Raw genomic sequence first — 57,671 nt, 5'->3', positions numbered from 1 at the left:
GAGGAGCACGTTGCCTTGTGGATCGAACAACAGCAGATCGACCGACTGCGGATTGATCAGGTAAAGCAGCCCGCCGATCACGACCGGCGCACAGGTGAGCGCACGCGATGAAAAGATAACCTCTCCCGCCAAGGCCTTCGCACGCGCCGCCAGCGCAACCCGCTGACTCACGGTCTCGCCCAGCGTCTGCAGTGTTTCCGCCAGGCTGCCGCCGGTCTTCAATTGCACCGCGAGGGTTACCGCAAACATCGCATATTCCGACACCTGCGTTCGCTGATAGATCTCCTCGACGGCTTCCTCGGGCGACCGCCCCATATTCAGTTCGCTGCAGACGATGGCAAACTGCCCGGATGTCGGTTGCGGCATCTCGCGGGCGATGGTGCGAAATGCTTCGTGGACGGGCAATCCGGACCGGACAGTGCTCGTCACCAGTTGGACCGCATCGGGAAGCTGCTGGAAGAGTTGATTTGCAAAGCGCCGTTGCTGCCATCCGAACAGGCCGCGCACGACCAGGATGGCGACGCCGACAGCCGCAATGGCTCCATAGGAGCCAGGGAACCTCAGGAATCCATTGACGTAGAGAATTCCCGCCGCTGCCATTCCCCCTGCAAGCAGCACATAGACCGGTCGTACGACGTACACCATATCAGGGCGATAATTGGCGAAGCGCTGGAGCGCACGCCAACGCGACGTCTTGGCCGCGCGACGGATGGACACCAAGGCTGCGGCTTCAGCCGTCGGCAGCGCAATCTCGAGCTGGCGGTCCATTCGTCTCTGTCGTGCGTCGAGCCAAAGGGTGTTTGCCCCGGCACACAGCAGTAGCACCAGAACGATGATCAAGGGCGTCGACATCAGATGTGCCTCATCGCTTCTGCCCAGGCCCGATCGAGCCCGTAATAGACGAGGCGGCTCTTGAACTTCGGAACCGCATTGGTGGAGCGGTAGGTGCCGGATATCCGCCCTTGGACGTCCTCGTCCTTGTACTCGAACAACGCGATGTCGTTGGTGGTGATCACCTCGCCCTCGAGGCCGATCACCTCGCTGATCTGCACGATGCGGCGCTGGCCATCCCGCATGCGCTCGACCTGCACAATCAGATCCAGGGCGGCGACGATCTGGGAACGGATTGCGCGCGATGGCAGATTGACCTGCCCCATCTGCACCATGTTCTCCACGCGGGTCAGAGCATCGCGGGTACTGTTGGCGTGCACGGTGGAGATCGATCCATCATGGCCGGTGTTCATCGCCTGCAGCATGTCGAACGCCTCGGCGCCGCGCACCTCACCGACGACGATGCGGTCCGGACGCATACGAAGTGCGTTCCACAGAAGGTCGCGCTGCGTTACCTGGCCGGTGCCCTCGAGGCTGGCCGGACGGGTCTCCAGGCTGATCACGTGCGGCTGCTGAAGCTGCAACTCCGCCGCGTCCTCAATCGTGACGATGCGCTCGCTATGGTCGATGAACTGACTCAAGGCGTTCAGCAGCGTCGTCTTGCCGGAACCGGTGCCTCCGGAGACCAGGACATTGAGCCGGCAACGGGAGGCGATCTCCAGCAGCTGTCCGAGCGCGGCGGTCATCGAGCCGTTTTCGATCATGCCGGCGATGTTGAGACGCCGGTTCGGAAATTTTCGAATCGAGATGCAGGGGCTGTGGATCGCCAGCGGCGGCAGGATGATGTTGACGCGGCTGCCGTCCGGCAGACGGCAGTCCACCATCGGGCTGGATTCATCCACCCGCCGGCCGACCTGCGAAGCGATCTTCTGTGCGACGGAGGCGATATGGTCATTGTCGCGAAACCGGACCGCAACCCGCTCAAGCTTGCCGGCCCGCTCGACATAGACGTTGCTCGGCCCGTTGATCATGATGTCGTTGATCGTCTCATCGAGCAGAAGCGGGCGCAGCGGCCCGTAGCCGGTCATGTCGTCCGCGATCTCCTCCGCCAGGAAGAGCTGCTCGCGGCCCGACAGCTCCAGCCGCTCCTGGTTGGCGATGCCGTGGATGATTTCCTCGATCTGCCGCCGCAGGACGTCGCGGGGAACGGTCGCGGCCACCGACGGCTCGATCTGCTCGATGACCCGTTCGCGCAGGGATGCCGACATCACCGGATGGTGGGTCGCAGGTTCTTCATGCTTCGGCGCCGATGCAAACAGGCTGGACGCCGGTGACGCCACGCTCGGCTCCGCCGGCGGCAAGGGCGGCGGCACCGGCCGCGCGCTTGGTGCCGCTGCCGGGACGTCCGGCACCGCTGCGGGCATCCGCACCGGCATTTCGTCTGCGCGCCTGCCGAACTTTTTCATAGCCCGAGCCACCTCTTCCACCCGGCCTTTTTCTTGGCACCGACGCCGGTGATTTCCCGTACGATCGGAGCGAGATGGCGCCGCAGCCCGGATACGTGCTTGAGAGCCGGAACGCCGAGGTTGACCGCCTGGGTCATTCCCTTGCCGAGATCCGGGATGATCATGTCCGGTTCGGCGCCCAGTGCCTTGACGATCGTCGCCCTCGGCAGACCGCCGGCGCGGTCGGCACGGTTGAGCAGGGTAAACACGCGATCCTTGCCCGCGATGTTGGTGACGGCGTTGCGCAGCGCGTGGGCATTGCGCAGGCCGGTTACTTCGGCCTCCAGCAGCACCAGCACATGACGGGACATCTGAATGACCGGATAGATCGATGCCGGGAACGGTACCGGCACATCGACAACGACGTAGTTGAACCGCTGACGGAGCAGGCCCAGCACGTGCCGCACGCCGGCTTCGGTGATGTCGAGCTTCGCATCGAGCTCCTCGTCGCCGGAAATCAGGCAAACCCGATCATTCACCTCGATCGCCGCCCGCTCGAGAAACAGCGTGTCGGCCCGCATCGGGTTTTCAAGGGCGATGCGGAGGCCGGGTCCAGGACGAACACCCAGCATCACCGCGGTCTCGCCGCCCTGCAGATGCAGGTCGAGCAGCGCCACCTTCGCCTTGGTGGTCTCGGCCAGTTGCAGCGCGAGGTTGATCGCGACGCTGGTCGCTCCGGCGCCGCCCTGCGCGCCACAGATCGACACCACGTGCCCGCCGCGGTCATTCTGGGCCGGCGCGGCGTCGCCGATCAGCTTGGGACGCAGCTGGTCGAGCACCATATCCCTGGTGATCGGCGTCGGCAGGTATTCAGTAAGGCCGATCTCCATCAGCTCGCGGTAGAAGACGATCTCCCTGTTGTCTCCAATCAGGGCCACCTTCACATCGGGCGGACAGACACTGGCGAGGCGTTCCAGTTCGGTGAAGGGATCATCGATCCCGCTGATGTCGGTCACCAGCGCGTACAGATCGGTGTCGGTCTCGAGCATGCGTGTCGCATGACGGATGGTGCCGCGCCGGATCACCAGATTGCTGCCGTCGAGACCCTTGCGAAGGGCCGCCGCGCTCAGCTCGTCGTTGACGAAGCAGACGATGCGGTTGCGCGCGACAAGAGACGTCGTCTCTTCGGGTTGTTCCACCACTGCCATGTTCGCACTCATCAACGTTTCTCCGGTGCCTTGCCGACGTCACTCGCTGCCGCTGTGGTCTGACGATCGAGCTCGGACGGCACCTCGCAGCCCGCGCGGGCGTCGTCGTCCAAATCCTGCTTCCTGACCGAATATTGCTTGACCTCGCTGCCGGTATAGATCGCGACCATCGTGCTCTGGCCGGCAACCGCACTCTGGCGCGCCAGCTCCGGCGATACATCGCAGCTGGACGTTACGCTTGTGTCGGCCTTGTCCCACTGCTCGGCCGCAGCGCGGATGACGAGCGACAACGTTCCGAGCTGCTTTGCGACGGCCACCTTCTTGACCTGATCCGGCTTGAGCTCCAGCGACACGGTCTGCGCCGTCTTGCCTGGGACGGCATTGGTGATCGGACGCCCGCCCTGCGCAATCTCCTGGTCGATCGCGATCACGCGCACATTGGACAGAACGGTTTCGCTGACGGCACGCTTCACCGGAGCGGCCTTCTCAAACACCTGGGTCAGCACCACGTCGACATTGTCGCCCGGCCTGATCAGACCGGACACACCGGTCTCCTCGTCGACCTTGATGCTGATGGCGCGGCTGTCCGGCGCCAGGACGCTGGCAAGGAAGCCGCGATCCTTCGGACGCAGGATGTCGTCCAGTGTAATGGCGCTGCCGGCGTCGACGAACTTGCGAACCAGCGAACCAGGCAGCCCGGCCTTGGAGTCAGGCGTTTCGAGGATCGCCCCCGCGGGGACACGGTTCGGTGCCGTCTGGCGCACTGCGAAATCTTCGTCCCGCGCCAGTGTTCCCTTCGAAAGCGGGCGCGTCGCGACAAAGTAGCCGACCGTCGCGGCCGCAGGCACAGGTGCAGGCTTCTCTTCGACCGCCTGCGCAACGACCGGGTCTGCGGGTCGGTTCATGCTGTAGGCGATCATTCCAAGCGCCGTAGCCGCAAGCAGCAGCACCATGATGATCGAGACACGGAGAGCGGACGACATGTCAAATTCCTTTGCTCAAAATGGCCCAGATACCGCCGCATGCGATGGCGACCCCGTAGGGCAGCGGTGCATGTCGCAAATGACGCCAGCGCTCGACCGCGTAGACCCGGCGCATCAGCGATGATCCGGCGGGCGCCAGCTTCGGTTGTGGCAGACGGCGCATCATCAGATGCACCGCGGCCAGAACGCCGCCGGCCAGTGCAGTTGCCGTCAACAGTTCAATCACGCCGGTCAGCGGCAGACCGATCGCCAGGGCAACCAGCAACTTGACGTCGCCACCGCCGATCGCTCCGCGCAGATAGATCACGAAGAGCACCAGGAACAGGATTGCGGCAACGATCAGCGACTGGCCGATCTGCATCGGACTGGCCAATTGGCCGACGATCCCAAGGAACGCCAGCGCCAGACAAATTTCGTTTCGGATCAACCGTGTCGCGATATCGATCGTTGCGACATACAACAACAATGCGATTTCCAGACACGAGGTCGTGGACGCAATCCAATTCATGAAATAATCGCCTTAGAAAAATGGCGGGGGGCACAAAATAATGCCCCCCTCCGGGGCGCCGTCCCTCTGGACTTAAGCGCTAACCGCGTTGGCAACCGCGGTGCCGATCGAAGTGAGCGAGGTGGTCAGAACACTACCGATGCCGCTCGCAGTACCCGTACCGAACGCCGCGGAAACGGCGGCGACGATACAGGCGGCGACGATCACGTACTCGAACGACACAACGCCGTCCTTGTCCGTGCGCAGACGCTTCAATCCTTCTGTGATCTTGATGTATGACTGCAACATAGGAGAAAGCCTCCTTAAGGCTCGCGCACATCGCAATCCGGTTGACCGCTGTTGACAGCAAGAATCTGCCAACAGCATTCAACATCCGGAGTTAAGCGGAGACTGCGGTGGCGACCTTGCTCGCGATCGTGGTGATGGAGGCGTTCAGAACCGAGCCGATGCCGCTGGCGGTACCCGTACCGAAGGCAGCAGAGACGGCGGCCACGATGCAAGCGGCGACGATCACGTACTCGAACGACACAACGCCGTCCGCATCCGCACGCAGGCGCTTGAAGGCTTCGGTGGTCTGGATGTAGAGTTTCAACATAGGAAAATATCCCTTTTACGATGAAATTTACGCAATACGTTGGCGGGGGGCAAAATCCAGTGCCAACTAGGATTTTCTTATAATGCGTCGCGAGAAAGCTGTCGATTGGTAATCGTTTATTAACCCTACTGGCGTAACGGCGCGCACCTTCTCCTCGGCAAGTTGCTCCGACGACGACGCACGAAACCCCTTAAAATATAGGACTTTCGTTATTTCACAGCATTTCAACTTCGCTGCTCCGTGCGAATACGGTGACGGCGTCGGACGTGACGCTATCGCCACAACGACCTCAGAGGTGACGGTGTCACAATCCGGTTCCATTCCCCCCGATAGCCGTTTGCAGGATTGCTCGTTTTAGTAGCAGGTCCCGGAATCCCCTCCGAGCCGGCCGCAACTCTCCCCGTTGGATTGCCGCCACTGCGTGACCGCCAGCGGCGGCTTGCTCGCGTCCGCCGGCGCCGCCGATAGCCTGCTGCGCTCCTCTTCGAGGAGCTGCGAATGAAGCTTCTGGATCTGGACGTTGCGCTCGAGCAGGGACATCGTTCTTGCTTGGACCTGCTCCGCCAATACCTTGCGCACGGCGTTCTCCCGGTCGAGCAGCTCGGGAAACGGCAGCAGCGGCCGGACGAGGTCGGTCGCCTTGATCACGCAGGACGCGCGCGCCACGGCTTGCGCGATCTGATCCGGAAACGCGCTCCGGCATTCCGCGAGCGCTCCGCTCAGGTTGACCGTTGCCGCCGTCGGTACCGGTGTCGCCTCCGGTATCGTTGTCGCCGCTGGTGCCGGCTCTGTGGGCGCTGTTGGCGTCTCCGTTGTTGGCTCCGCTACCGGTCCCGCCTCCTTTTCGATGGCCTGGCGAGCGGCCCCGCAGCAGTTCAGCAGGATGCAGAGCGCGACAACGACCAGGCATCGCGCGCGCTTCGGCCAAGCCCGTCCATCCCGATGCACGATCGGGTCTCCGGTTGGCGCAACAGATGTGCCGCCATGCGTCGCGTTCTGCCAGCGAGAACGAAATGTCTGTGCAATCAGGGACGCAGAAGCGCGCTCTCCACCGTGGCAAACAATTCGTATTGGCAAAAATGACGTCTTCAAAAATGGCTCGGTGCGAAATCGCACCGACCCCAGCTGATTGATTTTAGATACAATTTAGCTGTTTGCGCAATAGCGACCTGGCGCACCGGCGGCCCGCACGATAGCGCCGCTGCGCTGCACTATCGGCGCAGCATCGGCGGCGAGCGCGCCGGATCTCATCTCGTCGGATGATCGGCCTTGTTTGACAGACGAATCTTTCGCCTGCGCTCGTCGTCTGGCCAGCCGTTACGACGTCGTCGGATCGGCGCGTGCGCCCGATGAGAACCGTGTCGGCGTTTGGCGAAAATTTCCGCTTCTTCCCGGCCAAGCCCTTGCTCTAGGATTAGCCATTTCAGCTAGGGTGCTCACCCACGATGCGCCCGTGGAATTTTAGAACCACAGCATACAGTGACTGATCCGGGCGTCATGGGGATTTGAGATGGCCGATCGCATTGCACTTTTCATTGATGGTGCGAACCTGCACACCACCGTCAAGAACCTCGGCTTCGAAATCGATTTCCGGCGACTGCTCTCGGAGTTCGGCAAGCATGGACAGATCGTGCGCGCCTACTTCTACACGGTCGTGAGAGACGACGACGAGTTCAGCAGCCTTCGGCCGCTGGTGGATTGGCTCGATTACAACGGTTATGCGGTCAGGAGAAAGTTAGCCAAAACCCACGATGACGGCGAAGGGCGGCGGCGAATGAAGCGCAGCATCGGCATCGAGCTCGCGGTCGACGCATTGGAAATCGCGCACCGCATCGACCACGCGTACCTGTTCTCTGGCGACGGTGATTTGCGCGCCGTTGTCGAAGCCGTCAGGCGGGCTGGTGTCCGTGTGACAGTCGTTTCCAGCATCCGAACCAAGCCTCCCATGATCGCCGACGAGCTTCGCAGGCAAGCTGACGTCTTCCTCGAACTCGAAAGCCTCAGGGCAGCGATCGAACGTCCAGCACACCCGATCGCGCCCGAGTGAAATCGCGGGCGCCCCTTCCGACGAGGAAGCAAAAGGGCGGCTCTGCTTGTCCGTAAATCACCGAGTTGCGCGAGTCGGGCGCTGACATCACTATCCCCCAAACAACGAAACAGAGGGTAACACCCATGTGGAGGTCGGTCGGCTGCCTGTTGTTGTTCTTGGCGGCGACGAGCGCTGCGATCGCCGAACCTTCCCGGTTCACCTGCGACACGCCGCGGGGCAAACGGGTCGAGCTCGGCCCGTCAGGCAAAGGCGGTGACGCCCAGTGGATCGATGACGATCTCGATACGATCCGGCCCGCCGTCGTGATCGATGGCGACACCTTCACGGTCACCTGGGGGACATCTGTCGCGGCAGAAGGCAAGGGAGGAGCCAAGCTCACAACCTACGTCTTTGCGGCCGCCCGCCGTTCCGCCGCGTCGATCTTTGCGACCCGCGTGGACGACACCACGGCCGAGATCTTCCGGTTCTATTTTGGCGACAAATCGCTCTACAAGTTAACGAGCCGGCTGGGGGGCCCCGCCGCGGACACCAAGGCCGCACCCTTCGTTGCGACCTACCTGGCAACCTGTCGTCAGCAGTAGCCGGCTGCCGCCAACCTTAAGACAGGCTTAACTGATCTTTCATGTTCCGGTCCCCGGTGTTGCGGCTCGGCACCAGCTCGCATGACCACAAAATGTCAGGCAAATCGTTGAATTTTAATAAAAATGCTTGGATTTGCGCGCACCGGGACTCGATGGTTCGGCCCCCACTTAGGACGCCTGTGTGGCTGAAATGTCATAGGTCGCGGAACTGTCCTTTGTTACCCTTCGGAGGATTCTACGTAATATTTTTGTGAGTTGGGGGCGGAGATTATGAAGTCGGCATACACGGTCATTGCGTGCCTATGCCTGGCGGCAACGCCAGCATGTGCCGAGGTTTTTTCTATTAATGATGCTCTACGCCAGGCCATGCAGACCAACCCGGGTATCGGCGAGGCTTCGGCGAACCGGCGGGCGACGGAAAGCGAGCTACGGCAAACCCAAAGCACACTGCTGCCGCAGGTGCGCATTGACGCCAGCTATGGCCCGGAAAAATTCGATCAATCGCCGGGCTTCATTACCCCGAACATTCAGTCGGCGCCGACCGTTGGTTCAGGACCATGGCGCAATGGCAGCCAGGAATCGGTCGTCGTACGCCAGCTGCTGTGGGACGGTTTTTCGTCGATCTATGACGTCTGGCGCCAGACCGCGCGCGTCAATGCAGCTGCCTCCCGCGTCAAGGAGAGAACCGAGCTCTTGGCCCTCGACGCCGCCGAAGGCTACATCGACGTCGTGCGCTACATGCGGCTGGTCAGTCTTGCCCAGCAAAACGTCGCCAATCACGAGAAGATCTTTTCAAACGTGAACTCCCGCTTCTCGGGCGGCCGGGCCGGCGAAGGCGATCTGGAGCAAGCCCGCGAGCGCGTCGAGGCCGCCCGCGCGGCACTCGCCGAATTCCAGCGCAGCCTGGATGACGCCAGGGCGAAGTACCGCAAGACGGTTGGCCTTGAGCCGATCAATGTTCGCTTCCCTGCTCCTCTCGCGGGATTGCCGCACAGCCGCGACGAAGCGCTGGCGACCACCCTCCGGTTCAATTCGACGATCGCGGCGGCACAGTCCGACGCCGACGCCGCCAAGCATGCGTTCAAGGCCACGGACGGCACATTCGGCCCGAAATTCTATCTCGAGGGACGGGCAACCCATTACGACAACTCCTACCCTTACGTGGCGACCCCAGGAACTCCCTCCATTACGCATGAGGACTACAGCGGCAAGGTTGTGATGTCGTGGGACATCTTCCGCGGCGGCCAGGATGCCTGGAACAGGTCGGAGAAGGCCGAGCGCTTTACCGAAGCCACCATGCGCCACGCGCGCTTGCAGCGCGACGCGTATGAGTCGATCGACAAGGCGTGGAATGCCCGTACGATTACGGTCACACGCATCGCCGCTTTGACGCGTCAGCTGGAAGCGGACCGCAAGACCATCGTGGCGTTCCAGAAGGAATACGAACTCGGCCAGCGTTCGCTGATCGATCTCTTGAACGCGCAGAACCAGTTCTTCAACGCGTCGGTCTCGCTCACCTCAGCCCGCGGCGTCGTGGTTTTCGCCGACTATCAGCTGCTGGCCGCGATGGGCACCTTGATCGAGTACCTGAAGGCTCCGCCCCCGGTCGATGCTGCGCCGACGGACATGCTTTCGATTGGCCTGCCCCGCTACTCGTTCCCGACGCTTCGCGTGAACCTCCCGCAAACCGGGTCCGAGCCGCTGCGCGTCGCCGTTCCGGCGCCTGTCGCCCGTCCTGCCAAGACCTATGCGGCAGCCCAGCCGAAGGATGTTGGCTTTGCGGACCGCTTCACCGGCGCGACGACGACCGCAGCGGTGCCCGGTTCAGCGGAATGGATGCAGCAGCAAAAGACCGCTGCGGACGGCCCGAACGTCATTTACGCGGATCCGTCGGTCACGGCGAACGCGAGCTCCTATGCGTCGACCAAGCCCCACTGGCTGCTGTCGGCCTTCCCGAGCTCCTCTCGATAGCGACCGCCAACAAGCTCAGGACAGGACTGCCGGAAGGGCCCCAAGTCGGGGCCCTTTCGATTCCTTATTAATCGTTAAGATAAGTTTCGCTGAATTTGTTCGCTATTTGTTGTAGTCTGCCCGAAATCTAATGCGATTGCTGCATTTCCATTTTGCTTGTCGAGGTTTCAGTTGTTGTTTCGAACCCCCAGCGCGGCGGCCGACGCCGTCCGCCCCTCGCCGGATGACTCAACCTCAAAGCCTGTCGCGATAAATGGGCCACGCGCGCTGGGCGACGATCCCCTCACCGCATCGTTGACTTATCTTGCCGCCCATCACGGCCGCGCGGTCAGCCGCGAAGCTCTCCTCGGCGGACTTCCGATCACGGACGGACGCTTGTCCGTCTCGCTCTACGACCGCGCGGCAAGGCGCGCCGGTCTGGAGACCGAGGCCGTCAAGCGCGACATTTCAGACATTCCCGCGCTGGTCCTGCCGGCCGTCCTCGTCATGAAGAACGGCTCCGCGCTGATCCTTCTGGGTGTGGACCCGGCGAACAAGTCGATCAAGGTCGTTGATCCGGCGACGCCGAACAGCCCGCGCGTCGCCGACATCGCCTCGCTCGCCACGGACTATACCGGCTATGCGTTCCTGGTGAGAAGCGCGCCGCAGGCCGATGCGCGCGCCGTCGCCGCAGGCGACATCCCCAAGAGCCACTGGTTCTGGTCGGTGGTGAAGACGCATTGGCGCAGCTACGGGCACATCGCGGTCGCGGCCTTTCTGACCAACATCCTCGCGCTGGCGACGCCGCTGTTCACGATGAGCGTCTATGACCGCGTCATCCCCAACGGGGCGATCCCCTCCCTGATCGCGCTCTCGATCGGCATGGGGCTCGGCATCGTCTTCGATTTCATCTTCCGCATGGTCCGCAGCCGCATGATCGACGTGACCGGCAAGACCATCGACGTCGTGCTGGCGGCGAACATCTTCGAGCACGTGATGTCGGTGAAGATGGCGCAGCGGCCGACTTCGGTTGGCATCCTGGCCAATCAGCTCCGGGACTTCGACTCGGTGCGCGAGTTCTTCACCTCCGGAAGCGTGGTTTCGGCCACCGATCTGCTGTTCGCCATTCTCTTCGTTGGGGTGTTGTTCCTGATCGCCGGGCCGCTGGCCTGGATCCCGCTGATCATGCTGCCGCTGGTCATGCTGATCGGCTTCCTGCTGCAACGCCCGCTCGATCGCGCCATCAAGCGCCTGCAGGCCGAATCCGCCGCCCGGCACGGCGTGCTGGTCGAGTCCCTGTCCGGCCTCGAAACCGTCCGTGCGACCGGCGCCGAGGCCCGCATGCAGACCTTGTGGGAACGATCGGTTGCCGCGACCGCCCGATCCGGCGAGGACGTTCATTTCTGGTCGTCGATGTCGCTGACGAGCGCGAGCACGGCCCAGCAGATCACAAGCCTGCTCCTCGTCATCGTCGGCATTTTCCTGATCCTCGACGGCAAGCTGAGCGTCGGTGCGCTGGTCGCCGCAAACATGCTCGCCGGGCGCGTTCTGGCGCCAATCGCCGGGATCGCCTCGGTGATTACCAAGGGAACGCAGACGATCACGGCCCTCAAGGCGATTGACCGCATCATGTCGATCGAGCGGGAACGGTCGCCGACCCGGTCCTATGTCACAAGACGAATCGAAGACGGCAAGGTCGCCTTCGAGAACGTGACGTTCGCCTACCCCAACGCGCCGGGTAACGCGCTCGAAAAGGTCAGCTTCAAGATCGAGGGCGGAGAGAAGGTCGGCATCATCGGCAGGGTGGGATCCGGCAAGACCACGGTCGGCAGGTTGCTGCTCGGATTTTACGAACCGAAGGAAGGCCGCATCCTGGTCGATGGCGTCGACTCGCGCCAATACGATCCCTCGGATCTGCGCGCCGGCATCGGCTTTGCGATGCAGGATACCGACCTGTTCTTCGGCAAGCTGCGCGACAACATCGCCCTTGGCAAACCGGAAGCGACCGACGAGGAAGTCCTGCTTGCCGCGCGGCTCTCCGGCGTCGAAAGCTTCATTGCCGGCCACCCGATGGGCTATGACATGCCCATCTCGGAAGGCGGCCGCAGCCTGTCGGGCGGCCAGAAGCAGGCCATCGGGCTCGCGCGCGTTTTGATCCGCAAGCCTCGCGTGCTCTTTCTCGACGAGCCGACGGCGCACTTCGATATTCGCAGCGAACAGGAATTCCTTGAGCGGCTCAAGGGCCTCAATGATGATCGCATGACCATCATCATTTCGACCCATCGCCTGTCATTGCTGAACATGGTCGATCGCTTGCTGCTGTTCGACAATGGCCGCCTGGTTGCCGACGGCCCGCGCGACAAGGTGCTCGCCCTGCTCCAGGGCCGGCCGGCGTCCGCGGCCCCGTCGCCGGAGAATACGATCCAGCCGAAATCCGCATAACGAGCAAATAAATTATGGCGTCTTCCGATTTCACATTTGCAAATGATATCCGGTCCGCGGCGCTGCTGCGCACGCCGCGCACCTCCCGCATGCTGCTGTGGACCTCTTGCGCGCTGCTTGCGACGTTCCTGATCTGGGCTCATTTTGCCGTGCTCGACGAGGTCAAGCGCGGCAGCGGCCGCGTCGTGCCGTCGCGGCAGATGCAGGTGGTTCAATCGCTCGAAGGCGGAATCGTCGGCGACATCCTGATCCGGGAAGGCGACATCGTTCAGCAGGGCCAGTCCCTGATGCGCATCGATGATACGAAATTCGCTTCCGAGTTCGGCGAAATCCGCGAGCGCCGCGCGGCGATGGCGGCGCGGGTGGCCCGCCTCGACGCCGAGGCCCGCGGCCGAGCCGAGATCACCTTCCCGGACGATCTCGACAAGATGGTTCCCGCCGCCGTCGCGACCGAGACCAGCGTGTTCAAGATGCGGGGTCAGAAGGTCGCACAGGACATCGACGTCCTCAACCAGCAGGTCACTCGCCTCTCCGGCTCCCTCAAGCTCCTGGAACGCGAGCAGACCCTGACGCGCAGGCTGTATGAGCAGAAGGTCGTGCCCGAGATCGAGATGCTGCGACTTGATCGGCAGGCAACCGAGATGAAGGGACAGCTGGCCGAAGCGCAATCGAAGATCGCGAACATCACCGCCTCGTTCCGCTCGCAGGCCGACGAGGACCTCGCCAAATCGCGTGCCGACCTCGCCGTGCTCGACGAGAATATCAAGTCCGCCCAGGACCGGGTGCGCCGCACTGATCTGAAGGCGCCGGTGCACGGTATCGTCAACAAACTGAACATCAGTACCATCGGTGCCGTCGTACAGCCGGGCGCCAACCTGATGGACATCGTGCCGCTGGACGACACGCTGCTGGTGGAAGGCCGGATTCGTCCCCAGGACATCGCGTTTATCCGTCCCGACCAGGACGCGGTGGTGAAGATCAGCGCCTATGATTCCTCGGTCTATGGATCGCTGAAGGGCAAGGTCGAACGCATCAGCGCCGACACCATTGTCGACGACAAGGCGGAAAAGACCGAACGCCAGGAGACCTTCTACCGGGTCATGGTGCGCACCGATAAGAACCATCTCGGCAGCGAACAGCATCCGCTGCCGATCATTCCGGGCATGGTGACCACGGTCGAGGTCCTGACCGGCGAGAAATCCGTGCTGGACTATATCGTGAAGCCCGCTCGCCTGCTGCGTGACGAGGCCCTGCGCGAACGCTGACCGGGACCACGGATTCCGTGGTTAACCGATCGTGACCTCGGTTCGTTCAATTTCGAACGAACCGGCAAACCCCGGATTGACCGCCTTTTCGTCATTCGAGGTGACGACCCCCTCCACTTAACTCCGCTTAAGCGGCCAAGGCGCCAGTTTGCGTCCCGATAACAGCGGGGACGCAGATCGACGCACAGACGTTGACGGTCCCCGACATTGGGGACGTCATATGAAGTCGCTGAAGTTTGCTTCGCCGGCGGTCATGGCCGCGGCTGCACTGACAATCGGTCTTTGCGTCACGCCTGCCGCGTTTGCCGCGGACGAGCTCTCTCTCGGAAAACCCGGCGCCGAGCTCGCGTCCGCTGCGGACGCCGCGTCGAACCGGCCGCCTGCCACCTTCTTCACCATCGCCGACGTCCTGGCCAAGCTCGACCGGCAGCGCGGACGTGGTCCGAACGCCATTCGCACCGCCTCGCTCACGCCGCCAAATACCGCGACCGACGCGGTGCCCGCGGCAAAGCCGCTTCCGCCTGTCGGCGCCGAGCCGTTTGGCCTGTTCACCTTCCGCGCACCGGAAAACGGCCTGTGGCGCAAATGGCGCGGCCTCGAATCCGATCTCGCAAGGGAGCAGAGCGTGCTCGAGCAATGCCGGGAGAGCGCCGCCGGCTGCCCATCGCAAGCCGCGCAATTCCTTCGCCTGATCGGCGCGGTCAAGTCCAAATCCGGACGCGACCGGCTGGATGAGGCCAACCGCGCCGTCAACCAGGCGATCCGCTATGTCAGCGACTTCGCCCAGCACGGCGAGCCCGACCGCTGGACCGCCCCGCTCGCCACCTTTGCGACCGGCAAGGGCGACTGCGAGGACTATGCGATCGCAAAATACATCGCGCTCAGCGAAGCCGGCTTCCCGCGCGAGGATCTGCGCCTCGTGCTGGGCCGCGATCGCGCCATCCGCCAGGATCATGCCGTGCTGGCGGCGCGGCTGGATGGCCATTGGCTGATCCTGGACAGCCGCCGCTCCGAACTGATCGACGACGGCGAGCTCGGCAACTTCACGCCGATGTTCGCGATCAACGACCGCGGCGTGCAGCTGTTTGCGGCACCTTACGCCAAGCGGCTCCCGCTCGGCGATGAACTCGACGCGGCGCCGGCGGCCGCCAATGCGGCGGAGACCGAATGGACCGGCGTGGAAGCGCTGGACGCGGCAAGCCCGCTCTTGGGCTTCCTGCCCGTGCTGATGTGATTGCGCGCGAGAAAGGCGACAATTCAATCAACAAAAAATCCGCGGAGAGGTCTCCGCGGATTTTCGATTTTGCTGCAAGCCTGGCCTAGAAAATATGAACGTTCGTAGCCGCCGGCAAGCCGGTGCTCACATGTGCGAGGTCCACCTTGTCGGAGCCTGTGCCATTTGCCGAGTACCAGAGCTCCTGAGTGGTATTGTTGAAGAAGAACTTGTTCGTGCTTGCACTTTCGTTCCAGGCGCTGGCGTTGTTCTCGGTCTGGCCGGTGACTGCCGATGACGTGAACTGACCAGCGGTAAGGGCGTTTGAAGCGCCCGTCGGCAGGCTCAGACCAGCCACGTCGAGAAGGAGCGTATCACCGCTGTTGAAATCACTGACGATTTCGTGGGCGCTGAGATTGAGAACAAACTTGTCGTCCCCACCATTGCCAGTGAGCGTCTCGTTGGTTGGTCCGGCGACAATGACATCATTGCCGGCCGTGCCCATCAGGGTCGTGGTGCCATTGATGTTGATATTGATGGTGCTCGACGCCGTGTCGCCGTCACCGTCAATCGTCGACACGTTGAAGCTCAGATCCTCGGAGACGTTCGTGGTCGACGAAACTCCGACGCCAACCAGGTCGACCTTGCCGCTGCCTGTCACGTCCGTGAACTGGACAGTGTAGAGCTGCAGGCCGGCCGGCGCTGTGGGCGTCGACCATTCGGTGGCGACCGTGGTGTGGGTGGAAGGATCGAAATCACCGGATACCGATGTGATGGAGGCGGCGTGCACTCCGTCCCAATAGGAGACGACGTAGTGGATTTTGTCGCCGCCGGCGTAGTGCGAGAACGTGTAGTTCGCGACCGATTCGTTTGCCGGCGGATGGAACGCGGCGTTGCCGACCGGGCTGGCGATTGCGCCGCTCGTGAAATCGAACAGCAGCTTTTCATTGGGGTCGAAGTTATTGTTGTCGACGCCCCAGCCGCTGGTTGATCCGTTCACACCGCCTTGGCCGCCGCCGGAGGTCGTGCCCGAAACAACCGCCAGCTGATCGGTGTTCGAGGAAAGAACCTGCTCTTCCGATGGTCCCGAGCCGAAGGAGGATGAACTGCCGACATTCTGGATCGTTGTCTCCGTGAACGGCTGAAGCAATGTGAATAGATAGTGACCGGTTGTGTCATCCAGATTCAGCGTGAAGATATTATTCGCTGCCGACGGAGCCGCACCGATATAGGCCGTCAAATTCTGTCCAAGTGCGTCGATGGAATAGTGCACGGCCTGGCCATTGAACGTCAGGCCGGCCGGCGCCGTGTTTCCAGTCAAGGTGAAGTCATATGCGCCAAAACCATCGGCGCCAGAAAACACGGGTAGGTTACCGACCACGGACATTCCCGCGTAATCGGCAATGATTCCATGCTCGATCGTGCCGAAACTCGGGCCGTCGTCGAGGAAGCTGATATGCGTGCTGATGTCGGCGGTGGCCGTCACATGATCGCCATCGGCGTCCGTCAACGTGACCGTCGCGCCGATCTTGCCGGCCGTCATCGTCAGCAGATCGTTCGAACTGGCGGTGCTGTTGTGGTGGAGCGAGAGATAGTCCGCCACATAGAGCTGGCCGGTGATCGGATCGATGGCGATCGCGAACGCCGTTTGGCCCGTCAGGCTGGGGTTGGCGACATCGTTGCCCACCGTACCGATGATCCGGCCGCTGGCATCCAGCGACAGCGCGATCCCTGTGCCATCCGTCAATGTCAGACCTGACGCAGCGCTGAGGACGCTCAACGCGTAGGTCGTAGACCCCGCGCCGTCAGAGCCGAAGCTGCCGCCGGCCACCGTCAGGATGCTGCTCGCGCCCGTCGAGGCAAAGCTGAGCGCACCGTTGTCAAGCGACGCTGCCGACACATCGGTGTCGACGCCCTTGTTCGCAACCGTGCTGAACAGCGCGGCGACAGTGCTGGCGGCACCGTTGAACGTGATCGCAGTGGAGCCGAGCACGTCGCTCGCGCCGGCGATGGTCTGCACGCCGGGCGTCTCGTCCACGCCGATCGTAGCTGCGCTCACAGTCGCCGTCGGCGCCGTCGGGCCGCTGTCCTGGATCGTGAACACGCCGGTGCCGAGGTCGAGCGGCGTCGACACGCTGTCGCCGTCGGCATCGACGATGGTCTGCACCACCTGCAGCAGGTTGGCGCTCGAGAGCGTCAGCGTCGCGGCATCGTCCGCATTGTTCGGATCGGAGTGCCAGACGTTGTTGACCTGGGTGAAGGTCACGATCCCGGTTGCGGGATCAATGGTGATCGTAAAATAGGTCGTCGCGCCAACCGAACCGGTGATGGTGTTGCCGGACTGGTTCAGCAGAATCTGCGTACCCTGTCCGATACCATCGCCGTCGCCGGCAGTCTTGTCGGTCGCATCGAGCGCATAGAGGCCGGAGGCCACGTTCGAGCCCGTCAGCTTCAGCGTGTAGGTCGTCGAACCCGCACCGTCGCTGCCGTAGCTGCCGCCGGTGAAGTTGTCGGAGAAGTTCGCCGTCACGGAAACAAGCCCGTTCGGCGCCGTGCCGCCGGCGGTGTCGGTGCCAACAGGGCGCGTCTCGTCCAGCACGAGGGTGTCGGTCGGACCGGTCACCGTGCCGGCGGTCGGACCGCTGTCCTGGATCGTGAACACGCCGGTGCCGAGGTTCAGCGGCGTCGTCACGCTGTCGCCGTCCGCATCGGTGATGGTCTGCACCACCTGCAACAGATTGGCAGCCGACAGGGTCAGCGTCGCCGCATCGTCCGGGTTGGTCGGATCGGAGTGCCAGATATTGTTAAGCTGGGTGAAGGTCACGATGCCGGTCGAAGGATCGATCGTGATCGTGAAGTAGTTGGTGCCGCCGACCGAGCCGGTGATGGTGTTGCCGACCTGGTTCAGCAGGATCTGCGCACCCTGCCCGATGCCATCGCCGTCGCCGGCGGTCTTGTCGGTCGGATCGAGCGCATAGAGGCCGGAGGCCACGTTCGCACCGGTGAGCTTCAGCGTGTACGTCGTGCTGCCAGCACCGTCGCTGCCGTAGCTGCCGCCGGTGAAGTTGTTGGAGAAGTCCGCCGTCACGGTGTCGAGCCCGGTCGGGGCTGTGCCGCCGGCGGTGTCGCTGCCAACCGGACGGGTCTCGTCCAGCACGAGGGTGTCGGTCGGACCGGTCACCGTGCCAGCGGTCGGGCCGCTGTCCTGGATCGTGAACACGCCGGTGCCGATGTTGAGCGGCGTCGTCACGCTATCACCATCGGCGTCCGTGATGGTCTGCACCACCTGCAGCAACTCAGGGCGCGTCAGCGTCAGCGTCGCCGCATCGTCCGGGTTGGTCGGATCGGAATGCCAGATGTTGTTGACCTGGGTAAAGGTCACGATCCCGGTCGTCTCGTTGATCGTGATCGTGAAGTAGGTCGTGCCGTTCGCCGAACCGGTGATCGTGTCACCGACCTGGTTGAGCACGATCTGCGCACCCTGCCCGATACCATCGCCGTCGCCGGCGGTCTTGTCGGTTGGATCGAGCGCATAGAGGCCGGAGGCCACGTTCGAGCCCGTCAGCTTCAGCGTGTAGGTCGTCGACCCAGCACCATCGCTGCCGTAGCTGCCGGCGGTGAAGTTGTTGGAGAAGTCCGCCGTCACGGTGTCGAGCCCGGTCGGCGCCGTGCCGCCGGCGGTGTCGCTGCCAACAGGACGGGTCTCGTCCAGCACCAAGGTGTCGGTCGGACCGGTCACCGTGCCTGCCGTCGGGCCGCTGTCCTGGATCGTGAACACACCGGTGCCCACGTTGATCGGCGTCGCAACGCTGTCGCCATCCGCATCGGTGATGGTCTGCACCACCTGCAGCAGATTGGCGGCCGAAAGCGTCAGCGTCGCGGCATCGTCCGGGTTGGTCGGATCGGAGTGCCAGATGTTATTGACCTGGGTGAACGTCACGATCCCGGTCGTCTCATTGATCGTGATCGTGAAGTAGGTCGTGCCGTTCGCCGAGCCGGTGATCGTGTCGCCGACCTGGTTGAGCACGATCTGCGTACCTTGGCCGATGCCATCGCCGTCACCGGCGGTCTTGTCGGTCGGATCGAGCGCGTACAGACCGGAGGCGACGTTGGCACCGGTCAGCTTCAGCGTGTAGGTCGTCGACCCAGCACCATCGCTGCCGTAGTTGCCGGCGGTGAAGTTGTTGGAGAAGTCCGCCGTCACGGTGTCGAGTCCGGTCGGCGCCGAGCCGCCGGCGGTGTCGCTGCCAACAGGACGCGTCTCGTCCAGCACGAGGGTGTCGGTCGGACCGGTCACCGTGCCCGCGGTCGGGCCGCTGTCCTGGATCGCGAACACGCCGGTGCCGACATCGATCGGCGTCGTCACGCTGTCGCCGTCCGCATCGGTGATGGTCTGCACCACCTGCAGCAGGTTCGCGGCCGACAGCGTCAGCGTCGCAGAATCGTCCGGGTTGGTCGGATCGGAGTGCCAGATGTTGTTGACCTGGGTGAACGTCACGATCCCGGTCGTCTCGTTGATCGTGATCGTGAAGTAGGTCGTGCCGTTCGCCGAGCCGGTGATGGTGTCACCGACCTGGTTGAGCACGATCTGCGTACCTTGGCCGATGCCATCGCCGTCGCCGGCGGTCTTGTCGGTCGGATCGAGCGCGTAGAGGCCGGAGGCCACGTTCAAGCCCGTCAGCTTCAGCGTGTAGGTCGTCGAGCCAGCACCATCGGAACCATAGTTGCCGCCGGTGAAGTTGTTGGAGAAGTCCGCCGTCACGGTGTCGAGTCCGGTCGGCGCCGAGCCGCCGGCGGTGTCGCTGCCAACAGGACGCGTCTCGTCCAGCACCAATGTGTCGGTCGGACCGGTCACCGTGCCCGCGGTCGGGCCGCTATCCTGGATCGTGAAAACGCCGGTGCCGACGTCCAGCGGCGTCGTCACGCTGTCGCCGTCCGCGTCGGTGATGGTCTGCACCACCTGCAACAGATTGGCAGCCGACAGCGTCAGCGTCGCAGAATCGTCCGGATTGGTCGGATCGGAATGCCAGATGTTGTTGAGCTGGGTGAAGGTGACGATCCCCGTCGAGGGATCGATCGTGATCGTGAAGTAATTGGTGCCGCCAACCGAGCCGGTGATGGTGTTGCCGACCTGATTCAGCATAATCTGCGCGCCCTGCCCGATGCCATCGCCATCGCCGGTGGTCGTGTCGGTCGCATCGAGCGCAAACAGGCCGGACGCCACGTTGGCGCCGGTGAGCTTCAGCGTGTAGGTCGTGTTGCCCGCGCCGTCGCTGCCGTAGCTGCCGGCCGAGAAGTTGTTCGAGAAGTCTGCCGTCACAGAATCAAGGCCGGTCGGCGCCGTGCCGCCCGCGGTGTCGGTGCCAACAGGACGCGTCTCGTCCAGAACCAACGTATCCGCCGCCGCGATCACCGTGCCCGCGGTCGGACCGCTATCCTGGATCGTGAACACACCGGTGCCGAGGTTCAGCGACGTCGTCACGCTGTCGCCGTCGGCGTCCGTGATGGTCTGCACGAGCTGCAGCAGTTCGGGGCGCGTCAGCGTCAGCGTCGCGGCGTCGTCCGGGTTGGTCGGATCCGAGTGCCAGATGTTGTTGAGCTGGGTGAAGGTCACGATGCCGGTCGAGGGATCGATCGTGATCGTGAAGTAATCGGTGCCGCCGGCCGAGCCGGTGATGGTGTTGCCGACCTGGTTCAGCAGGATCTGCGCACCCTGCCCAATGCCATCGCCATCGCCGGTGGTCGTGTCGGTCGCATCAAGGGCGTACAGGCCGGACGCCACGTTGGCGCCGGTGAGCTTCAGCGTGTACGCCGAATTGCCCGGGCCATCGCTGCCATAGCTGCCGCCGGCGAAGCCGTTCGAAAAATCCGCCGTCACGCTGTCGAGGCCGGTCGGCGCCGTGCCGCCCGCGGTGTCGCTGCCGACAGGACGCGTCTCGTCGAGCACAAGCGTGTCCGTCGCGCCGGACAGCGCGCTCGCCGTCGGGCCGCTGTCCTGGATGGTGAACACACCGGTGCCGAGGTCGAGCTGCGTCGACACGTGGTCGCCGTCCGCATCGGTGATGGTCTGCACCACCTGCAGCAGGTTGGCCGCAGAGAGCGTCAGCGTCGCTGCATCGTCCGGGTTGGTCGGATCGGAATGCCAGATGTTATTGAGCTGGGTGAACGTGACGATACCGGTCGTCTCGTCGATCGTGATCGTGAAGTAGTTGGTGCCGCCAGCCGATCCGGTGATGGTGTCACCGACCTGGTTGAGCACGATCTGCGTACCCTGCCCGATGCCATCGCCGTCGCCGGCGGTCTTGTCGGTCGGATCGAGAGCGTACAGACCGGAGGCGACGTTCGCACCGGTGAGCTTCAGCGTGTAGGCCGTGTTGCCCGCGCCGTCGCTGCCATAATTGCCGCCGGTGAAGTTGTTGGAGAAGTCCGCCGTGACAGTGTCGAGGCCGGTCGGCGCGGTGCCGCCCGCGGTGTCGCTGCCGACAGGCCGCGTCTCGTCCAGCACAAGGGTGTCGGTCGGGCCGACTACCGTGCCCGCCGTCGGGCCGCTGTCCTGGATCGTGAACACACCGGCGCCGAGATCAAGCGGCGTCGACACGCTATCGCCGTCCGCGTCGGTGATGGTCTGCACCACCTGCAACAGGTTGGCGCTCGAGAGCGTCAGCGTCGCGGCATCGTCCGGATTGGTTGGGTCGGAGTGCCAGATGTTGTTGACCTGGGTAAAGGTCACGATCCCGGTCGTCTCATTGATCGTGATCGTGAAGTAGGTCGTGCCGTTCGCCGAGCCGGTGATGGTGTCACCGACCTGGTTGAGCACGATCTGCGTACCCTGCCCGATACCATCGCCGTCACCGGCGGTCTTGTCGGTCGGATCGAGCGCATAGAGGCCGGAGGCGACGTTGGCGCCGGTGAGCTTCAGCGTGTAGGCCGTGTTGCCCGGGCCGTCGCTACCGTAGCTGCCGGCCGAGAAGTTGTTCGAGAAGTCCGCCGTGACGGTGTCGAGGCCGGTCGGCGTGGTGCCGCCCGCAGTGTCAGTGCCGACAGGACGGGTCTCGTCCAGCACCAACGTATCCGCCGCCGCGATCACCGTGCCGGCGCTCGGGCCGCTGTCCTGGATCGTGAATACGCCGGTACCGACATCGAGCGGCGTCGTCACGCTGTCGCCGTCCGCATCGACGATGGTCTGCACCACCTGCAGCAGATTGGCGCCAGACAGCGTCAGCGTCGCCGCATCGTCCGGATTGGTTGGGTCGGAGTGCCAGATATTGTTGAGCTGGGTGAATGTCACGATGCCGGTCGAGGGATCGATCGTGATCGTGAAGTAATTGGTGCCGCCAGCCGAGCCGGTGATCGTGTTGCCGACCTGGTTCAGCAGAATCTGCGCGCCCTGCCCGATGCCGTCGCCGTCGGCGGTGGTCGTATCGGTCGCATCAAGCGCGTAGAGACCGGACGCCACATTCGCGCCGGCGAGGTTCAGCGTGTAGGTCGTGTGGCCCGGGCCGTCGCTGCCATAGCTGCCGGGCGTGAAGTTGTTGGAGAAGTCTGCCGTCACGGAATCAAGGCCGGTCGGCGCTGTGCCGCCCGCGGTGTCCGCACCAACCGGACGGGTCTCGTCCAGCACTAGCGTGTCAGTTGCACCGGTCACCGTGCCGGCGGTCGGGCCGCTGTCCTGGATCGTGAACACACGGGTGCCGACATCGAGCGGCGTCGACACGCTGTCGCCGTCCGCGTCGGTGATGGTCTGCACCACCTGCAGCAGGCTCGGGCTCGACAGCGTCAGCGTTGCCGGATCGTCCGGATTCTTCGGGTCAGAATGCCAGATGTTGTTCGACTGCGTGAACGTGACGATACCGGTCGACGGATCAATCGTGATGGTGAAATACGTCGTCCCGCCGGCCGAGCCGGTGATCGTGTTGCCGGACTGGTTGAGGACGATCTGCGCGCCCTGTCCGATGCCGTCGCCGTCAGCAGTGGTCGTGTCGGTCGGATCCAGCGCGTAGAGACCCGAGGCCACATTCGAGCCGGTGAGCTTCAGCGTGTAGGCGGTATGGCCGGGTCCGTCGCTGCCGTAGCTGCCGGACGTGAAGTCGTGGGAGAAGTCCGCCGTCACGCTGGCAAGCCCGCTCGGCGCAAAGCCGCCCGGCGTGTCGCTGCCGACCGGGCGCGACTCGTCCAGCACCAGCGTTTCCGCCGGCCCTTCCTTCTGGATCACCGTGCCGGCCGTCGGACCGCTGTCCTGAATTGTGAACACGCCGCCACCGAGGTTGATCGGCGTTGTCACGCTGTCGCCGTCCACGTCAGTGATGGTCTGCACCACCTGCAGCAGGCTGGCGCTGGAGAGGGTCAACGTCGCCGCGTCATCCGGGTTGGTCGGATCGGCATGCCAGATGTTGTTGACCTGGGTGAAGGTCACGATCCCGGTCGTCTCGTTGATCGTGATCGTGAAGTAGATCGTGCCGTTCGCCGAGCCGGTGATGGTGTCACCGGACTGGTTCAGCACGATCTGCGCACCTTGCCCGAAATGGGCCGGGTTGGTGTCGGTCGGATCAAGCGCATAGAGGCCCGACGCCACGTTCGTGCCGGTGAGATGCAGTGTGTAGGCAGTGCTGCCGGCACCGTCGGCGCCGTAGCTGCCGCCGGTGAAATTGTTGGAGAAGTCCGCCGTCACGCTGGCGAGGCCGGTCGGCGTCGTGCCGCCCGCGGTGTCGCTGCCGACAGGGCGCGTCTCATCCAGCACCAGCGTGTCGGTCGCGCCGGTCACCGTGCCCGCCACCGGACCATCGTCAAGGATCGTCAGATGCGAGCCGACATCGACGCTCGCACTGGCCGACTGATTGTTGTTGTCAGTCACGGTGGCGGTCAGCGTGATCAGACCCGACGCCAGCGTGATCCCTTCATTGAAGTTGCCCGGTGTTGCCTCATGAACCGCGCGCAGATCGGTCAGCGTCACATGACCCGTACCGTCAACCGAGACCGTGAGGACCAGATCGCCACTGATCGCCGTGCGCCCTTCCACGACGCCGGCCGCGTTGACCGTCAGCAGAACGTGCTGACCGGTCGCCGAATCGATCAGACCGGAATCTTCGTTGGGTGTCGTGACCGACAGCGCATAGGTCAGCGACTGCTGGCCGCCCGGTACCGTGACGTTGAACGACACCTGCACAGACGCGACCGTTGCCCCTGCGGGTCCGAGCCCCGAACCGGCGACACCATGGTTGGTGGCCGCGGTCAGGAAGCTCTCGTCGACAATCAGCGCCGACAGGGGATTGCCGGAAATGATCGGAGGCGGAGCAACGCCCAGCACGAAGCCGGTCGGCGGCGGCGGGGTCACGAGGTTCGGCAACTCTTCCTGCGGCGCCAACACGTTGGTCGGCACAGGAGCTAGCGGATCAATCGCGAACGGACTGAAATTCGCGCCGCTCGCCTGCGCGTTGCCGTTCGAGTTGCCGCCATTGTCGGCCGCCGGCAACACCGAGGCGTCCGTGCTAATCGGAAAAAGAGTCGCGAATTCCTGGACCGAGACCTCGCGCCCCGGCGCCATCTCGATCGTAACATTCTTCTGCCCATCCGCACGGGAGTCGAAGAACGGCTCAACCGTGACCGTCGACTGGTTGTCGAACAGGATGATCAGCTTTTCGCCGACGTGAACCAGCGTGATCTTTTCATTGGCGATCGACGAAAAGTCGACCTTCACCTTCTGGTCGTATCCAAGATTGACGACCACCGCCTGATCGGTCAGCGGCTTGGTCAGCTTGTAAATTCGTACGGGAGCCGAATTGGTGGAATTGCCGGTGCCGGTTGCCTGAGCGACCTGAAACGAACCCTGCATTATCAACTCCGCAAAATGCGATTAGAGGAAAAATTGTAGAAAAATTTAGTTTTAGGCTATTGTTAACCCTCCCCGCGGTCAAGAAATGTATTTGGTTAATCAATGCTTTCCGTGGAAGTGTGGTAAAGATCGGACAGGTCGAAGCTGAAAGAACAACGGCTTAGCCGGATTAACTTGGCCGAAAGCAGTATTTCCCCGGCCCCGTTCGTCCTTCCCGGCGATTTGGAGCAGCAGTCGATGCGGGTGATTCTTCAGGCGTGTGCCGCTGTCTTGATTTGGGGCTGTTTCGGCGCGGCGGCCGCGCAAGCCCCTGCACAACCCGTCCCGCAGGAGACCACGGTGGAGCGCCAGGTTCGCGCCCTGGCCAACCGGGACACCCAGATTGGCCTCTACCTCAACGTGTTACCTGATTGCACGTCGGGGCCGCTGCCGACCATCCGCCTGGTCACTGCGCCGGCTGCCGGAAAGGTGGTAGTGAAGTCGGCGAAGGCGAAGGCCACCAATTACAAGGCCTGCCTGGCGCTTGAGGTGCCGGCCTATGTCGCCTTCTACAAGGCGCCGCCGGAATTTCTCGGCGACGACGCCCTGACCATCGAGGTCAAGTACCAGGGCGGCCGAACCGAAATTCAGAAGATCACCGTCAAGGTCAGCGGCCCGGGAGGCCAGCAAAAGATCTGACCGGGCGGCTCGAAAGCGGATGTCCCTGAATGCTCGCGCAGACCGGCCGCCTTAGAGCGGCTCGCCGTCGGCAGAGTCCTGCTCCTGCACCTCGCTCGGTGCGGAGGCCGGCTGGCCGAGCGAAGCCCTATCCTCGTGGCAATCGCTGATTCGGCGGGCGACCACCCGGTCGGTCCGCGGCGCCTGACCAACATTGGTCTTGTTGACCTCGGTATAGGCCTCGTCGCTGAGAACCGTGATGACGGTGCTGACCGGCCCGAGATAGTCGCAGCGGTTGGAGAAAACGTACTTGTTGTTGATCTTCTCCGGCCGCGAAGAGTGGCAATTTCCAACGGACGGAGATGCGAAGGTCGCCTTCATCGCCTGGGTCGGATCGACACAGCGCGTCATTTCGCGCTCGAGCAGCGTTTGCCGGACGTTCGAGGACGTGGCGATTTCCAGCGTCCGCACGAAGCGCCACATTCCTTTTCGGAAGGTCGGCCCGCTGAATCCCTCCTCCGCCACGGCGCTCGAGGCGGCGAGCACGGACACGGAAAGCGCGGTCACGACGCCAAGCGCGGATGCGAAGATCTTCGACGGGGCGAAGCCCTCACGCGATGTCATTTATTGAATCCCTAACCGGCCGATTGACGCGGATCGCGTGACTTCGCTTGAAGCACGTCCAACCTCACATCATTCAGGAGCATTTCGTGTTAAGACCCCGTAAATGCTCGGCCTTTGCTCGAAGCTCTCACCAGCTCTTGCGCCAAACACGGTGAATGCCCGGTTGCTTCAGGCGGGGCAGCTTCGGCGACAAAGGAAGCGCAGCGTCTACGCCGTTGGGGACGAATGGACGCCTCGTCCGCCGCCACCCGCCGTCTGATTGCCAGCTAGTGCTGCAAAGCCGCCGCAGCGGACTTGTCAGTCTTGGCCTCTGACTTGGCCTCTGACTTGGCCTCAATCTTGGCCGCGCTACCGTCGTCGCAGTCGCCAATCCTTGTCGCGACGACCGTGTCGGTCCGGGGATGCTCTCCGGTGCTGATCTCGTTCAGCTCGGTATAGGCCTCGTCGCTGCGCACGGTGATGACGGTGCTGACCGCCCCCATGTAATCGCAGCGGCGTCCGAACGTGTATTGATTACCAACCTTCTCCGGCTTGTCCGAGACGCAGCTTCCGATCGATCCCGAGGCAAAGGTCGCCTTCATGGCGTGGGTCGGGTCGACGCAGCGCGTCGTCTCCGCGTTGACCACCCGATACTTGAAGTTCTTGTTGGCGGTCCTGACCACATCGAGCGTTCGCACGAAGCGCCACAGACCTTTGCGGAAGCTCGGGCCAGAAAAGGCTTGATCGCCCTGAGCCGGCGCTGCCGCCGCTGCCCGACCGTTCGCCGGTTGAGCTTGAGTCTCCGCATGAGCTGCCAGCGCAGGCAATGAGACAATCATCAGGGTCAGTAGCGAACGTACAATGCCACCACGGAAGTCCATTCCTACCCCCGATGTCCGTCCGAATGCGTTCGTGATGCGATCCGGTCAGCTCATTGAAGCAATCTCCGGAACACGACTCAATACATCACACCACTTGCAGGGCGAATTGTGGCCAGTAAAGATGCATTAACGCTACCGGGCAGCTTGCAGCCGAATTCAGACTTACTGCAGCAAAGTTGCAACACCTGACACGCCATTCGCATTGGCGCCGGCCGATCTCCCCGCACCGCACTGGGCAGAGGTTTGACCTCCGAAGTTTTTTTTGCTCATTTAGCGCGAGATATTTTCCTCAATTACTTAGCCTATCGCTGGACGAGGGGGCACAGATGCGTATTCGGTTTGGCTACACGGTCGCAGGCATTTTGGCTTTGGGCACAACGCTGTTCGGCAACTCCGGGCCGGCGGCGGCAGCGGACCTTGGCCTGGTCACAAAAGCACCGGTCGGCACCTGCACCGAGATCGTCTTCACCTGCGAGAACGGCCATCAATATCCGCTGTGCCCGCGCGCTGTGTCGGTCGAGGGCGAAGTGGTCACGGCCTCCCTGCTCACCGGCCGTGGCGGCATCCATGTGCGGCACGTTCCGATGGGCGTCGGCTATCGCTATGCGGGCCGCGGCGTCTGGCTGGACGGCTTCCGGGAAAACGCGCTGCTCAACTTCGGCAAGCGTCACCAGGTGGCCTGCACCATCGCGCATTCATGAGTGCGTGCTCTGCGTCGCTCCAATGGGCGTGACGCAGAGCACCTCAAGCAGCCGAACTCTCCTCACCCCTTGGTGCGGAGCACGGCGCGCGACGAGCGGGAGAACATATAAGCCTTCGGATTGACGTAGACCGGGCAGCGGTCCTGCCACTGATACAGCTGCCAATTCCATTTCCAGCAGCCCGATACGATCTGGGGCTCTTGCACGTAGTCCAGCCGGTACGGCGGATCGCCAAACGGATAGTAGTCGCCGCATCGCGCCGCCGTCGACGACAGAACGACGATTGATGCGGCCGCGGCAATGATCACAGAAAATGACTTGTTCATAACGCCCCTCGATCGAATGACGTGACCGCGCGAGAGTGCCAAATCCGCCGGTCGTTATCAAGGTGCCGGCCGCCTGCCCCGAGACGCCAACCGTCCGTTTACACGGCGCGATTCTGCGTCGGCGCGCGGCCGCCGCCATCGGCGACCAGTACCGCGCCGGTCACGAAGGACGCCTCGTCGGAGGCCAGGAACAGGCAGCACGCAGCGATCTCGGCGGGCTCGGCCATCCGTCCCAGGGCAATGCGTCGTTCGACGCCGCGAATCTCGGCATCGACAGTGGTGTCGTTCTGGTCCGCAAGCAGCTGCATTTCATGGGCGCTCATCGGCGTGCGCACCCAGCCTGGCGCCACCGCATTGGCGCGGATGCCGTCGGTGCCGTGCGCATAGGCCAGCGAACGCGTATAGGCGACGACGGCCGCCTTGCTGGCAGCGTAGCTTGCGCTATCCGGGCTGGCATTGAACGCGGCAACCGAGGCGACGTTCACGATCGCGCCGCCGCGCTGCCGGAGCAGCGGCAGCGATGCCCGACAGACGCGCATCGTCCCCGTGAGGTTGACGTCGAGCGTTTTGGCCCAGACCTCGTCGGAGACGCTGGCGGGCTGATCCGGCACGATCAGGCCTGCGGCGTTGACCACGATGTCGAGCCACGCCCCGCAGGCGGCGACGGCGTTGGCAATGTCGTCCGGACGCGTGACGTCGCCATGGACCGCCTGCCCTCCGCACTCCGCCGCGGCGGTCTGGAGCTCTGCTTCACCGAGCCCGAACAGCACGACGCGCGCGCCGCTCAACGCCAGCAGCGCCGCCGTCGCCCGGCCGATTCCCGTGGCGGCGCCGGTCACCAGCGCGGTCTTTCCGTCGAGCCGCGGCATCAGAGCATGATCCGGAAAGGTGGAAACCGGTTTTCCGAAAAGATCATGCTCATCTAGACTCCCCATTGCCGTTCGACGGCAAATCCGGTCTCCGGCAGCGTCGAGCCGCCGTCGACGACGATGGTCTGCCCGGTGACGTATTTGGCCTCGGCGGAGGCGAGATAGAGCATCGCGCAGGCGATGTCGTCGGCGCCGCCCATGTGCCCCATCGGAATAAAGCGCGCGAGCTTCGCCTTGTTCTCCGGCGCGCTCATGGTGCCGCGACCCGGCTTCTCGATGAAGCCGGCCTCGACGCCGTTGACCGTGATGCCGTCGCGCGCGAGCTCGAAGGCGGCACCGCGGATAAACGCGTTCACGCCGGCTTTCGCCGCCGAGTAATGCGCGCCGCCGCCCATCGCGACGCGCGCGGAAACCGAGGATGTCACGAGGATGCGCCCGAACCTGACGGCGCGCATGTGCGGAATGGAGGCCTGCGCGAGCCAGATGCTGGCGTTGAGGTTCAGCGCCAGCGTATCCTCAAGCTTCGCTTCATCAAGCTCCTCAAGCGATGACCACGGACAGCCGCCGGCATTGTGTACGACGATATCGAGCCGGCCATATTGAGCAGCGACGCGGTCGACCATCACGCGCAAGCTACTGCGGTCCAGCCGGTCGAACGGGACGCAATGCGCCGCCCGTCCATCGGCCACAAGTTCGCGCGCCAACGTCTCGGCCACATCAAGCGTCCGGTTGGCGATCACCACGGTCGCGCCGGCCTCTGCGAGCCGTCTCACGATGGCCGCGCCGATCCCCCTGCCGCCGCCGGTGACGATGGCGATCCGGCCGTCAAGATTGAACGGTAGCGCCTGCATCAGATCGCTCCTGCGCCGCGCAGCAAGTCGATGAACCGCGCCAACACCGCCGTGTGTGTGTCGACGTCGCGCGCGGACGTCGCCGGACACATCAGCAGCATGGTGTGGAACGGGGTCACCAGAATGCCCTCGTTGATGTAGAACGCATGCAGCAGGGTCTCGAGATCGGGTTGCCGGCCGGCAATGACGTCGGCGCCGCTGCGTGGCGGCTGCGGCATGAACATGATCTCGGCGCGCGCGCCGATCTGCGTGACGTGCCAGGGCAGACCGGCCGCTGTGATCAGCCGGCGCGCTTCCTGCGCAAGCCAGGTCGCGGTTCCGATCATCCGCTCGTAATTCGCAGAGGTCAGCACCTTCTCCAGCACCGCGCGCATGGTCGCGACCGTCAGCGCGTTGCCGGCAAGCGTGCCTCCGAATCCAAGATGCGCCGACTGCCGCTCCCGCGGATTGACGTGGGGGACGATCTTCCAGAGTCGCTCCGCGATCTCGTGGCTGAGACCAAACACGCCGGCGGGGATGCCACCCGCGATCGCCTTGCCAGCGACGAAAATGTCGGGATCGAGCCCATGGCTCTCCGTATAGCCGCCCGGCCCGCAGGACAGCGTGTGGGTCTCGTCGATGATGAGGACGGTGCCGGCGCGGCGGGTCAGGTCACGCAACGCCCGGTGAAAACCAGGATCGACCGGGATCATGCCGAAATTCGTCATCAGCGGCTCGGTCAGTACGCAGGCGACGTCGCCATGCGCCAGCGCCGCCTCCAGTCCCGCGACATCGTTGAATTCAACGACCCGGCTCACCGCATCATGATCGATGCCGTTGGGATGAATCATGTTGCGCAGGCCGACCCGGCCGTCGCGGATCTCGACATGCGCCTCCTCGACGCCGCCATGATAGCAGCCGGAGAACACCAGCACCTTGCGCCGGCCGGTGATCATGCGCGAGATTCGGATCGCCGCGCGGTTGGCATCGGTCGCTGACGTCGTCAGCGTCCAGTATTTCGGACCGAAGCGGCGGGACAGTTCGGCGCCGACCCAGATGCTGTCTTCCGTCGGCAGCATCATGGTCGCGCCACGCTTGAGCTGAGCGAGCGCAGCCTCGGTCACCGCCTCGGGCGCGTGGCCGCACATGCCGCCGGTGTCGCCAAGGCAGAAATCGATGTAGTCGCGGCCGTCGATGTCCCTGATATGCGCGCCCTGCGCCTCCTCGGCATAGACGGGGAAGCCGCCGGCCCAGCGCCGCATCCAGTGCGACGGGCCGCCGTAAAGGTAGTGCTGCCGTCCCTCCTGCCAGGCCGCGGCCGATCGCGGGTGCAGCGCGCGAAAACGCTCCTGCTCGGCATCGAGCAGTCGGTTCAGAACGCCCGTGCGTTCGGCGGTTGCAGCTGTCATAGCGCGATCCAGGCGGTCTTGAGGTCGGTATAGGCATCGAGGGCGTGCAGCGACTTGTCGCGTCCGAAGCCGGATTGCTTGAAGCCGCCGAGCGGCACCGTGATGTCGGCGCCGCCATAGGCGTTGACGTGCACGACGCCGGCCTTGATGGCGCGCACCATGCGATGCGCCGTCGACAGACTTGCCGTCCACACCGCCGATGCAAGTCCATAGGAGGTCGCATTGGCGAGCGCTGTGGCATCTTCCTCGCCCTCGAACCGCGTCACTGCCAGCACCGGGCCGAACACCTCCTCGCGCCAGACCTGCATCGACGGCGTCACCTCGGTGAGGATCGTAGGCGCCATGAAGTTGCCGCCGCTCTCGACGCGGATCTGTGCGCCGCCAACCAGCCGCGTCGCGCCCTGCACTTCCGCGCGGGCAACGGCATCCAGGTTCTTGCGCAACTGCGGTTTGCTCGCGATAGCGCCGATATCCGAGGTCAATTCGAGGGGATCGCCGACGCGGAGTTTGGCGGCGGCGTCGAGCAGCTCGGCCATGAAGCGATCGTAGATCGAGGACTGCACCAGCAGCCGCGATCCGGCCACGCAGACCTGGCCGGAGTTTCGGAAAATCCCGCTCGCCGAGACCTTGGCCGCATGCTTGATGTCGGGCGCATCGGCGAACACGATGTTGGGCGACTTGCCGCCAAGCTCGAGATGGACGCGCTTCAGGTTCGATCGCGCCGAGCATTCCAGGAGACGCCGGCCCACCGCACCCGAGCCGGTGAAGGCGAGCACTTCGACATCCATGTGCAGCGCAAGCGCCTCGCCGGCGGATGCGCCGCGGCCGGTGACGACGTTGAGCACACCATCGGGTAACCCCGCCTCGGTCGCGAGCTCGGCAAGCCGCAGCAGCGTCAGCGACGCGAGCTCCGGCGGCTTGACCACGACCGAATTTCCGGCGGCAAGCGCCGGGCCGATCTTCCACGCTCCGATCATCAGCGGGAAATTCCACGGCACGATCACGCCGACGACACCAAGCGGCTCGCGATGCACGAGCCCGAGCACATCGCCTGAGGTCGGCGCGATCTCGCCATAGACCTTGTCGATCGCCTCGGCGTAGTAACGGATGGTGCCGGCGGCCGAGAGCGGTTCGGCCTTGTAGGCCATGCTGATCTCGGTGCCGTTGTCGCGCACGCCGAGTACCGCAATCTCGAGCGCGTGCTGCTCGATGAGGTCGGCGAACCGCAGCAACACCTTCTTGCGCTGCGCCGGCGCCGCGCGCGACCAGCTGCCCTGCTCGAAGGCCCGCCGCGCGTGTCTGACCGCGGCGTCGACATCGGCCGCGTCGCCGTCAGCTATGCTGGTCAACACCTGGCCGTCGATCGGCGACACGACATCAAGCCGTGCCTCGCCGATCGCCGGCGCCGGCCGGCCGCCGATGAAGAGCTGCTGGGCCGGAATGACGGCCGCGCGTAGTCGATCGATCTGGGCTTGTTGCATGCGAGACAATTATGACGATGACAAAAGCGGCTTCCGAGCAAGACCGCTGCATGGCGCAATCCTCGCCAAATCAAGGCTTTGGCAGCAATCAACCGATAGGTGGATGTCACGGCAAGGCCGGTCCCCATAGCGTGATTGCACGATGGCCGAGCGCTCCGCCTGCGTTATGCAAACCGGTTGTCACCATCCCTTACGCCTGCCGGCGAGCCGAAGGTCATGCCTGAGATGACGCAGCCCCGCATTCTCCTGATCGGAACGGGAGACACCAAGGCCGACGAACTGCTGTTCATGAGCGAGTGCATCGCGCGCGCCGGTGGCCGAACCATCATGATGGACATCAGCGTGCTCGGCGATCCACCGTACCAGGTGGCACATGACAAGCACGCGGTGGCGGCCGCCGCACAGACCACGATCGAGGCTGTCGCATCGAGCGGCGACGAGAATTCCGCGATGTCGCTGATGGCGGTCGGCGCCGCCAATCTGGCGCGCGCGCTCGCTGAGCGCGATGCCATCGACGGCGTGATCGCGATCGGCGGCACGATGGGCACCGACCTTGCGCTCGACGTCGCGCAGGCGCTGCCGCTCGGCCTGCCGAAGCTGATCGTCTCGACCGTCGCCTTCTCGCATCTGATCCCGCCCGAGCGCGTCGCCGCCGATCTGATGATGATCCTGTGGGCCGGCGGCCTCTATGGCCTCAACGGCACCTGCACCGCCGTGCTGTCGCAAGCCTGCGGCGCGATCGTCGGCGCCGCCAGAAGCGCAATCAGGCCGCGCAAGGATCGGCCGGTCGTTGCGATCACCTCGCTCGGCAAGAGCTGCCTGCGCTACATGGTCGAGCTCAAGCCGCAGCTTGAGCGGCGCGGCTACGAGGTGGTCGTCTTCCACACCACCGGCATGGGCGGCCGCGCGATGGAATCGATCGCCGCCCAAGGTGGCTTTGCCGCGGTGCTGGACCTCAGCCTGCAGGAGGTCGCCAACCAGCTCACCGGCTCGGTGGTCAATTCCGGCGCTGACAGGCTGGAGAATGCGGGCAGAGCCGGGATTCCACAGATCGTCGCACCCGGGGCGATCGACATGGTCGACTTCCCGGCATGGCTTGGGGTTCCGAACGAGCTGTCGGATCGTCCATTCCACGCGCACAACCGGCTGCTTGCGTCGGCAACGTCGGGATCCACTGATCGCCAACGGATCGCCCGCGCGATTGCCGGGAAACTGTCCCAGGCCAACGCTCCCGTTGCCTTCGTGCTGCCCGCCGGCGGCATCCAGCAATGGGATCGCGAAGGCGAAGCCTTGCACGATCCCGACGCCCTCGCCGCCTTCGTCGACGCCATGCGGTCGGCGATCGAGGCGCCCGTCGAGCTGCACGAGATCAAGAATCACATCAACAGCGCCGCATTCAACGAAACGGTGCTCGGCATCTTCGACCGATGGGTCGCTGCCGGCATTGTCCCTCGCGGCCGCACCACGGCTGCCGCATGAGGAGGCCGCTTGCCCAGGCGCTGGTGCTCGACTTCGGCGGGGTGATCTCGAAGACATTGTTCGAGACCCATGACCTGACCGAGCGTACGCTCGGGCTCGCCCCGTGCACACTGAAATGGCTCGGACCGTTCGCGCCCGACAGCGATCCGCTCTGGACTTCCATGCAGCGTGGCGAAATTTCTGAGCGCGACTACTGGCTGACCCGCAGCCGAGAGGTCGGGCGCCTTGTCGGCGAGGACTGGCGCGACATGGAGACCTTCGTGAAACGTGCGCGCGGCGCCGATCCCGACACCGTGATCCGCCCCGAGGCAGAGCGCGCGATCACCCTCGCCGCCAATGCCGGGTTCCGGCTCGCCATTCTCTCGAACGAGCTCGACCTGTTCTACGGTGCCGATTTCCGCAGCCGTCTTTCTATCCTCAAGCGCTTCGACACCATCGTCGATGCCACGCATACCGGGATCCTGAAACCCGACCCTCGCGCCTACCAAAGCGTGCTGGACGAACTGGCGCTGGAGGCAGACAATTGCGTCTTCGTCGACGACCAGCGCCGCAACATCGCAGGCGCCGCCGCATGCAACATGCGCACGGTGCTATTCGATGTGCGCAATCCTGCCGCGTCCTACAGCGAGGCGCTGCGGCATTTCGGGCTGCAATTCGACTAAAGCGCTTTCGAGCGAAGTGGGTACCGGTTCGCGTGAAGAAAGCGCATCAAGACTAGAATCTGGAGCCCCGTCCCGATTCCATCGGAACGGAAAAGGCTCCAGCCGGACAGGGAACGATCATGCGCGACAGAAACTTCCTGGTTGAGAACAACGCCAAGCCGATCTGGCACCCGATGGCCCATCCCGCCGAGATGCGGGCGCAGCCGCCGCGGATCGTGATGAAGGGTGAAGGCGTTGAAGTCACCGATATCGACGGCAAGACCGTGATCGATGCGGTCGGCGGATTGTGGAATGTCAATCTCGGCTACAGCTGCGATCCGATCAAGCAGGCGATCGCGGACCAGCTCAGCGCGCTGCCGTATTATTCGGGCTTCCGCGGCACCTCGAGTGGGCCCTCGATCGAGCTCGCCTACGAGCTCACCGAATGGTTCAGGCCGGAAGGCATGGTGCGCGCTTTCTTCACCTCGGGCGGCTCGGACTCGGTCGAGACCGCGCTGCGGCTCGCGCGGCAATACTGGAAGATCAAGGGCCAGGCTGACCGCACCAAGTTCCTGGCGCTGAAGAAGGGCTACCACGGCACCCATTTCGGCGGCGCTTCCGTCAACGGCAACGCTAATTTCCGCCGCAACTATGAGCCGATGCTGCCCGGCGTGTTCCATATCCCCGCGCCATCGACCTATCGCAATCCCTTCAACGAGACCGATCCCGCAAAGCTCGCGCAGCTGTGCGCGGCGGCGATGGAGGAGGAGATCGCGTTCCAGGGCGCCGACACCATCGCCGCCTTCATCATGGAGCCGGTGTTAGGGGCCGGCGGCGTGATCGTGCCGCCGGACAGCTTCATGAAGCTCGTGCGCGAGATCTGCGAGCGTCACGGCATCCTGATGATTGCGGATGAGGTCGTCACCGGTTTCGGACGCACCGGCGCGTGGTCGGGTTCGCGGCTCTGGGGCGTGAAGCCCGACATGATGACGATGGCCAAGGCGATCACGTCGGGCTATTTCCCGCTCGGCGCGACGCTGATCGGCGAGCGGATCGCGGAGGCCTTCGAGGCCGATACGACCACGTTCGGCTCGATCGGCCACGGCTACACCTATTCCGGCCATCCGGTCGGCTGCGCCGCGGGCCTTGCGGCGCTCGCCGAGACCCGCCGCCTCAAGCTTGACGAGAATGCCGCCGCGCGCGGCGAGGAGCTTGCGCGCGCGCTCGCCGCGCTCAAGGCGAGGCATGCGCTGGTCGGCGACGTCAGGGGCAAGGGTTTGATGGCCGCGCTCGAACTGGTCGCCGATCGCGACAGCAAGAAGCCTGCCGACAAGAAGACGATGGCGAAGGTTGCCGACGCCGCCTACGAGGCCGGCGTGATGCTCCGCGTCTCCGGCAACAACCTGATCCTGTCGCCGCCCCTGATCCTGACGTCGGCCGACGTGAGGCGGATCGCCGAAGGAATCGACGCAGGGCTCTCAGCGGCTACCTGACACCGCACTCACACAGGCCATGGCGCGCTCGAACAGCGCGCCGTCCGCCTTGTCGCGGTCGAGGCACTCGGCCAGCGATATGGCCGACATCCGTTGGTCGGTGCAGAAGATGCGCATGAAGTCGGCCGCCAGCGCGACCTTGCGCGGCGCCGGTTGCCTCTCCCAGTCGCTGGTGCTCAGATAGAGCAAGGACGCATCGTCGGCGATGCTCTCGGCCGCCGCGCCACGCGCGGCTGGGCCGGTTGCCAACAGCGCCAGCAGCGCGCCGGCAGCCACTCCGATGCGATGCGCGCGGCCGCTCATTTGGTGTCCCTGGCATTCACCATCGGCGGCACGTCGAGCGCGGGATTGCGATCGAAGAAGTTGAACGGACGCAGCCGGAAGCCATGCCACAGGCCCGGCATGACCGGCCAATCCTCGGCGCGCGGCACGTGGCGGAAGCCGACCGTGTACCACAGCACGAGGTCGCGGTCCTCGATCGGCCGCTTCGCCGCCGTCCATTTCGGCAGGCCGTCGACCTCAGGGTTTCCGTTCGGATACATGCCCGCGGCATAGCGCTCGTCCCTGGCGTAGGCCGAGGTCCACAGCGTATAGGCGCTGAAACCGGCACGCAGCTGGATCGGATCGTCCTTGGCGAGCAGCGAGACGTCGGAGTGGCCGGGCATCAACTGATAGCTCGTGCGATAGCCGCGGCTGTTGGTCTTGCCCGTGCTCTCGATCCTGAACTGCGCCGCGTTCAGCGGCATCGTGATCGGCCCTTCGGTCGCAACCGGCCTGGTGTCGACCTGCCAGAGGCTCTTGCGCTGACCCTGCTCCAGCCGGCGGACATTGAAGCGATCCTCGACCAGCCGGTTCGCGGTGCCGTCGACGTCCATGTCGATCCGGAACGTCATGTAGTGATCGTGATTGACCGCGAGCAGCCGTTCGTCGACCAGCGTCCCAAAGGCGGTATCCTGCGCCGCCGTCGGGTCGCTCAGTGTCTTGCTCGCGACGCCCTTGGTGGCATCGATGCCGTAGGCGCCGAGCCGCACATCGATATTGCCGGCACGGTCGAACACGTAGTCCACCAGATAGTCGTAATTGCCGACCACCGGCGCCATCCGCACCACCAGCTCGTTGTTCGGCCGCACCTCGGCGGTGTTGTTGATCAGCTCGCTGTGGCGCCAGATCGGATCGCCGGTCGGGCGCTCGAAGATACAGACCGCGCCCTTGGACACGACCGGCGCACCCTTGGTATCCGAGATCGTCAGGTCGAGATAATGCGCGCCTTCGGGACAATCCACGCCGCGCTGCAATTCGCTGGAGAGCACGCCAAAGCCGTACTCGCCGATATCCATATAGGCGCGGAACGACCAGGTCGGCGCCGGATCCATATAGGGCACGAACATCTCGCTCGCCGAGATCTGATAGGCGATGTCGCGGAGCGTGCCGTGGTCATCGTAGCGGATCAGCGACAGCACGGCGCCGACGCGCGGCTCGAGACGGACATGGAACGACCAGTTGTCCCAGCGGACCTGACCGCCCTCCACCTTCACATTGCTGCCCTCGGGCGCGGTGATCTCGATCGGCTTCGGTGCCTTGCGATATGTTCCGGAGTCGGCATAGGCGTGCGAGGGCGTCTGCGGCGGTGGCGGCACCACGCCGAGATCGGTCACCGACAGCACCGTTTTGCTCTTGAGATCAACCTGGGCGAACAGGTTCTCGATCGGCTTGCCCCAGAGATTGTTGGCGGCGCCCGTGGTGTCAACACAGGGAACGTTGAGCAGGCGGCGGCCTTTCAGGGTCGGGTCGCTCACCGGACCGACCGTCAGCGGCAGACACATGACGTTGCGGAAATCGGTGATGCCGCGCTTGGCCATCGCGGCGATCCAGCGCTGGTCCTGCTTCGGCAGGTCGCCAGCGGAGATCAGCTCGTCGATGGTCAGCGCAGCCTCATGATCCCTGACTTCCTGCCAGCCGAGCAGGCTCCGCGCGGCGAGATCGATATGCGCCTCGTAGAGATGCCCGCCGCTCAGCAACGTGGCGCTGGCCCGGCGCGTGAAGGGCTGTCCGGGCTTCCACGCCCGCACCTCGTCCTTGGGGTCCTCCTCGACCGACATCGAGACGACCCGCGCCGAATCGTCGAGCTTGCCGGCGCCGCGAAGGGTATCGGAGACCGAGCGGATTTCGTCGGTGGTGAGCCCGTCCATCGGGTGCGTTGCGGTCACCTGCGGCCACATCCGGCGCTCGGCCTGCGCCGGCAGCGGCGCCGCCAATGTTGCGACCATCAGACCGGCCACTGCCCATACGCCATGCCGGGATATCAGAGCCATTCCGCCCTCCACTCAAAGCCAGAACTGTCAGAATACAAGCAACGGTGGCGACGTGAAGGCCCGCTTCATCCGGTAACCTGTTCCGACGCAGCCGGCAGGATCGCGGCCGCGGCCGGGCGCGGCGCGGCGCGGTGGACATCGAGCAGCCGCACGCCGATGCGATCGCGCAAGGCCGGCCAGATGCCGCGCGGCGCCACGATCATCACCACGACGGCGATGATGCCGAGCCCGACCAGATACCAGCCGCCGGACAGCCCGAGCGGTCCGGTCATCAGCTCGCGCAGGCCGAAGAAGATGATGACGCCGAGGATCGGGCCTTCCAGGGTTCCGATACCGCCGATGATCACGATGAACATCATGTAGACGGACCAGTTGACGTCGAAGGCCGCCAGCGGCGCGATGAACAGATTGCCCATGAAGCTGAGCGCGCCGGCGAGCCCGCATCCCGCCGCCGAGAGCACGAAGGCGACGAAACGATTGTGCCGGACGTCGACGCCGACGCTCATCGCGGCCAGATCATTGTCGCGCACGCTCATCAGCCCGAGCCCGAAGCTCGAGGTCATCATCCTGTACAGCGCCGCAATGGTCACGAGCGTCAGGCCGCCGGCGAGCCAGAACATCGTCGGCTCGAACCAGTCGAAATCGATCAGCTTGCTGGTCGCGAGCGGCACGCCCGACGTGCCGCCGACGGCCTGCGACTTCATCGTGAACGCACCGATGATCTCGGCGAACACCCACATCGCGATCGAGAAATAGGCGTCGCGCAAACGAAACAGCGGAAAGGCGATGATCGCCGCAACCGCGCCCGCCACCAGCGGCGCGACCGGCAGCACCCAGATCGGCGTGACCTCGAGCCAGCCGGAGGTCAGGAACAGCGCATAGGCGCCGAACGCGATGAAGACCTGGTGGCCGAGCGACACCAGCCCGGCATAGCCCGCCAGCAGGTTCCACATCTGCGCCATCGTCAGCAAGAGCAGGCACTCGGTCGCGAGCCGCAGAAAACCCTCGTTCAGCACGAAGGGGGCGCCGGCGATCACCGCGACGAGCACGATGGCAGAGGCCGCAAGAATGGTCCGTGTCGGCATCGGCATCACACCCTGCTCGACACGAGACCCGACGGCCGGATCAGCAGCATGATGAAGAACAGGAGGTGCGCATAGAGCAGCCCAGCATTCGGATCGATCTTCAGCCCGATCAATTGCGCCATGCCGAGCGCGATGCCGCCGAGCAGCGCGCCCCAGAACGAGCCGAGCCCGCCGAGCACAACGACCTCGAACGCGATCAGCAGCCGCTCGGCGCCCGAGAACGGCGTGAAGCTCGAGCGCACCGCGAGCAGCACGCCGCCGATCGCGCCGAGCGCGAGCGACAGGCCCATGACGTAGTTATAAACCCGGTCCGGCTTGACCCCGGACAGCCGGACGATATCGCGGCGGTCGGCGGTGGCGCGCACGATCCGGCCGAACTCGGTATGGCGCAGCACGAGTTGCAGCGCCATGAACAGCAATGCGGCGAGCACCAGCGTCAGCAGCGGCATGATGCCGATGTTCAGCCCGGCGATTTCGAGGCTGGCGCGCGACAGCTCGCCGACCTGGAGGCTGCGCACGTCGGCGCCGAACACCTCGACCATCACGTTGCGCAGAATGACTGAAACGCCGAACGTAAGCAGCAGCGGAGAGAGCGGATCGGGCGACGTCACGACGCGGTTGACGATGGCGGCCTGGTAGAGCCAACCGACCGCAAAGGACAGCGCGATCACCGGAATCAGCATCAACAGCGGCGACACCTGCGGAAACAGGTTGGCGAGCAGCACGGCGCAGAACGCGCTCAGCACCATGAACTCGCCATGCGCGATGTTGACGACGCGCATCACGCCGAACACCAGCGCGAGCCCGATGCCGAGCAGGCCATAGAGCCCGCCGAGCAGAGCCCCGTTGATCAATGTCTCAACCCAGATCATGTCGTGCCAATCCTGGCTAGTTGCCGAAATAGGCGTGCGTCAGCTGCTCCGGCTGCAAGCCTTGCGCCGGGCCGGTCAGCGACACCCGCCCCTTCAACAGGCAATAGATCCGCTCCGAGGTCGCGAGCGCGCGCTTGACGTCCTGCTCGACCAGCACGACGGCGGTACCCTCGCGGCGGATGTCGGCAAAGGAGCGATAGATCTGCTCGACCACGACCGGCGCGAGCCCGAGCGAGATCTCGTCGCACAGCAGGAGCCGCGGGTTCGACATCAGCGCGCGGCCGATCGCCGCCATCTGCTGCTGGCCGCCGGAGAGCTGGCCGGGAAACATCCGCCGCCGCTCCTCGAGGATCGGGAACAGGTCGAACACTCGCCGCAAGGTCCAGCTCCCTTTGCGCCGGTTGACGCTGCCCATCAGCAGGTTCTCCTCGATCGTCAGCGAGTCGAACAGCAGGCGGCCCTCGGGCACCATGATGAGGCCGAGCCGCGACACCTCTTCGGCCGGCATCTGCGAGATATCGATGCCGTCGAACTGCACCGCCCCTCGCCGCTCCTCGTTCAGACCGACCAGCGCCTTCAGGAAGGTGGACTTGCCGGCACCGTTGGCGCCGACCAGCGCCACCGCCTCGCCGTCCGCGACGGTGAAGTTCATGTCGAACACGGCTTGCAGATCGCCGTAGAAGATCTGCAGGCCATTCACATCAAGCAACGCCATCGGCCTTCAATCCCATGTAGATCTCGCGGACCACGGCGCTGTCCATGACCTCGGCCGGCGGTCCCTCCAGCACCTTGCGGCCGAAATCGAGCACCAGGATGCGGTCCGACACCGCGCGCAGCGCGTGCGGAATGTGCTCGATCCAGATCATGGCGTGATCGGCCTTCACCGACTGGATGACGGCAACGAGGCGCTCGACCTCGGGTTCGGTCAGCCCGGCGGCGATCTCGTCGAGCAGGATCAGCTTGGGCTTCGAGGCCAGCGCCTTGGCGAATTCCAGCCGCTTGCGGTCGATCAGCGGCAAGGCGCCGGCGAGCTTGTCCGCTTTGGCGTCGAGCCCGGTGCGCTGCAACACCTCCATGGTCCAGCTCGATGCCGCCTCGCCGGTGAGGCCCGCGCCGTAGGATGTCGCGACCAGCGCGTTCTCATAGACCGACAGATGCGGGAACGGCTGCGGGATCTGGAACGCGCGCCCGAGCCCCATCCGCGCCCGGCGATGCGGCGGCAGGGCTGATATCTCCCTGTCGTCGAGCATGATCGAGCCGCCGTCGGCCGTGAGCAGGCCGACGATCAGGTTGAGCAGCGAGCTCTTGCCGGCGCCGTTTGGGCCGATCACGCCGAGGCACTCGCCGCGCGCCAGCGCGAAGCTGACATTGTCGGCGACCACGATCTCGCCAAAGCGCTTGGCCAGCCCGCTGACGCGCAGAAGCGGTGCCATCTCAGGCCAGCTTGGAGAGCAGCTGGAGATCGGCCTGCTTCGGGATGAACGGCGCCGTTCCGTTGTGCACGATCAGGAGCTCGTATTTCGACTTGCCGCCCTTGGCCTTGCGCCATTGCCCGCCCGACAGCGAGGTCACCGCGACGTTCTTGATCGGGCTGTCCTTGAACTTGACCCGGCCGACCACGGTCTCCATGTCGAGGCCGGCGATCGCATCGCGCAATGAGTTCTTGTCCTTGGGATCGCTGTTCTGCAACGCCGCGAGCCCGACCTCCCACAGCGCATGGGCGTAGCCGATCGGCTGGGTCCACTGCTTGCCTGTGGTCTTCTCCCATTCCGCGGCGAGCTCGCCAGCGTTCTGCCCGGTCAGCGAGGACTTGAACGGATAGGCCGGCGTCCACCACACCTCGGTCGACATGCCGTCGCCGCGATCGCCGAGCGCATTCACCGCGGCCGGGAACAGGAACGCCGCCGCCACCGTGCAGATCTGCGGCTTGAAACCGGCCTGCGCCGCCTGATTCCACAGCGTCACCCAGTGATTGCTGAAGGTGAAGCCGGAGACGATGTCGACGCCGTTGTTCTTGAACAGCGCGATCTGGTTGGTGAAGTCGTCGGTCGCGATCTGGAATTTGCCGGCCGAGAATTCCTGATAGCCGGCCGCCGATATGCCCGCCGGCAGGCCGAGCTTCGGATCGGAGAACGCCTGGCCCGGCGGGTTGTCGATATAGAGCGTGCCGACCTTCTTGTTGGTCTCGACCGACTGCCACATGCCCAAGAAGTTCTTCGCAACGTCGTCGGCGCCCCAGAAGAAGTGGTAGCTGTAGGGAAAACCCTTGTCCGGCGTCGACTTGCGCGGGAACATCCAGCCCTGCCACGGCACCATGGTCGAGATGGTGGGAATGCCGCGGGCGTCGGCGAGCTCCTGCACCGGCGGCTGCGCGTCGCCGTCCTCGATCAGGATCAGGTCGCACTTTTCACGGAGCACCAATTCACTTGCGATCACCGACGATCGGTTCGGATCGGATTGATTGTCCTTGAACACCAGCTCGACCTGATAGGTCTTGCCGCCGATCTTCAGACCATCCTTCAGCCGTGCCTTGATGCGCTCATGGATCCAGGGATCGGGCTCGGCGAACTGCGCCCGGACGCCGGAGAGGCAGCCGACCCAGCCGATCTTGATGGTGTTCCCGGCGGCCCGCGCGACATTGACCAGCGGCACGTTCATCGCCGATGCGAGACCGGTGGCACCCGCCGCTTTCAAGAGCGTGCGCCGGTCGAGCCGGCCGGACGCGGTATTGTTCCTTGTCTCAGTCATGTCCCTCTCCCTCAACAACCAATGATGAAAATGCCTGACCGCGGCTCACGCTGCGGATCGTTGGATCGCCGCACGGCTCACCGCGGCGAATTTGCACAAGGTGTTTTCGATGATCTGGCGCGGGATGCCGCGCACGATGAAGACGAGCCGCGAGCGCCGGTCCGCCGACGGCCAGCCGGCAAGCGTGATCGGCGGATGGAACACGTGCTGCACGCCGTGCACCACCATGGGCGCGTCGGGCTGCTCGGCGACGTGCACGATCGCCTTGAAGCGCAGCAGGTCCTCGCCTTTGAGCGCCGCGACATAGTCGAGCCAGCGCGCGAACGCCTCGCGCTGGATCGGCTCGTCGATGATCAGGCTGTAGGACGACACGCCCGCATCGTGCGCGTGATGGCTGTGGTGGCCGCACGCCTCGCCCTCGCAGTGATGATCCCCGTCATGGTGCGGCGCGTTGGCCGCCTGCGACGCCAGATCGAACCAGCGCACGACATCGGCGGAGCGCGCCGCCGGATCGAACAGCCCGGCACCGAGGACTTTCGCCGGATCGACGATCCCGTTTCGCACTTTCGTGCGCGTCGCGACCGGATTGATCGCCGCAAGCTGGGCGTCGAGCCGCGCCATTGCATCACCGGCGGCAAGGTCGGTCTTGGTGACTAGCAGCCGGTCGGCGACCGCGATCTGCCTGACGGCCTCGCCATGCGCCACAAGGGTGTGTGCACCATTAACCGCATCGACGGTCGCGACCACGCCGTCGATCCGGTAGCGACTGAGGACATCGGGCGCCGTCATCAGCGTGTGCAGCACGGGCACGGGATCGGCGAGCCCGGTGGTCTCGACCAGCACCCGGTGGAATGGCGGGATCGTGCCGTCAGCGCGGCGCGACGCAAGGTCGGCCAGCGTCTCGATCAGATCCTCGCGCACCGAGCAGCAGATGCAGCCATTGTCGAGCAGCGCCAGGCGGTCCTCGCTGCTCTCGACCAGCAGATGATCCAGCGCCACCTCGCCGAACTCGTTGATGATGGCGACGACGCCATTGAGCTCGGGCTGGCGCAGCAAATGGTTCAGCACCGTGGTCTTGCCGCTGCCGAGGAAGCCGGTCAGCACCGTGACCGGGATCTGATCCACCGCTGCCATCAAGCGCCCCGCTCGTAGACCTTGCGGCCCTCGAAGAAGGTCATCTCGACCCGCGTATCGGCCAATTGATCCGGCGGGACGTCGAAGATCATCTGATCGAGCACGATGAGGTCGGCCGATTTGCCGACCTCGATCGAGCCGATCGACTGGCCGAGGCCGGCCGCGCGTGCGGCATCGATGGTGTAGATGTCGATCACGGTCTTGAGATCGAGCGCCTGCTCCGCCCACAGCGACTTGCCGGGAAAATCCCCGGTCGGATTTTGCCGCGTCACCATGCCCTCGATGCCCTGCCAGGGATCGGGGATCGGGATCACCGGCCAGTCCGAGCCGCCGGCCATCAGCGCGCCGGCCTCTTTCAGATCGCGGTTCGGCCAGAAGCGCTGCGCCCGCTCCTCCCCCATCGCGGCCTTGTGCGCCTCGAGGAAGATGGTCGGATACCAGATGATCGGCGACAGATCGGCCGCGACCCCGAGCTCGGCGAAGCGCTTGATATCGTCGGGCGCGATATAGCTCGCATGCGCGATCTGATGGATCAGATGGGTCGGGCCGTTGAAGCTGCGCACGACATCGATGGCGTCGAGCGCCTGCGTCACCGCGGCATCGCCCGCGCAGTGGATCTTCGCGGCAAGGCCCAGCTTCTCGCAGCGCCCGAGCCAGCGGATCAGGTCCGGCACGGTCAGCATGGTCGCGCCGCGGAAGCAGCAGCCGCGCACTGGGTCGGCCACATACGGCTCGTGGAAGGCCGCGGTCTTGGCGCCCGGCACGCCGTCGAGGAACACCTTCACATAATCGGGTTTCACATGCGCGCCGCGGTAATCCTCGCGCAGCGCGAACAGCTCCTCGCCGGCCTTGCCGAACATGAAGCCCGGCTCGACCACCGGCATCGCACAGACCGCCCAGGCCGTGAGCTCGCCGCGGTCGTCGAGGCCCTTCAGCGCCGCCATGATCGGCTGCATGCTGGCGGCGTCGATGAAGGCGGTGACGCCATAGGCATTCAGCACCGAGATCGAGCGCGCCACCGCCGCGCGGTCCATCTCGGCAGTATAGTGACCGGAGGCCGCGAGCGCCCGCTCGACCAGGCCGGAGGCGGCCTCGATCATGATCCCGGTGAGCGTTCCGGACTTGAGGTCGCGGCCGATCTCGCCGTCGGTCGGGTCAGCCGTATCGGCCGCAACGCCGGCCAGCCGCAGCGCCGCCGAGCTCGCCCAGCGATTATGATAGGTGTCGTCGCGCAATACGACGGGATGCCCGAGGCAGGCAGCGTCCAGCAGCGCGCAGGACTCCGCGGTGTTCATCTCGTTCAGGAGATTGTTGCCGAACTGCCCGCCGACGATCCAGGCGCCGGGCGCAGCCACTGAGGCAGCCTTGTGCAGGGTCTCGGCGATCCTTGGAATGCTGTCGGCGTTGGAGAAGCGCAGCTCGTAGAGATCGGCCTGCCCGCCCATCATGATGTGATTGTGGATGTCGACGATCCCCGGCATCGCCATGCGTCCGCCGAGATCGACGGTCGCCGTCCCTTCGCCGATGAGCGCCGCGACGTCGCGCTCCTCGCCCACGGCGATGAACCGGCCGGCCTTGACGGCCGCGCATGTCGCCCAGGGTTGCCCGCGGTTCGACGTGTAGATCCGGCCGTTGCGGAAGACCGTGTCGGCGAATGTCCTGTTCATACGGATCAAACTTCTCGATTGGGAAAGCCTGGAGCGATCAGCCTCTCACCGTGCGGTGCACAGGGCTGAACCGCGCACGACGCCGGCATGATGGCCAAACGTTCGGCATGTCGGCATTTGGAACAATCCACCGTCCGGTGGATGCTCCGCCGCCTGCCGCGATGCGGGCGGCGCGGCGCCTAGCGCGCGGTGACTTCATTTCAAATCGTGCGGCAGGCCCCGCTTCACCTCGCCCCGCTTGCGGGGAGAGGTCGGAACGCATCGTAGATGCGTTCCGGGTGAGGGGGAGCCTCCGCAAACGCACTATCGCCGGATGCGCGGAGACAGCCCCTCACCCCAACCCTCTCCCCGTAAGAACGGGGCGAGGGAGCGCAGTTCCGTTGCGGCCGTTAGTCGATATAGTCCCATCGCCCTTCAGAAGCCCAGCGCGAGGCCGTCCTTGCGGTGGTCGGAGGCACCGAACAGCACGCCCCTCGCATGGTCGATGCGGATCGCCTGGCAGCCGCCGATCGGCTCTTCCGAGAACCGCGCATCGTGGCCGCGGGCGCGAAGGTCGTCGCGTACCCCTGGAGAAATGGTCGTCTCCAGCGACAGCGCGCCGTCGAAGGCAAAGGAACGCGGCGCCTCGGCCGCGGCCTGGATGTCCATCTGCATGTCGAAGATGTTGGACAGCAGATTGGCATGGCCCGCCGCCTGGTAATGTCCGCCCATCACGCCGAACGACATCACGGTCTTGTCGTCCTTGCGCAGCAGGCCCGGGATGATGGTGTGCATCGGGCGTTTGCGCGGCCCGAGCGAATTCGGATGTCCGGGCCTGGCGCGAAAGCTCCAGCCGCGGTTGTGCAGCAGCACGCCCGATTGCGGCGCGTAGATGCCGCTGCCGAACGGATAGAACAGCGAATTGATCAGCGACACGGCATTGAGGTCGCGGTCGACCACCGTGACATAGACGGTGTCGCGGTGCTCGATATCGTCCCAGGTCACGGGCGCGGATGCGCGGCGCATGTCGATCTTGCCACGAATCCTCCCGATATAGTCGTCGGCAAGGAAAGCGGCCGGATCGACCTTGCCGGTGGCGGGATCGCAAAAGAAGGCGTCGCGCGCGCGGTAGGCGGCCTTGGTCGCTTCGGCCAGCAGATGGATGCGATCGGCCTCTCCGAGCTTGCCGACATCGAAGCCGGCAAGCGTCCGCAGGATCATCAGCGCGGCCAGGCCCTGCCCGTTCGGCGGACACTCGACCACGTCGTGGTCGTGGTACCGCGCCGAGATCGGGCGCACATAGTCGGAGGTCTGGGCAGCGAAATCGTCGCTGCTGTGAGCGCCGCCCAGGACGCGCAAGATGGCCACCATCTCGTCGGCAGCCTCGCCCGCGTAGAACGCGTCGCGCCCGTGCTGCGCGATCCGGCGAAGAGTGCGGCCGAGCGCGGGTTGCGTACGGATGTCGCCGACCTCAGGCGCCTTGCCACCGGGCAGGAACTGCGCCGCCGCATTGCCGTCGAACTCGATCCGGGCCCGGAAGCGGCGCCAGTCCTCCGCGACGCGCGGCGTCACGCAAAAGCCCCGCTCGGCAGCCGAGATCGCCGGCCGGAAGATCTCCTCCAGCGACCTGCTGCCGTGATCGGCGACCAGCCTGCACCACGCATCGATCGCGCCGGGCACGGTCACCGCCTCGGGCGCGGTCGGCGGAATGTCGCGCGCGCCGCATGCGGCAAATTTCTCGGCATCGGTCGCGGCCGGCGTGCGGCCAGAGCCATTCAGCGCGATCGGCTCGCCGGCGTCAGGCGAATACAGCGCGAAGCAGTCGCCGCCGATCCCGGTCATCTGCGGCTCGACCACGCCCTGCACCGCGACCGCCGCCACCGCGGCATCGACGGCATTGCCGCCGGCCTTCAGCATCTCGACCGCGGCCAGCGTCGCCTGCGGGTGCGAGGTCGCGGCCATGCCACGCTCCGCAACCGCCACCGAACGACCGATGGCCATGAAATCACGCATGTCGAATCCTCTGATGTTGCGAGCGGCAGCCGCTCGCCAACATTGTCGAATACGACACCGGTCCTTGGCGGACTCTCGGCTGGCCGCGCCGTGAGCGGCAATCCACCTAACGGTGGATCGGTGAATGCGGACGATGGTCATCCCGCTAGACGCTTCTTGGACGCGGCGAATTGATCCGGCGGGCAACCGGGCAAAACCTGTCAAACCTGCGCGTGAGGAATTTTTTCGGCCTGTCTGAATAGTTGCGTGCTCGGCAGAAATTCGCGGTGGGTAACTGGTTGCCAAGCCCGGAGCGCGGTGGCACGCTACCTGATCAATTTCGCTTATGTTGACGGCCAATGCCGATGTCATCTCTCAAAGCGCTTCATGGCGCCAGGCGAAGTCGGTTCGGTTGCGGGGCTGGTTGGTTACGCATTGCCTCGTCTCTGGTTTCACTGTCATGCTGCGCCGTTGTTCACGACGTGCGCGCAGCGTCGCCCAATGAGGAGTCGAGCCGACAGGTGACGGCATCCGAACCGTCTGCTCAATCCGATGCCAACGGGAGTGCATTGCCGGACGCGGACCGAGCGTCGCCCGAGGCTCTGCCGATGACGCCAAGCGAGAAGCAAACCGAGCAGGCCTCTCAAACCGCCGACATTGCCGACCCGCTCAAGGCCGCTCCGGACAATGTCGATACAGTCTTGGTCCTGGACGAATGCTTTGTTGCCGAGAGGTGCATCGACCGGTTCCTTGGCGCGCTTTACATGCGCGCGCCGAAGACCGACTGGATCGTCGTGTACGAAAAAAGGGACGTGATCATCAAACGGAAGCGCAAGCTGATCACCGTCACACGCAGCTTCCCGAAGCGGGTCGAAAATGACTTCGGATGGAAAGACCCCAAGGCGGCAGAAAGAGCCCGCATGCCTCTGATGGATTACGTGATCGGAGGGATGGATCGAGCCTTCAAGCTAAAGCTGTTCTATATGCTCCATGCAGCGGAACAGGCCGGACTGGCACCCGGGATCACAAGCGGATTCCGCGATGACTACCGCCAATCGATTGCAAACGGGCTGAAGGCCGCAAATGACAAATCTTATCACGGTGGCAGCTCGCGTGGAGGCTATGGTCACGGGCTCGCCGCGGACGTCGTCAGCATGAATGGCGGCAGCAAGGAGGAGCGTGCAAGCGAGACCAAGAGATTATGGAAATGGGTCGACGAGCACGAAAAGCAGTTCGGAGTCGGACGTCCATATTTGAATGGAGACCCCGCGCATCTCGCACCGGTCGATGGTCGGGAGTATGCTGCTCATCGTACGGTATCAAGGCACACAAGGCTGGCCGGCAAGCGACATACCCGGATTGCAGCATCTTCCAGACATGGCGTGACCACGCGCGCAAAGTCAAAGGCAGCGTCGAAGGGCGCGACGACGAGAGTCAGCTCGCGCCTCTGATTGGCCTACCCTTCGTGCGCTCCGGCGCGCCCCAGCTCAGGGGGTGAGCTGGGGCTAACGGCGGCTTCGGAGGCTGTAGCGGCCAGCCTCCAGCCATGACGTTACGCCTTTCTCCTGAATCCCATCCACCAGGAACCGCAATTGCTGCGCCGCGCTACCACTTTTGCGCCGCTGGATTCAGTAGCCACTAAATCTGTTACGCAGGGGCTAGCTCAGAATGGCAATTGCCGCGTGCATTCGTCGATCTACTATGTCCCTAGTCGTGCGGATTGGCCGACATTTACCCACACCCGACCATGCACCTCGCGCGATCAGGGATCGCCGCTTCGGGCCCACGAAGCGACGGTCCCGCCCAATTCCGGATGCGACAAATCAACCCGACGGGCAACACAGCAAAAACCTGTCAATCCCCGCGCGTGAAAATATTTCGCTTTATCCGAAGCGCAACTCAATGCTATAGATCACCCGTCTCGCCCGATCGAGGGGCGCTTCGCGGTCGTCACGAACGTGGGTCGAGATGCGGTGGACGCCGATTGCGCAACTGACGAGTGCGCGTGAAGCGGACGGCGAAATCGTGCAGGCCTGACGCCCTAGCGGCAGGTGTCCTCTCGCAAAACGCACAAGCGTTTGCGAAGGCGGTGACAAAAAAGCCAAGTCTCACCGGGGAGAGCACGTATAAGCCGTAACCCATCGCGCAGGGAAAGCCGGGTTGTTTCCGGTTACACCTGTGGTCCTACCCCCGAGCTTTCTACCCATTGCTCGGGGCCCATGGGTGCGATCGGCACCCGGCTTTCCCTGCGCCCTCTTCAAGCGAGAGGGCGGAACGAAGCGCAAGACTCGGGCAAATCATGTCGCGAGAATGTGGATGTGTGACTCACGGACCCGCGCAACAAATTTGGTGTCGTCCTGGCGAAAGCCAGGACCCATTACCCCAAATCTCAATTGTTGCGCGACGCTGGGGCCACGGCTTTCCTCACCAACCCAATCCTGTAGTTATGGGTCCCGGCCTTCGCCGGGACGACGCGTGGAAGGAGCGGTGTGCTGGCATGTTCTTCGGTGTCATCGCCCGGCTCGCCGCCTCCGCTGAAGCTCTGGCGTGCCCAAGACCACAAACCCCGTCGAAGCCTTGGCGTAGAACCATCCTCACCGTCGTCCCTGCCTAGTGCGCAATTGCGCACGGGAGCAGGGACCCATAACCACAGGCAGTCATTGTTGAGCGACGCCCGAACGACAGATCCCCTCACAACATCCGCCGCGGCGTATGGGTCCCTGCTTTCGCAGGGACGACGTGCTGAAAGTGCCGCGGACTCGTAATCGACAGCCCGCGCCTCAATGCAGCCGCGACATCATCGCCACCACAGCCGAGCGGGTCTCGACGCCGAGCTTCTCGAAGATATGGATCAGATGCGTCTTCACCGTCGCGAGACCGATGTTCAGGCATTCGCCGATCTCGCGGTTGGTTCGGCCGCAGCACAAGAGTTCGACGACTTCCATCTCGCGCGAGGTCAGGCCAAAGCGCGCCGGCTCGTCGGCATTCGACGACAGGCGGCTGGTCAGGTTGAACTCGAGGTAGTCGTGGATCTTCTCCGCAATGTGCATGCTGCCATCCGGGATCGCGCAGCCCGGCGCCCACAGCACGCTCATTCCGGCGACGATGCGGTCGTTGCGGCGGAAGAAGAACTCGATCATGTCGGCGACGCCGCATTGGCCGGCGAAGGCGCGATAGGTCGCCGCCTCCTGGGTCGCGCATTGGTCGAGCGCTGTGCTCAGCCGTGCAATCGGCCGGTTGCTTGCCGAGCGCGGATGCAACGGATCGAGCCGGTTCATGCCGGCAAGATACTGATCGTGGAAACTCGGCGGCACGTTGCTGCTGAGCACGAAGCGGTTGAGGGTCAAATTGCCGTCGACCTCGTAGAACGCGGTCGCCGACCCCTCGAGAATGCCGCGCGCGAACTGAATGGCCTGCGTGGTTGCCGGATCCGGTCGGCCCAGAAGCGCGATCATGACCTACCTCCCGATGTTTCCCGATGGCGAACGTCTGCGCGCCGCATGCCCGTCACGCTGGGGCAGCCGCGGGCCATAGTCAAGCAAATTGCGGGCCAAGCGCACGAAGCGCACATCCGGGGAAACGGTTACGCCGAAGTAACCCAACGGCCCCCTCCACCATCCGGTTGATTGCGAGCGACGCGAGCCATGCGGAACTTTCGCACATCATCCGATGTCATTGCTGGATCAAGAATGAATTCGCGTCGCATCATGGCCGCCTTCCCGTCGGCGGCCGACGAACAGGTCACGCTCGCCAACTGGCGTCAGCATCCCTTCAACGAGTGGGCATTCCGCAATGTCCGCGAACTGCTGCCCACCGCGAACATCGCGCGCGCCGCAGCGCCGGCGCCGCTGTCCTTTGCGCCGCGCTATCTCGACGACGTCAGCTTCGCCAACCCGCGCGGCGAGACGGTCGGCGTCGGCGAGGCGCTGCGCACCAGCCACACCGACGGCATCGTGGTGTCGCATCGCGGACAGGTCGCGTACGAGTGGTATGCCCATGGCCTCACGCCCGATACCCCGCACCTGATCTTCTCCGTCAGCAAGTCGGTCGCCGGAACGCTCGGCGGCATCCTTGCCGATCACGGCAAGCTCGACCCCGACGCGCCGGTTACGCGCTACATCCCGGAGATGGAAGGCTCGGTCTATGGCGGCAGCTGCACGGTGCGGCATCTGCTCGACATGAGCGTCGGCATCCGCTTCGACGAAGATTACATGGCGCGCGACGGCGACGTCATGAACTACCGGCGCTCGACCGGTTGGGAGCTGCCGGATCCTGCAGTCCCGCCGAGCAATCTGCGCGACTATCTGCGCACGCTGCGGCCGAACGGCGCACCGCATGGAGAGACCTTCCACTACGTCTCGACCAACACCGATGTGCTCGGCTGGGTCTATGAGCGCGCCTGCGGCCTGTCCTACGCAAAGATCCTCTCGCACTATCTGTGGCAGCCGATGGGCGCCGAGCACGACGCCTACATCACCGTCGATTCACGCGGCGCAGGCCGCGTCGCCGGCGGCATCTGCGCGACACTGCGCGATCTCGCCCGCTTCGGCGAGATGATGCGCAATCACGGCATCAGCAACGGACGACAGGTCGTCCCCGGCTGGTGGATCGACGACATCAGGCAGAACGGCAATGCCGAGGCCTGGTCGCGCGGCGACCTGACGAAGGTGTTTCCAAACGGCAATTACCGCAACAAGTGGTACACGCTCGATCGGCGCGAAACGCCGTTTGCCGCGGTCGGCATCCATGGCCAGTGGATCTACATCGATCCCACCAACGAGACCGTGATCGCGCGCGTCTCCTCGCAGCCGCTGCCGATGGATCTCGATCTCGATCACATGTGGATGCGCGGCTATCGCGCGATCGCGGCCAGGCTTGCCGGCAAGGCCTGACCGGTTGCGACAGGGGGACATCATGGGACCATCGATCAACCGGCGCCGTCTGTTGCAGATCGGCGCGGGAGCAAGCCTCGGCATCGCGATGCCGCGCGTCGCGCGGGCCAGTTCGAAGACGATCACGGCCGTCATGCACGCGCCGCTACGCGCCACCGATCCGATCATGACGACGGCGTGGACCGCGCGCAACCACGGCTACATGATCTATGACACGCTGTTCTCGACCAATTCAAAATTCGAGATCAAGCCGCAGATGGTCGAGGCCTGGGAGGTCTCCGCCGACAACTTGACCTATACCTTCCGCCTGCGGCCCGGCCTCAAATTCCATGACGGCAGCGCGGTGACATCGGCCGACGTGATCCCTTCGCTGCAGCGTTGGGCCAGGCGCGACACGATGGGCCAGAAACTGTTCGAATTCGTCGCCGAGCTAAAGGCGATCGACGAGCGCACCTTCCGCATGGTGCTGAAGGAGCCGTGCGGCTTCGTGCTGGCGGCGCTCGGCAAACCGACCGCCAACGTGCCCTTCATCGTGCCGGCGCGGATCGCCGCGACGCCCGCCGACCAGGCCATATCAGATCACGTCGGCTCCGGACCTTTCCGCTTCGTGACGGCGGAATTCCAGCCCGGCGTCAAGGCCGCCTACGAAAAGAACCCGGACTACGTTTCGCGCGACGAACCGTCCGACGGCACCGGCGGCGGCAAGGTCGTCAAGATCGGCCGCTACGAATGGATCAGCGTGCCGGACTTCCAGATCGCGACCAACGCGCTTGTCAACGACGAGATCGACTATTTCGAGGTGCCGCCGCACGACCATCATCCGATTCTCGCGCGCGCCTCCAATGTCGAGCTGACCGATTACAACACGCTGGGCTTCTCCGGCATGTGCCGGATGAACTGGCTGGTGCCGCCGTTCGACCGGCCGGAGATCCGGCAAGCCGTGCTGCACGCGGTGAACCAGAAGGACTGGCTCGACACCCAGATCGGCAATCCCTATTGCTACAAGATCACGCCGGCGATCTTCGTCGCCGGCACGCCGTTCGAAAGCGCGGTCGGCTGGTCGACCAAGGCGGACACCGCGAAAGCCAGGGAGCTGCTCAAGCAGGGCGGCTACAAGGGCGAGCCGATCACGATCCTGCACGCGACCGACGCCCCGATCATCACCGCGCTCGGCACGGTCACCGCCGAGGCGCTGCGTTCGATCGGCATGAATGTCAACCTGCTCGCGATGGATTGGGGTTCGGTGGTGGCGCGACGCGCCAAACAGTCGATGCCGGCCGAGGGCGGCTGGTCGCTCTACCATTCGACCTGGGCCAGCGCCGACCTCGTCAATCCGATCGGCAATGCCTGCGTCAACGGCAAGGGCAAAAACGGCGGCTTCTTCGGCTGGGTCGAGGACGCCGAACTCGAGCGGCTGCGCGACAGCTTTGCCCGCACCGCGGCGTCGCCGGACCAGAAGGCGCTGGCCGACAAGATCCAGGCACGCGCCTATGAGGTGGTCACCCACGTCCCGACCGGGCAGTACAATCAACCGGCCGCGACGCGCAAGGCGTTGAAGGACATCGTCCGCGCGCCGGTGCCGCTGTTCTGGAACGTCGACAAGACCGGCTAGCGGCCCCTATTCGATCGGCGGCCGCCGCGTATGCCAATCCGTCACCGACTGGAACGCGGCGCCGGCGCGGACCAGAACGTCCTCGGAGAGATGCGGGCCGACCAGCTGCATGCTGAGCGGCATCTGATCCGAGGCCATGCCCATCGGCAGCGTGATGGTCGGACTGCCCGAGAAGTCGAACACCGCCGTAAAGCGCAGGATGCTCAGGAGCACGCTGGGGTCGGCGCCGTATTCGCTCATCTTGGTGAGCGTCGGGATTGGCACCGGCATCGTCGGGATCAGCAGCAGGTCGATATCTTCGAACATGGCGGCGAGGCTGCCGCTGAACTTCAACCGTTCATGATGGATGGCCGCAATATCGACGCCGCTCGTCGCCCGGCCCTGCTCGATCAGCTGCGCGAGGTCGGGCCCGTATTCCGACTTGCGCGATGGGTAGGTGTCGAGATGCGCCTCAGCCGTCTCCACCGAGCACATCGCAATCCACTGGCTGACGAGCTTCTGATAGGGCGGGAAATGCACCTCGTGGATGTCGGCACCGAGCGCGGCGAGCGTGCGTTCGGCTTGCAACAGCGCGGTCACGACCTGCCGATCGATGCCCTCCTGGGTGTACCTGCGGTCAACGCCGATCCTGAGGCCTCTTATGCCGTCGCCGATGCCGGCCAGATAGTTCGGCACCGGAGCCCGCAGGGCGGTCGGATCGTTGATATCAGCACCCGCGATGACGCCGAGCATCGCCGCGGCATCTGCAGCGCTCCGGCACATCGGCCCGACGTGATCGAGCGAGTCGGCCAGCGGGAAGACGCCGTGCCGGCTGACCCGCCCCCAGGTCGGCTTGATCCCGGTCAACCCGCAGGTCGCCGACGGAAAGCGGATCGAGCCGCCGGTGTCGCTGCCGATCGAGCCGTAGCAGAGCCCCGCCGAGGTCGCGACGCCCGATCCGGTCGACGAGGAGCCAACCCAGTAGTTCACATTCCACGGGTTGAGCGGGGCCTGAACGGCCGGATGGTGACTGGTGTAGGCCCCCTCCGTCATCTTCAGCTTGCCGAGCGTCACCGCGCCGGCAACTTCGAGCCGGTCCACGATCGTGGCATTGAAGGACGGCACAAACTTCGCGTGGATCGTGGTGCCACCGGCAGTCGGCGCAAACGAGGTGTAGCAGAGGTCCTTCAGCCCGATCGGAACGCCATGCAGCGGGCCGCGCCAGATGCCCTTGGCGATCTCCGCATCGTACTGCTTGGCCTGGGCCATCGCCCGCTCCGCAAGGACCAGCGCATAGCCGTGAAACTGTCCGTCCAGCTTCGCAATCCGGCTCAGCATCGCCTCGGTGATCTCCGAGGGCTTCGCCTCCTTGCGGCGAATGAGCTCGGAGATCTCGGTGATGGATTTGTAGTGCAATGAATCCGCTGACATCTGACGCCCTGCTGCTATCGGAAAATGCCTGTCTGGACCGCCGCCGCGGGCGGCGATCTCGCGACTCCGCTGACGGCGCGACCCGCCTAGAACTGGACGCCGCGCGTCAACGCGCCGTCCACCACGAGGTTGGTCCCCGTGATGAAGCTCGCCGCCCTGCTCGCCAGGAACACGGCGGCGTTCGCCATCTCCTGCGGCGTGCCCATGCGGCCGGTCGGGTTGAGCGCCAGTGCGGTCTTGTACAGTTCGGGATTGCCGTCCTTGATCATGTTCCAGACACCACCTTCGAAGTAGGTGTTGCCCGGCGACACCGAATTGGCCCGGATGCCCTTGGCCGCGAGCTGGTAGGCGAGGCCCTGCGTGTAGTGGATGATCGCCGCCTTGAACGTTCCGTAAGGACCGCTGGCAAAATCGACCTCGCGTCCCGATACGCTCGAGATCGTGACGATCGCGGCGGCGCCGCTCTTCTCCAGATACGGCATCGCCGCGTTGACGAGGCGCACCGTCCCCATCATGTCGGTGGAGAATTCCTTCTCCCAGCTCTCCTCGTCCTGCCCGATCGACAGCGCGCTGACATTGGCGACCACGACATCGATGCCGCCGAGCTTGGACGCCATGTCGGCGACCCAGGCCTTCAGGGCCGGCCCGTTCGAGACGTCGACGGCACTACCGAACGCCGCAACGCCCTTGGCCTTGAGCGCGGTGACCGCAGCGTCGACGTCGCCCTGATTGCGCGCACAGATGCCGACATTGGCGCCCTCGGCCGCGAACGTGTCGGCGATCGCCCTGCCGATACCCTTGGTGCTGCCGGTAACGAGAACCTTCGCTCCCTTGAGTCCGAGATCCATGTCCATTCCCTCCGTTATTATCAATTATGCAACGCAATGATCCTTACCGCATGGCGCGGTCGATCACAGCAACAGCTGTGCGCGAACGTTGTCCGCGTTGACCTCCTCACCGGCCAGCGATCGCGTGATCTTGCCCTTCTCCATGATGTAGCAGCGCTGCGCGATCTCCAGGATGGTGTCGAGGTTCTGCTCGACGAACACGATCGTGGTCCCGAGCTCCGCCCGGAACGATTTCAGCGCCTCGCAAATGTGCTGCACGATCGACGGCTGGATGCCCTCGGACGGCTCGTCGAGGATCATCAGCACCGGATTTCCGATCAACGCGCGGCCGATCGCAAGCTGCTGCTGTTCGCCGCCCGACATGGTGCCCGCGATCTGGCGCCGGCGCTCCTTCAGGCGCGGAAAATACTCGTAGACGAGCTCCGGCAGCTTCTTGCCTTCGGGTCCGCCGATCAACTCGCCGACCTGCAAATTCTCCTCGACGCTCATTTGCGGAAACACGTCGCGACCTTGCGGGATGTAGCCGAAGCCGGCGCGCGCCCGCGCATCGGCCTCGAGCTGCGTGACATCCTGATCCATGAAGCTGATGGTGCCGCGCCAGGTCTGCAGCAGACCGATCAGGCACCGCATCAGGGTCGATTTGCCGACGCCGTTGCGGCCGATCACGCCGACGATCTCGCCGCGCGAGACCGACATGCTGACGCCCTGCAGGATCGGCGTCGCGCCGTAGCCCGCCCAAAGTCCCGACACCTCCAGAATGCGATCAGTGGGCATGGGTCTTACCCAGGTAGATTTCAGCGACCTTCTCGTCTTCCAGGATGGCCTCGAGGCTGCCGCGTGCGAAAATCTT

Annotated in this window: 45 protein-coding genes (2 of these 45 cut by a window edge); 14 read left to right on the top strand and 31 right to left on the bottom strand. The window is 64.4% G+C overall.

Annotated elements, in window-relative coordinates:
* The 8 genes from IF803_RS01735 to IF803_RS01700 form a co-directional block, all read right to left on the bottom strand.
* Window positions 1-852, bottom strand: partial view of a type II secretion system F family protein gene (locus IF803_RS01735; protein ID WP_461191045.1) — the 5' portion only. The gene continues 75 nt to the left of window position 1, outside the view; the window shows 852 of its 927 coding nt (coding positions 1-852); the start codon lies at window positions 850-852; the stop codon falls past the left edge of the window.
* Entirely contained in the window at window positions 852-2,297 is a 1,446-nt protein-coding gene (locus tag IF803_RS01730; RefSeq protein ID WP_461191044.1) for a CpaF family protein, read from the bottom strand. Before IF803_RS01730 ends, IF803_RS01735 begins: the two co-directional genes overlap by 1 nt.
* Entirely contained in the window at window positions 2,294-3,325 is a 1,032-nt protein-coding gene (locus IF803_RS01725) for an AAA family ATPase (RefSeq protein WP_259239313.1), read from the bottom strand. The genes IF803_RS01730 and IF803_RS01725 overlap by 4 nt, the downstream gene beginning before the upstream one ends.
* Before the next feature lie 170 nt (window positions 3,326-3,495).
* Window positions 3,496-4,467: a Flp pilus assembly protein CpaB gene (cpaB, locus tag IF803_RS01720; RefSeq protein ID WP_461191043.1), complete on the bottom strand. Its 972-nt coding sequence runs from the start codon at window positions 4,465-4,467 to the stop codon at window positions 3,496-3,498.
* 1 nt (window position 4,468) lies between these two features.
* Window positions 4,469-4,975, bottom strand: a complete 507-nt coding sequence (locus IF803_RS01715; protein WP_028345092.1) for an A24 family peptidase — start codon at window positions 4,973-4,975, stop codon at window positions 4,469-4,471.
* Window positions 4,976-5,047: 72 nt separating this feature from the next.
* A complete protein-coding gene (locus IF803_RS01710) occupies window positions 5,048-5,263 on the bottom strand; it encodes a Flp family type IVb pilin (RefSeq protein WP_028345093.1) in 216 nt (71 codons plus the stop codon).
* Window positions 5,264-5,354: 91 nt separating this feature from the next.
* Complete coding sequence (locus IF803_RS01705) at window positions 5,355-5,570, bottom strand: Flp family type IVb pilin (RefSeq protein ID WP_212058809.1); 216 nt, start codon at window positions 5,568-5,570, stop codon at window positions 5,355-5,357.
* 354 nt (window positions 5,571-5,924) lie between these two features.
* Window positions 5,925-6,662: a hypothetical protein gene (locus tag IF803_RS01700; protein WP_461191042.1), complete on the bottom strand. Its 738-nt coding sequence runs from the start codon at window positions 6,660-6,662 to the stop codon at window positions 5,925-5,927.
* A 418-nt stretch (window positions 6,663-7,080) separates the two neighbouring features.
* Between IF803_RS01700 and IF803_RS01695 the strand changes: the two genes are divergently transcribed.
* The 6 genes from IF803_RS01695 to IF803_RS01670 all read left to right on the top strand — a co-directional run bounded on the left by IF803_RS01695 (window position 7,081) and on the right by IF803_RS01670 (window position 15,092).
* The gene (locus IF803_RS01695) at window positions 7,081-7,617 is read left to right on the top strand and encodes a LabA-like NYN domain-containing protein (protein WP_461191041.1); all 537 of its coding nucleotides are present in this window, start codon (window positions 7,081-7,083) and stop codon (window positions 7,615-7,617) included.
* A 125-nt stretch (window positions 7,618-7,742) separates the two neighbouring features.
* Window positions 7,743-8,201, top strand: coding sequence for a hypothetical protein (locus tag IF803_RS01690; protein WP_453942424.1), 459 nt, complete (start codon window positions 7,743-7,745; stop codon window positions 8,199-8,201).
* A gap of 270 nt (window positions 8,202-8,471) precedes the next feature.
* A complete protein-coding gene (locus IF803_RS01685) occupies window positions 8,472-10,172 on the top strand; it encodes a TolC family outer membrane protein (protein WP_461191040.1) in 1,701 nt (566 codons plus the stop codon).
* A gap of 249 nt (window positions 10,173-10,421) precedes the next feature.
* Window positions 10,422-12,593: a type I secretion system permease/ATPase gene (locus IF803_RS01680; RefSeq protein WP_461191063.1), complete on the top strand. Its 2,172-nt coding sequence runs from the start codon at window positions 10,422-10,424 to the stop codon at window positions 12,591-12,593.
* Between the two features lie 14 nt (window positions 12,594-12,607).
* Window positions 12,608-13,858 carry an HlyD family type I secretion periplasmic adaptor subunit gene (locus IF803_RS01675; protein WP_461191039.1) on the top strand — a complete coding sequence of 417 codons (1,251 nt, stop codon included), beginning with the start codon at window positions 12,608-12,610 and terminating at the stop codon, window positions 13,856-13,858.
* Between the two features lie 220 nt (window positions 13,859-14,078).
* Window positions 14,079-15,092 carry a transglutaminase-like cysteine peptidase gene (locus IF803_RS01670; RefSeq protein WP_461191038.1) on the top strand — a complete coding sequence of 338 codons (1,014 nt, stop codon included), beginning with the start codon at window positions 14,079-14,081 and terminating at the stop codon, window positions 15,090-15,092.
* A gap of 85 nt (window positions 15,093-15,177) precedes the next feature.
* Here the strand turns inward: IF803_RS01670 and IF803_RS01665 are convergent, their stop codons facing one another.
* Window positions 15,178-24,900 (bottom strand): DUF5801 repeats-in-toxin domain-containing protein, encoded by a 9,723-nt coding sequence (locus tag IF803_RS01665; protein ID WP_461191037.1) that lies wholly within the window; start codon window positions 24,898-24,900, stop codon window positions 15,178-15,180.
* 174 nt (window positions 24,901-25,074) lie between these two features.
* Here IF803_RS01665 and IF803_RS01660 point away from each other — a divergent pair, with 174 nt between their 5' ends.
* Window positions 25,075-25,578: a hypothetical protein gene (locus tag IF803_RS01660; protein ID WP_244435646.1), complete on the top strand. Its 504-nt coding sequence runs from the start codon at window positions 25,075-25,077 to the stop codon at window positions 25,576-25,578.
* 51 nt (window positions 25,579-25,629) lie between these two features.
* Here IF803_RS01660 and IF803_RS01655 read toward each other — a convergent pair whose 3' ends face one another.
* Window positions 25,630-26,181: a DUF3617 domain-containing protein gene (locus tag IF803_RS01655; RefSeq protein ID WP_461191036.1), complete on the bottom strand. Its 552-nt coding sequence runs from the start codon at window positions 26,179-26,181 to the stop codon at window positions 25,630-25,632.
* A gap of 266 nt (window positions 26,182-26,447) precedes the next feature.
* Window positions 26,448-27,041, bottom strand: coding sequence for a hypothetical protein (locus tag IF803_RS01650; protein WP_461191035.1), 594 nt, complete (start codon window positions 27,039-27,041; stop codon window positions 26,448-26,450).
* 326 nt (window positions 27,042-27,367) lie between these two features.
* Between IF803_RS01650 and IF803_RS01645 the strand changes: the two genes are divergently transcribed.
* On the top strand, window positions 27,368-27,742 hold the full coding sequence (locus IF803_RS01645; protein WP_028345103.1) for a hypothetical protein: 375 nt from the start codon (window positions 27,368-27,370) through the stop codon (window positions 27,740-27,742).
* Between the two features lie 62 nt (window positions 27,743-27,804).
* On the opposite strand, the gene IF803_RS01640 is transcribed toward IF803_RS01645, so the two are convergent.
* The 5 genes from IF803_RS01640 to IF803_RS01620 form a co-directional block, all read right to left on the bottom strand.
* On the bottom strand, window positions 27,805-28,068 hold the full coding sequence (locus IF803_RS01640) for a hypothetical protein (protein ID WP_038382022.1): 264 nt from the start codon (window positions 28,066-28,068) through the stop codon (window positions 27,805-27,807).
* Window positions 28,069-28,166: 98 nt separating this feature from the next.
* The gene (locus IF803_RS01635; RefSeq protein WP_461191034.1) at window positions 28,167-28,937 is read right to left on the bottom strand and encodes an SDR family NAD(P)-dependent oxidoreductase; all 771 of its coding nucleotides are present in this window, start codon (window positions 28,935-28,937) and stop codon (window positions 28,167-28,169) included.
* 53 nt (window positions 28,938-28,990) lie between these two features.
* Window positions 28,991-29,788, bottom strand: coding sequence for an SDR family oxidoreductase (locus tag IF803_RS01630; protein WP_461191033.1), 798 nt, complete (start codon window positions 29,786-29,788; stop codon window positions 28,991-28,993).
* Window positions 29,788-31,176, bottom strand: a complete 1,389-nt coding sequence (locus IF803_RS01625) for a transaminase (RefSeq protein WP_461191032.1) — start codon at window positions 31,174-31,176, stop codon at window positions 29,788-29,790. Before IF803_RS01625 ends, IF803_RS01630 begins: the two co-directional genes overlap by 1 nt.
* Window positions 31,173-32,657 carry an aldehyde dehydrogenase gene (locus IF803_RS01620; protein WP_461191031.1) on the bottom strand — a complete coding sequence of 495 codons (1,485 nt, stop codon included), beginning with the start codon at window positions 32,655-32,657 and terminating at the stop codon, window positions 31,173-31,175. Before IF803_RS01620 ends, IF803_RS01625 begins: the two co-directional genes overlap by 4 nt.
* A gap of 216 nt (window positions 32,658-32,873) precedes the next feature.
* Here IF803_RS01620 and IF803_RS01615 point away from each other — a divergent pair, with 216 nt between their 5' ends.
* The 3 genes from IF803_RS01615 to IF803_RS01605 all read left to right on the top strand — a co-directional run bounded on the left by IF803_RS01615 (window position 32,874) and on the right by IF803_RS01605 (window position 36,270).
* On the top strand, window positions 32,874-34,136 hold the full coding sequence (locus IF803_RS01615) for a Tm-1-like ATP-binding domain-containing protein (RefSeq protein ID WP_461191030.1): 1,263 nt from the start codon (window positions 32,874-32,876) through the stop codon (window positions 34,134-34,136).
* The gene (locus tag IF803_RS01610) at window positions 34,133-34,798 is read left to right on the top strand and encodes an HAD family hydrolase (protein ID WP_461191029.1); all 666 of its coding nucleotides are present in this window, start codon (window positions 34,133-34,135) and stop codon (window positions 34,796-34,798) included. Before IF803_RS01615 ends, IF803_RS01610 begins: the two co-directional genes overlap by 4 nt.
* Before the next feature lie 119 nt (window positions 34,799-34,917).
* Entirely contained in the window at window positions 34,918-36,270 is a 1,353-nt protein-coding gene (locus IF803_RS01605) for an aminotransferase class III-fold pyridoxal phosphate-dependent enzyme (RefSeq protein WP_461191028.1), read from the top strand.
* On the opposite strand, the gene IF803_RS01600 is transcribed toward IF803_RS01605, so the two are convergent.
* From IF803_RS01600 to IF803_RS01555, 10 genes are all read right to left on the bottom strand, one after another.
* Window positions 36,256-36,573, bottom strand: a complete 318-nt coding sequence (locus tag IF803_RS01600; RefSeq protein WP_461191027.1) for a hypothetical protein — start codon at window positions 36,571-36,573, stop codon at window positions 36,256-36,258. The genes IF803_RS01605 and IF803_RS01600 overlap by 15 nt on opposite strands.
* Window positions 36,570-38,582 (bottom strand): copper amine oxidase, encoded by a 2,013-nt coding sequence (locus tag IF803_RS01595; RefSeq protein WP_461191026.1) that lies wholly within the window; start codon window positions 38,580-38,582, stop codon window positions 36,570-36,572. Before IF803_RS01595 ends, IF803_RS01600 begins: the two co-directional genes overlap by 4 nt.
* Window positions 38,583-38,647: 65 nt before the next feature.
* On the bottom strand, window positions 38,648-39,673 hold the full coding sequence (locus tag IF803_RS01590) for a branched-chain amino acid ABC transporter permease (RefSeq protein WP_461191025.1): 1,026 nt from the start codon (window positions 39,671-39,673) through the stop codon (window positions 38,648-38,650).
* A complete protein-coding gene (locus tag IF803_RS01585; RefSeq protein WP_057017060.1) occupies window positions 39,673-40,539 on the bottom strand; it encodes a branched-chain amino acid ABC transporter permease in 867 nt (288 codons plus the stop codon). The genes IF803_RS01590 and IF803_RS01585 overlap by 1 nt, the downstream gene beginning before the upstream one ends.
* Before the next feature lie 16 nt (window positions 40,540-40,555).
* Window positions 40,556-41,254 (bottom strand): ABC transporter ATP-binding protein, encoded by a 699-nt coding sequence (locus tag IF803_RS01580; protein ID WP_028331396.1) that lies wholly within the window; start codon window positions 41,252-41,254, stop codon window positions 40,556-40,558.
* Window positions 41,241-41,972 carry an ABC transporter ATP-binding protein gene (locus IF803_RS01575; RefSeq protein WP_461191024.1) on the bottom strand — a complete coding sequence of 244 codons (732 nt, stop codon included), beginning with the start codon at window positions 41,970-41,972 and terminating at the stop codon, window positions 41,241-41,243. The genes IF803_RS01580 and IF803_RS01575 overlap by 14 nt, the downstream gene beginning before the upstream one ends.
* Before the next feature lies 1 nt (window position 41,973).
* Window positions 41,974-43,287, bottom strand: a complete 1,314-nt coding sequence (locus IF803_RS01570; protein ID WP_461191023.1) for an ABC transporter substrate-binding protein — start codon at window positions 43,285-43,287, stop codon at window positions 41,974-41,976.
* 45 nt (window positions 43,288-43,332) lie between these two features.
* Window positions 43,333-44,421, bottom strand: coding sequence for a CobW family GTP-binding protein (locus IF803_RS01565; RefSeq protein ID WP_461191022.1), 1,089 nt, complete (start codon window positions 44,419-44,421; stop codon window positions 43,333-43,335).
* On the bottom strand, window positions 44,421-46,088 hold the full coding sequence (locus IF803_RS01560; RefSeq protein WP_461191021.1) for an amidohydrolase: 1,668 nt from the start codon (window positions 46,086-46,088) through the stop codon (window positions 44,421-44,423). Before IF803_RS01560 ends, IF803_RS01565 begins: the two co-directional genes overlap by 1 nt.
* A 414-nt stretch (window positions 46,089-46,502) precedes the next feature.
* A complete protein-coding gene (locus IF803_RS01555) occupies window positions 46,503-48,080 on the bottom strand; it encodes a gamma-glutamyltransferase family protein (protein ID WP_461191020.1) in 1,578 nt (525 codons plus the stop codon).
* A 500-nt stretch (window positions 48,081-48,580) separates the two neighbouring features.
* Between IF803_RS01555 and IF803_RS01550 the strand changes: the two genes are divergently transcribed.
* Window positions 48,581-49,510 carry a D-alanyl-D-alanine carboxypeptidase family protein gene (locus IF803_RS01550; protein WP_461191019.1) on the top strand — a complete coding sequence of 310 codons (930 nt, stop codon included), beginning with the start codon at window positions 48,581-48,583 and terminating at the stop codon, window positions 49,508-49,510.
* A gap of 1,329 nt (window positions 49,511-50,839) precedes the next feature.
* On the opposite strand, the gene IF803_RS01545 is transcribed toward IF803_RS01550, so the two are convergent.
* Entirely contained in the window at window positions 50,840-51,514 is a 675-nt protein-coding gene (locus tag IF803_RS01545; protein ID WP_016845730.1) for a helix-turn-helix transcriptional regulator, read from the bottom strand.
* A 234-nt stretch (window positions 51,515-51,748) separates the two neighbouring features.
* Here IF803_RS01545 and IF803_RS01540 point away from each other — a divergent pair, with 234 nt between their 5' ends.
* Together IF803_RS01540 and IF803_RS01535 are read left to right on the top strand one after the other, a co-directional pair.
* Window positions 51,749-52,951, top strand: a complete 1,203-nt coding sequence (locus tag IF803_RS01540; protein WP_461191018.1) for a serine hydrolase domain-containing protein — start codon at window positions 51,749-51,751, stop codon at window positions 52,949-52,951.
* 22 nt (window positions 52,952-52,973) lie between these two features.
* Window positions 52,974-54,563 (top strand): ABC transporter substrate-binding protein, encoded by a 1,590-nt coding sequence (locus tag IF803_RS01535; protein WP_461191017.1) that lies wholly within the window; start codon window positions 52,974-52,976, stop codon window positions 54,561-54,563.
* Between the two features lie 6 nt (window positions 54,564-54,569).
* Here the strand turns inward: IF803_RS01535 and IF803_RS01530 are convergent, their stop codons facing one another.
* The 4 genes from IF803_RS01530 to IF803_RS01515 all read right to left on the bottom strand — a co-directional run.
* Window positions 54,570-55,973, bottom strand: coding sequence for an amidase (locus tag IF803_RS01530; protein ID WP_461191016.1), 1,404 nt, complete (start codon window positions 55,971-55,973; stop codon window positions 54,570-54,572).
* A gap of 86 nt (window positions 55,974-56,059) precedes the next feature.
* On the bottom strand, window positions 56,060-56,821 hold the full coding sequence (locus IF803_RS01525) for an SDR family NAD(P)-dependent oxidoreductase (RefSeq protein WP_431017017.1): 762 nt from the start codon (window positions 56,819-56,821) through the stop codon (window positions 56,060-56,062).
* 63 nt (window positions 56,822-56,884) lie between these two features.
* Window positions 56,885-57,595, bottom strand: a complete 711-nt coding sequence (locus IF803_RS01520) for an ABC transporter ATP-binding protein (protein WP_461191015.1) — start codon at window positions 57,593-57,595, stop codon at window positions 56,885-56,887.
* On the bottom strand, window positions 57,585-57,671 hold the 3' end of the coding sequence (locus tag IF803_RS01515; RefSeq protein WP_225647398.1) for an ATP-binding cassette domain-containing protein. The gene runs 633 nt beyond the window's last position; the window shows 87 of its 720 coding nt (coding positions 634-720); its start codon lies beyond the right edge, outside the window; the stop codon is at window positions 57,585-57,587. Before IF803_RS01515 ends, IF803_RS01520 begins: the two co-directional genes overlap by 11 nt.

Source organism: Bradyrhizobium sp. UFLA06-06 (assembly GCF_054820065.1).
This window is presented reverse-complemented; position numbering and strand designations above follow the sequence as displayed.

Excerpts from the sequence above, each read along its gene's own strand:
- IF803_RS01730 (WP_461191044.1), bottom strand. The coding sequence starts at position 2,297 with ATGAAAAAGTTCGGCAGGCGCGCAGACGAAATGCCGGTGCGGATGCCC.
- IF803_RS01725 (WP_259239313.1), bottom strand. The coding sequence starts at position 3,325 with ATGCTCGAGACCGACACCGATCTGTACGCGCTGGTGACCGACATCAGC.
- cpaB (WP_461191043.1), bottom strand. The coding sequence starts at position 4,467 with ATGTCGTCCGCTCTCCGTGTCTCGATCATCATGGTGCTGCTGCTTGCG.
- IF803_RS01715 (WP_028345092.1), bottom strand. The coding sequence starts at position 4,975 with ATGAATTGGATTGCGTCCACGACCTCGTGTCTGGAAATCGCATTGTTG.
- IF803_RS01710 (WP_028345093.1), bottom strand. The coding sequence starts at position 5,263 with ATGTTGCAGTCATACATCAAGATCACAGAAGGATTGAAGCGTCTGCGC.
- IF803_RS01705 (WP_212058809.1), bottom strand. The coding sequence starts at position 5,570 with ATGTTGAAACTCTACATCCAGACCACCGAAGCCTTCAAGCGCCTGCGT.
- IF803_RS01695 (WP_461191041.1), top strand. The coding sequence starts at position 7,081 with ATGGCCGATCGCATTGCACTTTTCATTGATGGTGCGAACCTGCACACC.
- IF803_RS01690 (WP_453942424.1), top strand. The coding sequence starts at position 7,743 with ATGTGGAGGTCGGTCGGCTGCCTGTTGTTGTTCTTGGCGGCGACGAGC.
- IF803_RS01685 (WP_461191040.1), top strand. The coding sequence starts at position 8,472 with ATGAAGTCGGCATACACGGTCATTGCGTGCCTATGCCTGGCGGCAACG.
- IF803_RS01675 (WP_461191039.1), top strand. The coding sequence starts at position 12,608 with ATGGCGTCTTCCGATTTCACATTTGCAAATGATATCCGGTCCGCGGCG.
- IF803_RS01670 (WP_461191038.1), top strand. The coding sequence starts at position 14,079 with ATGAAGTCGCTGAAGTTTGCTTCGCCGGCGGTCATGGCCGCGGCTGCA.
- IF803_RS01665 (WP_461191037.1), bottom strand. The coding sequence starts at position 24,900 with ATGCAGGGTTCGTTTCAGGTCGCTCAGGCAACCGGCACCGGCAATTCC.
- IF803_RS01655 (WP_461191036.1), bottom strand. The coding sequence starts at position 26,181 with ATGACATCGCGTGAGGGCTTCGCCCCGTCGAAGATCTTCGCATCCGCG.
- IF803_RS01650 (WP_461191035.1), bottom strand. The coding sequence starts at position 27,041 with ATGGACTTCCGTGGTGGCATTGTACGTTCGCTACTGACCCTGATGATT.
- IF803_RS01645 (WP_028345103.1), top strand. The coding sequence starts at position 27,368 with ATGCGTATTCGGTTTGGCTACACGGTCGCAGGCATTTTGGCTTTGGGC.
- IF803_RS01640 (WP_038382022.1), bottom strand. The coding sequence starts at position 28,068 with ATGAACAAGTCATTTTCTGTGATCATTGCCGCGGCCGCATCAATCGTC.
- IF803_RS01635 (WP_461191034.1), bottom strand. The coding sequence starts at position 28,937 with ATGCCGCGGCTCGACGGAAAGACCGCGCTGGTGACCGGCGCCGCCACG.
- IF803_RS01630 (WP_461191033.1), bottom strand. The coding sequence starts at position 29,788 with ATGCAGGCGCTACCGTTCAATCTTGACGGCCGGATCGCCATCGTCACC.
- IF803_RS01625 (WP_461191032.1), bottom strand. The coding sequence starts at position 31,176 with ATGACAGCTGCAACCGCCGAACGCACGGGCGTTCTGAACCGACTGCTC.
- IF803_RS01620 (WP_461191031.1), bottom strand. The coding sequence starts at position 32,657 with ATGCAACAAGCCCAGATCGATCGACTACGCGCGGCCGTCATTCCGGCC.
- IF803_RS01615 (WP_461191030.1), top strand. The coding sequence starts at position 32,874 with ATGCCTGAGATGACGCAGCCCCGCATTCTCCTGATCGGAACGGGAGAC.
- IF803_RS01610 (WP_461191029.1), top strand. The coding sequence starts at position 34,133 with ATGAGGAGGCCGCTTGCCCAGGCGCTGGTGCTCGACTTCGGCGGGGTG.
- IF803_RS01605 (WP_461191028.1), top strand. The coding sequence starts at position 34,918 with ATGCGCGACAGAAACTTCCTGGTTGAGAACAACGCCAAGCCGATCTGG.
- IF803_RS01600 (WP_461191027.1), bottom strand. The coding sequence starts at position 36,573 with ATGAGCGGCCGCGCGCATCGCATCGGAGTGGCTGCCGGCGCGCTGCTG.
- IF803_RS01595 (WP_461191026.1), bottom strand. The coding sequence starts at position 38,582 with ATGGCTCTGATATCCCGGCATGGCGTATGGGCAGTGGCCGGTCTGATG.
- IF803_RS01590 (WP_461191025.1), bottom strand. The coding sequence starts at position 39,673 with ATGCCGATGCCGACACGGACCATTCTTGCGGCCTCTGCCATCGTGCTC.
- IF803_RS01585 (WP_057017060.1), bottom strand. The coding sequence starts at position 40,539 with ATGATCTGGGTTGAGACATTGATCAACGGGGCTCTGCTCGGCGGGCTC.
- IF803_RS01580 (WP_028331396.1), bottom strand. The coding sequence starts at position 41,254 with ATGGCGTTGCTTGATGTGAATGGCCTGCAGATCTTCTACGGCGATCTG.
- IF803_RS01575 (WP_461191024.1), bottom strand. The coding sequence starts at position 41,972 with ATGGCACCGCTTCTGCGCGTCAGCGGGCTGGCCAAGCGCTTTGGCGAG.
- IF803_RS01570 (WP_461191023.1), bottom strand. The coding sequence starts at position 43,287 with ATGACTGAGACAAGGAACAATACCGCGTCCGGCCGGCTCGACCGGCGC.
- IF803_RS01565 (WP_461191022.1), bottom strand. The coding sequence starts at position 44,421 with ATGGCAGCGGTGGATCAGATCCCGGTCACGGTGCTGACCGGCTTCCTC.
- IF803_RS01560 (WP_461191021.1), bottom strand. The coding sequence starts at position 46,088 with ATGAACAGGACATTCGCCGACACGGTCTTCCGCAACGGCCGGATCTAC.
- IF803_RS01555 (WP_461191020.1), bottom strand. The coding sequence starts at position 48,080 with ATGCGTGATTTCATGGCCATCGGTCGTTCGGTGGCGGTTGCGGAGCGT.
- IF803_RS01545 (WP_016845730.1), bottom strand. The coding sequence starts at position 51,514 with ATGATCGCGCTTCTGGGCCGACCGGATCCGGCAACCACGCAGGCCATT.
- IF803_RS01540 (WP_461191018.1), top strand. The coding sequence starts at position 51,749 with ATGAATTCGCGTCGCATCATGGCCGCCTTCCCGTCGGCGGCCGACGAA.
- IF803_RS01535 (WP_461191017.1), top strand. The coding sequence starts at position 52,974 with ATGGGACCATCGATCAACCGGCGCCGTCTGTTGCAGATCGGCGCGGGA.
- IF803_RS01530 (WP_461191016.1), bottom strand. The coding sequence starts at position 55,973 with ATGTCAGCGGATTCATTGCACTACAAATCCATCACCGAGATCTCCGAG.
- IF803_RS01525 (WP_431017017.1), bottom strand. The coding sequence starts at position 56,821 with ATGGATCTCGGACTCAAGGGAGCGAAGGTTCTCGTTACCGGCAGCACC.
- IF803_RS01520 (WP_461191015.1), bottom strand. The coding sequence starts at position 57,595 with ATGCCCACTGATCGCATTCTGGAGGTGTCGGGACTTTGGGCGGGCTAC.